This is a genomic window from Solibacillus sp. iso_87, assembly GCF_056173085.1.
The window spans coordinates 2,397,912-2,455,582 of sequence record NZ_CM149656.1; the positions used below are offsets into that span (position 1 = coordinate 2,397,912).

A 57,671-nucleotide genomic window follows, 5' to 3' on the forward strand; every position below is an offset into this window, starting at 1 on the left:
AATAATCATTTGCTTTCCTCCATCTCTTCCTCTTCTTCCATTAGCTTACTTCAAATTAGACATAAACAAAATGATAGGTTATTTATGTAAATCCATAACTTTTTCTAACCCTTCTTAATTGCTGGTTAAATTTTACAAATACTAGCCCTTAGGGATCAGCAGAAATTTTTTTTTATTATTACCCTATTACTTAAATACCATTAAATTCAATTAAATGGTATAATATGTTTTGGAGTAGAAATACATTCTTCTCCTACATTAAAGAGTGAGAGTAATGTTTTTGTACTAACTTAGAAGCAATTGCGGAAGGATATAACATATGACAACAGAAGTTTCGATTTTACCTATTCAATCTGTTTATTCAATTGATAATCGTACGATAACAGCAGAGGTTCTCCATGAAGAACCGCTCATTGTAAAGTTTTCGAATGTTTTAAGTGATGAGGAATGTCAGAATTTAATCGATTGTGCTTCTTCGCGTTTGGAGAGATCCAAACTGGCAAAAAAAGAAGTAAGTCCCATTCGAACGAGCAGTGGTATGTTTTTTGAGGAGAATGAAAATCCGCTTATTTCAGAAATCGAAAAACGGATTAGCAGCCTGATGCATCTTCCACTAGAGCATGCGGAGGGTCTACAAGTTTTACATTACGAACCCGGTCAGGAATTTAAGGCACACTTTGATTTCTTCGGTCCAAATCACCCTTCAAGCAGTAATAATCGCATTAGCACGTTAGTAGTTTACTTAAATAATGTAGAAGAAGGAGGCGTTACAACGTTTCCTAATTTGGGTATCGTAACTGTACCGGAGAGAGGTTCAGCGGTTTACTTCGAATATTTCTACAATGATCAAAAATTAAATGAGCTTACCCTTCATAGCGGTGAGCCAGTAATACGAGGCGAGAAATGGGTAGCTACCCAATGGATGCGGAAAAAACAAATCCGCGAACGGTTTTAATCCGGTTCATGAATTTTTATAAAATACAATAGATGTGAAGGAAGTGTCTAGCTGTGGTGGAGCTCCTAAACATACAAGAAAACAAGTGGGATGACAGTCATCGTCCTTGGCCACTGCCAAACTTGCCTTGGGGGATGAAACAAACGTGGAGTGATCTGTTATTTGTCCATTATCCGGTTAAATATGAGGTTTTGCGAAAGTTAGTTCCAAATGCATTGGAACTGGATGCATATGATGGTGTTTGCTGGGTTGGGGTTGTCCCGTTTCGCATGTCCGGTGTGAGGCTTCGGGGATTGCCGCCAATTCCAGGAACCGCCGAATTTCCGGAACTTAATGTGCGCACCTATGTAACAATTGATGGAAAACCGGGCATATACTTTTTCAGTTTGGACGCGGATAATTGGCCGGCTGTAAAAGGTGCCCGCACATTTTTCCATTTACCGTACCATTATGCTAAGATGGATATTAAAAACTTTGATGATACAGTTCTGTTTGAAAGCAAAAGGCGCGATCAATCAGACTTTGTATTCGCTGCCCGCTATAAACCCGTTTCCGAACCGTTTCTCGCGGTAAAAGGTTCCTTTGAAGAATGGATTGCCGAGCGTTACTGCTTCTATACATTAAATGCTTCAGGTGTTCCGGTGCGCTGTGATATTTTGCACCACCCATGGATCTTACAGAAAGCAGAAGGTGAAATCACCCTTAATACAACGCTGTCCAAGCAAGGGATTATTGTGGAAAATGATCAGCCGATCCTGCACTTCTCCAAAAAAATTGATGTCCGCGCATGGCCATTAGTAAGCCCTGCTACCGGCAGATTACGTTTTTAAAGAGATATTATGTATCTCTTTTCAAAATGCAAAAACGCAACCCATATTATATGAGTTGCGTTTTCTTTATTTTATAAACCGCATTTCAGCTGTGCACCACAGTTTGTACATGTGTTGCAGCCGCCCATTTCCTCTACCGTACCTTGACGGCAAACCGGGCATGTATTGCCAACTTCAGAACCAATTGTCACATCTGTATCTGTTAACGGTTTGATTGTATCCACTAACACCACTTGACGTTTAACTTGGTCTTCCGATTGTTTTAATTCTTCAAACTCTAATTGTTCATCTGAATTTGCTTCTTCAGCTTTTAAAGTTAATACTTGTGTATCGCGAGATCCATCGACATACACTGTACCGCCTTTAGCACCGCCGCGGTATAGACGCTCGTACACTTTTTGTACTTGCTCTACTCCATAGCCTTTTGGTGCGTTTACTGTTTTCGAAATCGATGAATCAATCCAGTTTTGAATGATACATTGAACATCTGCATGTGCTTCAGCAGAAAGCTCCATTGATGATTTGAACCACTCCGGTAAATTATTTTCATCAACACCAGGGTTCGCATCTAAATATTCTTTTACAATTTCAGCTTTTACTTCAATAAACTTCCCTAGACGACCTGAACGGTAGTAAGTGAAGCTGAAGTAAGGTTCAAGCCCTGTTGCAACTCCGACCATTGTACCAGTGGATCCAGTTGGCGCCACCGTCAATAAATGCGAGTTACGAATACCGTTTGCCACAATATTTTCGCGAATATGCTGTGGCATTTTTTTCATGAAGCCTGTGTTAATGAATGCTTCACGTAAACGTGCTGTTTCAGCTTCTGTTTGTCCTTCAAGGAACGGGAAGCTGCCGCGCTCTGTCGCCAGTTCAACTGACTCTTCATAGGCAGCAATCGCAATTGTCTTGAAGATTTCATCAACAAGTGCATTGCCTTCCTCAGAACCGTACTCTTTTTCACAGTAGATTAACAAATCAGCAAGACCCATTACACCAAGCCCAACTCGGCGTTCACCCAGTGCCTGCTTTTTGTTTTCTTCCAGGAAGTACGGTGTTGCATCGATAACATTGTCCTGCATACGTACGCCAACTTTTACCGTTTTGCGTAACCCTTCAAAATCAACTGTTTTCGTTTCTTTGTTTGCAAACTTCGCCAAGTTAACTGCAGCCAAGTTACAAACGGAATATGGTGCTAATGGTTGTTCCAAATTTTTGTTAACCCCCAGGCTTTTTATCCTAAGGTTCTTACACTTGTTATTCGTGCAAGTTCAGCATACATTTTCACTGCAAGTTGCAGTGTCGCGGTCTCGTGGATAGATTATATTCTCAAATGATGAGGTTCACTATCTATGCGTTGCCCCTGACAAAAATTTTACAATTCGTCTTCGGTTCGGATTAGCATTTCAGCCTTCCCGCTTCATCCCGCGATGTTTAACGTGAGGCGAACTCCACCACACGGATTTGTCGCAACAACTTTCTGACCGTACGCTTTTGCGTTTGTCATGTCGTTTGCGTTATCAATGAAGAAAATACCCGGTTCTGCTGCATATGTTGCGCAGACATTGATTAAATTCCACAGTTCTTTTGCTTTGATTGTGCGATACGTACGAACTGGATAACCAAGTTTCTCCCATTCGCGAACGTCGCCAACTTCATGCCATTTTTCATTGTAATCCAGCATTTGAGCCGGATTGTAGTTCTCTACATCCGGGAAGCGTAATTCGAAGTTCTGGTCGTTTTCTACAGCATCCATAAACTCTTTCGTTAATGTAACCGAAATGTTTGCACCTGTTAGGAACTCCGGATTATGGACTGAATACGTTCCGCCATCACGTAGCTTTGTTTCAGCGTCACGAATAATCGCTTCGTTAAATCCGCCAAAACCTTCAATATTTTTATAGTTCACAATGCCTTGATACATCGCATCTTCCTGCTGTGTTAAAGGCTTGAATTTTAATTTTTCTTTTGCTAGACGAATAATTGATTCATCTTCCGTATTTTCAATCAGATAACGTAGAATACGCGGATTTTGCATTTTTGAAATGATAAATTCCACAATATCCGGATGCCAATCTGCCAGCATAATCATTTGAGCGCCTCTGCGACTTCCACCTTGCTCAACAAGATGTGTCAGCTTGGCAATATCATCAAGCCAGCTTACTGATCCGCTAGATTTACCGTTTACACCGCGCGCCAATGTGTTGCGCGGACGAAGTGTCGAACCGTTCGTACCAACACCACCACCACGGCTCATAATTTCCATTACTTGCTTGCGGTGATCACTGATGCCTTCACGGGAATCGGCTACAAAAGGCATTACATAACAGTTGAAAAATGTTACTTCTGTTTCTGAACCTGCCCCATAAATTACACGTCCTGCAGGGATAAAGTTCATCGATACAAGCTCTTCGTAAAACTTCCCGAACCATTCCTTGCGCTTTTCTTCTGTTTTTTCAACTGAAGCTAAGCCTGTCGCATTACGTTTCGCAATTTGCTCATAAAAAATCTCGAGCGGCTTTTCTATAATATCCAATGACCGTTCGATAATGCCTGTCTCTTGTTCTTCGCCTTCTAATACGTGACGGTAATCTTCATCAATTTTAATAAGAGCGGTTTTCTTTTCCTGATTAATCGAATGAATAATGCCAAGTCCGCGCGCCGGGAATTTCGGATCTTGTTTCACTGTCAAAACAACAAAATCCCCTGTTTTTAATGTTTTCTTTTCCGTATCTTTAAAAGAATAACGGTCAATCATTACAAGACGAGATACACCTTTATGCGTAATATGCATATCCGGTGTAATCGGGTGCACTTGAGGAAATTGCTCAATATCTTGATTTAATTGATTGACTTGGATGGATTGTTCTAAAACACTTGCCACCGCGTAAGCCCCCCTTTGAACGATTTAATAATTTTAAGGTTCCCTTCACGAATGTAAACTAAACACATTTTATACCATATATTGTGCTAATTTCTTAAATATCATTCTATATGTTGGGTTATATAATTACACTTAAAAAAGATTACAATAAATTTTTTTTTCAAACAAGGGGTTGATTTTTTTTTCTTTTTGTTAAATCCATCTATATCAACGTTTCGGGTATAAAAATTTTTTTACAAAAAATAAAAACACACGTTCGTAAACTATTTTTTGAAATTCCATTCATCTGTTAAATATTTATTTTGCATCAATTGTTCTACATATTGGGTTTGCTGCTCTGTTAATTCATAAGGAATTAGTTCTATGTCCAAAGCTACTTCAAAACCTTTAGAAAATGCATTCACACATTGCTCGATTGTAAATGGTGTGTCGACAAACTGATTCATCGCAACTGCTTTTTCAGGTAACTTTTTCCGCATTTTTTCTTTTGCCTCGTCCGTAGCAAAATTAAATACCGATAGCAGCAGCTCTTCGTTCAGATCCAGTAAAATAGCGCCATGCTGCAAAATCACACCTTTTTGACGTGTTTGCGCACTGCCCGCAACTTTCTTCCCTTCAACTACAAGTTCATACCAGCTCGGCGCATCAAAACATACCGCGCTTTTCGGTTTTTTAAGATCATCCAGTTGTTCCTTCGTCTCCGGCACACTAAAATAAGCATCCAGTCCTAAAAGACGGAACCCTTGTAAAATTCCTTCGCTAATGACACGATATGCCTCTGTAACGGTTTCCGGCATATTTGGGTAGCTCTCTGTCACAATCACTGAATATGTAAGCTCCTGGTCATGTAAAACGGCACGTCCGCCTGTAGGTCGACGGATGAAACCTAAGTTTTGCTTTTTTACAGCTTCTAAATTAATATCTTTATGTACTTGCTGGAAATAACCGATTGATAATGTTGCAGGGTTCCACTCATAAAAACGAATAACCGGCGGGATTTCCCCTTGGCTATGCCAATCCAGTAACGCTTCGTCCAGTGCCATGTTATAGGCCGGGCTGCATGGCCCCGAATTTATAAAATACCATTGTTTTTTCACAATTTCTCGCCTCCACCAATTCATTTTAACAAACTCGCTCGACTAACTCTAGTTCATCTCTTATAATAGATAGTACAGAAAGAAAGGGGCAATATCGCAGTGACAATTTTATATACGATACTAGTAATTTTAGTAGTAATCGTTGCTTACGTAGTAATCAACTCTATGCGTTTAAAAAAATCCGTAACAAATTTAACACAGGAGCAATTTATCGAAGGCTACCGTAAAGCACAATTAATCGATTTACGCGAACCTAAAGAATTTGAAGCTGGACACATTTTAGGTGCTCGAAACATTCCAATGACGCAACTTAATACACGTCATAAAGAAATCCGTCCGGACCTTCCTGTATACCTTTATTGCCAAAACTCTGGCCGTAGTGCACGAGCAGCGCTGACATTAAAGAAAAAAGGCTATAGCCAACTGTTCCAATTACAAGGTGGTTTCAAAACTTGGACAGGTAAAGTTAAATCGAAAAACTAATTTTAAAAGTTCTCTACATTGTAGAGGGCTTTTTAATTTCTATTCAAATGCCCAACGAATCAAAATTGTCTGATTATCAGTAGTTTCTACTATTATATAGTGACACGTAAGAAGTCTAACCTTACTCATAGAAAAAAGGTCAGAAAACAGGTCTGACCTTTTTTGTCACAATTTATGAAATTGTTACTTCTTCTTTTTTTGTATAACGTAATACAGGTGTACGTGCAGCACGTGTTTCATCTAAACGGCTGATTACCGTTGTATGTGGTGCTTCTTGTACGATCGATGGGTTATTGATTGTTTCTTGAGCAATTTGAATCATTGCATCACAGAATGCATCCAATGTTTCTTTTGATTCTGTTTCTGTTGGCTCGATCATAATACCCTCTTCCACGTTTAACGGGAAGTAAACTGTTGGTGGATGGTAGCCAAAGTCAAGAAGACGTTTAGCGATATCCAATGTACGAACACCTAATTTTTTCTGACGGCGGCCTGATAGCACGAATTCATGCTTACAGTGACGGTCGTACGGTAAATCAAAGTGCTCTTCCAAACGGCGCATCATGTAGTTTGCGTTTAGTACAGCGTATTCTGTTACAGCCTTTAAGCCATCTGGACCCATTGAACGGATATACGTATATGCACGGACATTAATGCCGAAGTTTCCGTAGTAAGGTTTCACACGACCGATTGATTGTGGACGGTTGTAATCGAAGTGGAATGTACCATCTTCTTTTTTCACTAATACTGGTTTAGGCAGGAATGGGATTAAATCCGCTTTTACCCCTACTGGACCTGAACCCGGACCACCGCCACCATGTGGACCTGTAAATGTTTTGTGTAAGTTTAAGTGAACACAGTCAAAGCCCATGTCGCCAGGACGTGCTTTACTCATAACAGCGTTTAAGTTCGCGCCGTCATAGTAAACTTTACCGCCGACACCGTGCACGATTTCAGCCATTTCTAAAATGTTTTCTTCGAATAAGCCTAAAGTGTTCGGGTTTGTCAGCATAAGCGCTGCTGTATCAGGACCGACAACACGGCGTAAATCTTCAAGATCAACTAAGCCGTCTTCACCTGATTTGATTGTAATTGTTTCAAAACCTGCAACTGTAGCAGAAGCCGGGTTTGTACCGTGAGCTGAATCCGGTACAATTACTTTGTTACGGTGACCTTCACCATTTGCCTCATGGAATGCACGGATCATCATTAATGCTGTCCATTCACCATGTGCGCCTGCTGCTGGCTGTAATGTTACTTCATCCATACCTGTAATTTCCTGAAGGGATGTTTGCAGGTCATATAATAATTCCATTGCACCTTGCACTGTCGACTCGTCTTGTAATGGGTGAACATTGGCAAAACCAGCATAGCGTGCAACCGTTTCATTGATTTTCGGATTGTATTTCATCGTACATGAACCAAGTGGGTAGAAGCCTGAATCCACACCATGATTACGTTTTGAAAGTGCTGTATAGTGACGCATAATATCTAATTCTGCAACTTCCGGCAGTTCAGCCGCTTCTTGACGTACTAACTCTTTTGGCAGAAGTTCTTCGAGATCAAAATCAGGAACATCCAATGGCTCTAAGTTATAGCCGACACGACCTGGTTTTGTAATTTCGAAAATGAGTGATTGGTTTTCGTTATGCATTGTAAGCCCCCATTTCTGCAACTAATTGCTCGATTTCTTCTTTTGTACGGATTTCCGTAACAGCAATGAGTGCATGATTTTCTAATTCCGGATAAACACGACCTAAGTCAAAGCCACCGATAATGCCTTTTTCGATTAATGCTTTGTTTAGCTCTGTCACATTATGTTTTGTATTAACTACGATTTCGTTAAAGTGAGCGCCTTGATAAGCAACTTCAAAACCAGCTGCTTCAAATGCATTTTTGGCAAAGCGTGTTTTTACGATATTTTGTTTCGCCATTTCCTGCATACCTTGTTTTCCAAGGGCTGTCATTGCAACTGAAGAAGCAAGTGCCAGTAACGCCTGGTTAGAACAAATATTAGATGTCGCTTTGTCACGACGGATGTGCTGCTCACGAGCTTGTAATGTTAATACATAACCACGACGTCCATCTTGGTCAACTGTTTCCCCAACAAGACGGCCCGGTACTTTACGCATTAACTTATTCGTTACCGCAAAATAACCACAGTGTGGACCACCGAATGCTTCAGCAATACCGAATACTTGTGCGTCCCCAACTGTAATATCTGCCCCTAATTTTCCAGGAGGTGTTAAAACGCCAAGAGCTAACGGGTTTGCAGATACGATAAACAATCCTTTTGCATCATGTGTAATGTCTGCAAGCGGCTGTAGGTTTTCAACTTGACCAAAGAAGTTAGGATATTGAACGATAACACCGGCAGTTTGATCATCGATTAAGCCTTTAAGTGCTTCAATGTCTGTCACACCGTCTTTTGTAGGAATTGTAACGACTTCAATTGATTGTCCTGTTGCATACATTTTCACAACATCTTGATATTCCGGATGTACAGCTCCTGAAACAAGTAACTTACCGCGACGTGTATGACCTGCTGCAAGCATACCTGCTTCTGCCAATGCCGTACCGCCATCATACATAGAAGAGTTTGCAATATCCATGCCTGTCAGTTCTGCGATCATTGTTTGGAACTCAAAAATCGCTTGAAGTTCGCCTTGAGAAATTTCCGGCTGGTATGGTGTATACGCTGTATAAAACTCTGAACGTGAAATAACGTGATCAACAATTACCGGTTTATAGTGATTGTAGACACCAGCACCTAAAAACGATACATTGGTTGCTGTATCTTTATTTTTTGAAGCGAGTTGTGCCAGTTCCTTCATTAAAGCGGCTTCTGACTTCGCAGGTTTAATATTGTAGCTTCCTTGGAAGCGAACTTTCTCAGGAATATCCTCGAATAGCTCATCAATTGTCGCAACCCCGATATGGTCTAACATTTCTTGTTTATCTTGTTCCGTCATTGGTAAATAACGATGTTTCATTGTTAACCCTCTTTTCAAAAGTTTTATCCCGTTATTAACGGGTAGGAATTTATCTTCTTCTAAAGGCAGCAGAACTATCAATCAAGGGGATGAATACCCCCACTGGTTAAATTTTTACTTTATTTTGCACGCTTGTAAAATGGAGTTTCTACTACAACTGCTTTTGCTCTATTTTTTCGTACTTCGATTTCTAATTCAGTTCCAACTTCTGTGAATTTTGTGTCAATTATAGCTAAGCCGATATTGCGCTTTGTCATCGGTGACTGAGTACCTGTTGTTACAAAGCCAATCTCTTCACCATCTTTAAACACTTTATAACCGTGACGAGGAATACCTTTATCAATCATCTCGATGCCTACAGATTTACGTGTTAAGCCATTTTCTTTTTGGTCAATTAATGCTTGCTGACCGATAAATTGCGGATCTTTCGCTAATTTCACCGCAAAGCCAATGCCTGCTTCCAGTGGTGAAATATCCTTTGAAATCTCTTGGCCATATAATGGTAAGCAAGCTTCAAAGCGGAGTGTATCACGTGCTCCTAAACCGGCAGCTACTACACCTTTGTCATTTCCAGCTTCCAAAATTTTGTTCCAAAGATCAACAATTGCTGCTGGTGCACCGTAAATTTCAAATCCGTCTTCCCCTGTATAGCCAGAGCGAGAAACAAGAACCGAATGACCGCCTACATCCACATTGTCCTGGAATTTAAAATATTTAATTGCCGTTAAGTCTGTTGCTGTTAATGTTTGCAGAACTTCCTGAGATAATGGTCCTTGCAATGCGATTTGAGCATAGTCATCTGACATATTTGTCACTTTGACATCCCCTTCGACATGCTTCTGTAACCATTCAAAGTCCTTTTCAATATTCGCTGCATTAACACATAGTAAATAAAGGTTATCTTCCAAACGGTATGTCAGTAAATCGTCAACAACACCGCCATCTTCATAGCATAGTGCACTGTATTGTGCGCCGCCGACTGCAATTTTAGAAATATCGTTGGAAAGCATTTTTTGTAGATAAACTAGTGCATCTGGACCTTCTACGATAATTTCCCCCATATGGGATACATCAAAAAGTCCTGCACGGTTACGTACCGCATCATGTTCATCTTTAATCGAAGAAAATTGTACAGGCAACTCCCAGCCGCCAAAATCAACTGTTTTCCCACCATACTTTGCATATTCATCAAAAAGTGGTGTGCGCTTTAGCTTTAAATCATTTGTCATGTTCATTTCCTCCTTTAGTTATGTATGTTCGTTTTGGTTTGCAAAGGGGGAATCAACATTACACCTATCAAAGTGTATATCTATCTTTTTATTAGAATCATCAGAATATTAAAAGCCGATTTCTCCACAAAAAAAAGACAGACGAATCCCCTTTACCGAGATTCTCTGTCCTTGCACCTGAAAGTTACACCCAAATTTGATCCACTATCACAATTTAGGCTTTCCCCGTTGGTGGCTGTTCGCAACAATAGCTATTACAGCACTCTCCAGAGTTGCGTCCAATACGAGTCTTTTTGCCTGAGAGATTCATAGCATAGCTATTTGCTCCTTCGGCGACGTGACATCACGTTCTCTCCCCGTACCATCATCCGCGTTAGATTATTTACTTCATGTAATTGCTCTTCTTAGCAATATCCTAACATTGAATATAATGCAAACGCAATCTTTTTTTAATTTTATTCAAAATACGAACATTAAACATAATTATACAGCTATTATTCGCCTTTAAGACGTTTCACTTGAAAGCCGATGTACTCAACAATTTGTCTTAATGTTCTCCCAGCTGTCAATACTTGTATATGACCAGCCAGTCGATAATTCTTTCTGCGTTGGTGATACAGATTTTCCAATTCTTGCTCCGTTGACGATTGAACAATGGGACGGTTTTTATCATTTCGAATACGCATATAAATATCTTCAAATTTTGCATCAAGAAAAAATACAAGCCCTGTCCGGCGCATAATTTTCCTGTTTTCTTCATTCACGGCTACCCCACCGCCTGTAGCGATAATGCATGCTTCATCACGAAAATTCTTTAAAAATTCCGTCTCGATTTTTCGGAAGTGTGCTTCGCCGTATTTCTCGAAAATTTCAGGAATTGTCATACCCTGCTGTCGTACAATTTCATGATCCATATCGTAATACGGCATTTTTAAGAAAAAACTTAAACGTCTTCCAATCGCACTTTTTCCGCACCCCATAAATCCTACTAAATAAATTTTACGCATGCTGTTCACCTTCTTCTATTACGGACTACTTAATTAATTACGCCTCTACCTATTCTTTCGTTTCTATTTTGCGTCTTAAACAGAAATATTTTTAGGTCAAACCAAATCGCATAAATGCGACATTTTTTCGACTTTGCAAAAAGAAGTCGAATTTTAAGGTAAATTTAGTATATTTATCGTAGCACGAACGTAAATAGATTCCAATGAATTATATACTTTTATTTGCGCAAAATATGCATTTGTATAGAAAACAGCAGCTCCGGAAACTATGAACAATAAAAACACAGCCAGCAAAAATAATGCACCTTTCTCATTTTGAAGGCAATGGTAATACGATGTCTCTTTCTCGCTTTGTTCCATTTTTCATCACTACCCTCATATTCACTTCATTTTCATTAACCGCCAGCTCCCACTTCTCAACAAAAGGCAGCATAATTTCATTTCCTCCTTTATTCGACCTTTTACGCAAATGCTGTTCTGATTTGTCAAAGACAAACAACCGTTCCTCGGGATCATTTAACATTTCCAGTTGCAGCATACTAGAACTGAGCAACCTACCAGATGCGGAATTCATATTGTATTGATGAAGATCATAAACAAACAATTCCCAGTTTACCTCATCTTTCATCATCTCAAGCTGTTGAAGATCCCGAACCCATATAAGGATAAGCAGGCTTATTGCGGTAAAAAGTACAAACACGGTTAACTGAAACAAGCTCTCCAGTAGTGTAAATCCCCGCTCATTTAAAGTTTGCCTCCAATTCATACACACAGTTCCTCTTCCTTTTCATTATTATCATAATGGACACATACTTGGTTTCCATTGTAATTCCATTGAAACTGAACGCCGTCAATGAGCTGAACTCCGGCTGATTGTCCATATCTTTTATATTTCATCGCTCCTATATAAGCTGCTTCTGCAGCATGGGCTTGTACTTTTTGTAAGGCAATTTGCTGTTTCATATTAAATGTGAGCGGAATGATTGTCGAGGAAAGGAAAAATAAAATGACGACTGCTAACAGTGTTTCTACAAGAGTTAGTCCTTCCTGGCTCATGAAAAACCTCCTTTTCCAAAATTCTGGCTTTGCCGATATTAACAGAGTATTGATGGCTTATATTTTCAAAATGGTATGTTAGCCGTCCAAACGCCTGGACATTTCCTCTCGTATTAAATACCAGCCGGTTATGCGGGGTTGATAAATACATGTCAATTGGCCGCGCTATTCGCCGATCGTAAATAATGTGAGAAGTAGACCTATCCATTACTTGTATCCGGTGACAGTTAATAATTTCAAAGCTATGGGACGTTCCGGTCTCAATGGATAGCAATTGGGTCATGCGTATTAACATCTCGTTTTGATTCATCACCTGTTTTTCTGTATATTCCATTAACGGCTTTTGTGAAAAATAGAGAATCGCTGAATTGACGACTAAAAAGATAAAGAGGACGATGAGCATTTCCATTAGGGTAAAACCTTTTTCATCTGTTATAAGTGTTTTAATTTTTTGCCTCATCATTACGTTTAGTCTTCCACCAGTCTAACTTCACCTTCAACTATTTTAATTTCCGTATTATCCGGGCATTTCAAATCCTCTTCCACAATATACCCCTCGTCAGTTAAATCCGTGACCGAAGCCGGATATACATTATTATTCAGTTTATATGCTTCGACTTGTCCTTGAAGCATGAGGATATAAGCATTACAACCTTTTTCATCGATTGATGCAAAGTGCTTTGAAACGTTGGGGATTGTGACCAATATTAAAATGGAGATGATTAATAAAACAACAAGCATCTCTACTAACGTAAATCCTTTTTCATTTTTCATCTATTCCACCTCTTCTTATATAAAATCAATGACATCATACATCGGAATTAAAATACTTAAATACGCAGCAATAACGCAAATAGCAATGATCACAAAAAGCAGCGGCTGAATAATCGCCAGCATTCGTTCAATAATTTTCTGAAGCTTTTCATCCAAAAGCTCACAATATAAAATGAGCTCTCGTCCCAACAAGCCGCTCGCCTCACCATGGGCAATAAAATGCTCAAATTTCGGATAAAAGTAACCGACGATTTCGACCGCACGCTCCAATGAATCGCCAATAAGAATGCGTTCTTGGAGGCTACCAGCAATATAGGCAATGTGCTTTTGGTGGTGTTGGGATTTTAAATGATCGAATGCCTTTTGGAGCGAGAAGCCAGCTAATAATAGATTGCCTAAATGGCGAGCAAACTGCCTCGTAAGAAATAGACGCCAAAAAAGACCGATTAACGGGAGCCTAAACAGTAGATGAAGCTGCAAATCAATTCGTTTCTTACGGATTTGATAAATAAAAAGGGAGAGGACAATTCCGAGAGCAATGCCTACCGCAATAATGTAGTCTGGCATATGGAGGAAAAACTTCGACCACTGAATACTGGCGGACGATTCGCTATGGACGCGGGAAGTAATAACAGAAGACATATTCGGAAGAAAATATGTTCGAAAGGCTAAAAACAGTAATATTAAAAATGTAAATAAAATGAGCGGGTACGACATCACCTTTATTAGTTTCATTTTTGTCTGCTGTTGAAAAACGAGCTGTTTTGCGACAAGACCAATCGCTTCACTCAGCTTACCCGTCACTTCCGCCAACTCAATTGACACTAAATATTGTTTATCAAGGCCAAGCAGCTGAAACACTTGTGTTGCACTTCCACCCCCGCGCAATATATTTGAAATTTCCTGTTGGACCGGCTCATATTGTTTTACATGATAAGGCAACAGCATTTCGATACTGTGAGCAAATGTATAGCCTTCATATAACAGTGTGGAAATTCTTTGGAGTAATGTAGGAAGCTCAGAAGACTTTATAACAGGCTTTTTAAACAAAGTAGCAGATGCTGCATTTTTAAGGAGAGATATATTCATAATAGTCTCCTTGAAGTTTTGCGATTTGACCTGCCAATGTTTGATCAAACGGTAATGTAAATGATTTTTCTTGGATGATGGATTCAAAGGCAAGCTGCAATTGATCATCAGTTAAAAATTCGAAAATAGCTTTATAACCGCTATCCTCTGTTTCAATTAGACGCTGTGAAACAACAGCTCTAAGCATCTGCCGCATTTCCTCAAATGATACCGACAAATCATGAAGCCGGTAAATACAGTTCACCGTATCCTTTGCATGAATCGTCGAAATAACGAGGTGTCCGGAAAACGCCGCTTCTATTGCTACTTTCGCTGTTTCCCTGTCCCGAATCTCCCCGAGCATAATCACTTCGGGAGAATGCCTTAAAATTGCTTTTAAACCTGCTGAATACGTGATTCCGGCTCGCTCATTCACTTGAATTTGCAATAGCTGCTCCTGCCTGCTTTCCACGGGATCCTCCAAAGAAATAACATGACGAGATAAATGCTGTGAACAGTAGTGGAGCAATGAATATAACGTAGTCGTTTTGCCGGTTCCGGTCGCACCGCTAATTAATATTAAACCGCTCTCCTGTCTGGCCAACTTATACAACTGTTCAACACTTTCCTGGAAGTGACATAATGTCTGTAAGGGAACGGTATAGTTTTGCCGTAATATTCTAATTGCTAAACTTTCTTTGAAGAAGCTGGAAGGTAACGTGGAAATTCGGAAGGCATACATGGACTGGTCGATAAATTTTTGGAAGGAACCACTTTGAGGCTTTCGCTTTTCACTAATATCAAGTGAAGAAAGAAATTTAAAATAGGAAATCATACGGGTAGCAAGCTCTGTAGGGAGTTCATCCTCCTTTTCAAAACGGCCGTATTTTCTCTTTAACAAATCATAGGATTCTTCTCTAGGGAGTAAATGGATATCTGTAACGTTCAGCAGTGCTGCCTTAGATAAAAGCTCCAAACATTTTTGTTCAATGATCGATAATTGTTTTATGGAAATCACCCCTTCATCAACTAGTTAGATTTGACTCCATTATAATTGGATCGTGCAGTTATTTATATAGAAATAGATAAAATTTCTTTTTAGTAGGAATTTTCTTTCAATATTAACAAATTTGCTAATATTTCATGTAGAATAATATTAAAATTTTAAATTTTTACCGTATTGGGGGTTTACATATGATACATCCGATTAAAATTTCGAGCACTTTTGCTGATGAAACTCGTTTTTCTATTTATGAATTTATGTTGCAGGAAAAGCAATTCTTATCCGTTCAGGATATTGCAGATCAATTTAAAATCCATTCCAATGTAGCACGTTTGCATCTAACTAAACTTGCAGAAATCGGTGCCATTTCTTCCGAACATTTAAAAACCGGAAAAGGCGGGCGACCTGGAAGAGTATATAAAGCAAAAAAAGAAGGAATCAATTTAAGTATTCCTAGACGCGACACATCTTCATTAATTAAATGGTCACTTGAACTAATTCGCGAACTTGGTGAAGCAGCGTTGAGTAAAGCGCAGGAAATCAGTTATCGTGACGGGAAACAATCGATGCTTGAACAAATAAATTCTGTTAAACGAAAATCTCCATTTACTTTTGATGAGAAATTGGCCATGTTAACTAAAAGCGCCACATTAATCGGTTATATTCCGGAAGTAATTGAGCATAACCAATCAAAATCAATCATATTCTCGCTTTTTAACTGCCCCTTCCAAGAACAAATATCGAACTACGGAGAAATTGTGTGCCAGCTCCATGAATCCTATTTGTATGGACAAGTTGATACATTGTTTGACCGTCATGAAATTACGAAGATGGAAAGCATGGTAAGTGACTGTGACTTTTGCAAATACAAAATTTCCGTTCACAATTAATGGAAAAAACATGCGTTTGTCACAACTCTTCCATATCTCCCAGTTTACATTATCCAGAAACTTGATTTATAATGAATGAGAGACTATTCTATTTTTTTAGAAAAGGAGGGATATTTCATGAGCAATATGTATAAAGTTATGGCATTCTGGACTGCTATTTTCGCCGTTATGTTCTACCTTGGAGGTATGAACGAGGTTTCGCTATTATTCGTAGGTAATACAGGTTTATTTTTATTATTAGGCTTCTTAAATCTTTCAGAACGCATGTACATGTACATTTTTGGCGCATACTTAACTGTTTTCTTCGCCGGTTTCACCTATTACACAACATTCATACACACTCCAGGTGGCGGACATTAAAAAACGACACGCTCTTCAATAGAGAGCGGTCGTTTTTTCATTTACAAATTAGTTAAAAACCATTTAAAAACGGGTTGGAATCCATTTCTGCAGCAGGTGTCGTATAGTCACCATGCCCTGGATAAATAATTGTATCTTCCGGTAATGATAAAAGCTTATCGTGAATCGATTTCAACAAGACATTCAATGAACCTCCAATCAAATCAGTCCGTCCAATGCTTTGTTCAAATAATGTATCGCCGACAATCGCAAAAGCGTCGTCTTTAAAAATAAAGGATATACTTCCTGGAGAATGCCCTGGTGTATGGGCTACCGTAAAGGTAAATGCACCGATTGTCATTTCCCCTTCTTTACGGATAATATGTTCTCCATCAGGTTTTTTCACGATATAATTTGGTAATTCCGCGTATTTGCCTGAACCATTTTTCAACGGATCAGCAAGCCAGTCAACTTCTTTTTCATGGACATACAGCGGAATATTGTATATTGCCCGTACCGCATCCACTCCACCGATATGATCAAAATGTGTATGGGTTAATAAAATAGCTAATGGGTTTAAGCCATTTTTACGTAATTCATTTACAATGCGTGCCCCTTCTTCACCTGGATCAAAAATTAAGCAGTCTTTTTCTTTATTGCTGACAAGGTAGCAATTCGTTTGGATTGGTCCTAGATTATATTTTCTAACATTTAACATAAATCATCACCTCAGTCTCCATTATACATTTTTTCTATCGTTCTCATAGTGAAAGTTATCGTTCAAACAAACGCCACTTTTAGTCCTCGACAAACGATTTGGAAACCTTTACAATAAAAGAGGAATATTGTTGAGACATTTTCTGGAATGTCGAAAGGAGTGTCAATTTTTTATGAACTTATTAATGGTTATTTTTGGTTTAGTTGCAATTTTTGGCGTAATTGGCATATTCCAATCAATCAAAGAGAAAAACCTTTTAGCTGCTGCCTTCAATGCTTTAGCTGCAGGTGTTTTCGGTTGGTTCGTCATTATGACGGTATTAAATCAAGGCTATCCACCAACTCATTAATTGCAACCAAAAAACGTATTGCTCTTGAAGCAATACGTTTTTTATATAAAGAAAAAAAGCTGCTCCCGGATTTCTCCGGGGCAGCTTTAATTTTTATAGTTTGTGTCAATCAGTAAGTTCCCTGTTTCTGTATCATAGAAACGCAACAGGTCACCATTAATAATCTGATCCGAGTATTCCAGTTCTTGTGTTGCACGATCAATAAATGGCTGACATGCTTCCGTATCAATTGCTTCTCCCGTTTCACGGTCGTAGCATACTTCACCTGCATAAACATATTGATCTGTTACGAAGCGACCATCACGGAAAATAACGAAATCTTCATGTTCTTCCGAGAAAAGGTCAGCACCTAATTGCATATCTTTTGAAGTCTCAATACCTAACAGATGCAGTAATGTCGGACGAATATCCAACTGACCCGCTACATTATCCATCACTTGTCCATCATTTGAACCAGGAATGTGGATATATAATGGGACAGCCTGTAAAAGCGCACTGTCATATGGTGTGATCTCTTCTTTATTTAAATATTTTGCCATTGCTTTATTATGATTTTCGGAAATCCCGTAGTGGTCTCCGTACATCACGATAATCGAATTTTCATATAAACCTTGTTCTTTTAAATCATCGAAGAATTCCTTCACCGATTCATCCAAATAGCGAACTGTTTGGAAATAACGATTTAATGTACCTGAATTTGAATCATATTCAGGAATCATCATATCTTCCGGATCCAAATAGAACGGGTAATGGTTTGTTAAAGTAATTAGACGGCTATAAAACGGCTGTGGCATTTCTTTCATTAATGCTGCAGATTGTTCAAAGAATGGAATATCCTTCAATCCCCAGTTTACAGATGTTTCTTCTGTTACATTGTATGATTCGAGATCATAGAACTGATCTAATTTAAATGATTTGTAAATCATATCACGGTTCCAGAATGATTTGTTGTTCGCATGCATAACATTTGTAAAATATCCATTTTCCCCTAAGCGCTCTGCAAAGGAGTTATACGTATTTTCACCATGTGTAAAGAATACTGCACCTCGACCTAAGCCATATAACGAGTTTTCAAAAATAAACTCAGAATCCGAAGTTTTTCCTAATCCAGTCTGGTGATAAAAATCACTGAAGTAATACGTATCTTTATCGTTTGTCAATGAATTCAGGAAAGGTGTTACTACTTCCCCATTCATTTCCTCATTAATAACAAATGACTGCAATGATTCCAGGGAAACTGCAATTACATTGCGGCCTTCATACTTGCCGAACATTTCAACATTAGGTTCCGCCTGGTTTGCGCGGACGTAGTTGCTCACTTCAACAAGCTCACTGCCATCTGCCAACGCACGCTGTGCAGACGATTTCGACTGAACATATACATCGTAAAGATGATAGTTATATGTTCCGATATTTTTCACTAACAGTTCACGGTCAAATGCTCGTGTCAATAATTGCGGACGCTCTGTTTCTGCTAAACCTAAGTTTAAAAATAAAATAGCTACCGTCATGACAAAGTATGCTTTTCGCGCATCTTTACGTATAGGCACTAACTGCTCTTCCACTTTCGGTAAAAGCTTCACAGCAATAATAATCAGTAATACATCAACAAAATAGAATATGTCCATCCAGCTAATAATTGCTGCTGCTGATGTACCTAACTCTCCAAAATTGCTCGTTTGGAATAATACAGGCAATGTTACAAAGTCATTGTAGAAACGGTAAAAGGCAACATTTCCGTAAACTACTAAGGCCAGTAAAATACTACTGCCGACAATATAGCGATTTCGCGCTTTTTGTGATTTCAAGAATAATGACAATCCATAGAAGAATAATAAGAAGCTTAACGGATTGATAAACAAAATTAACAATTGCATTGCATTTTCTATCTTCATATCAAAGCTAGTTTCATAAACAATTACAGTTTTAATCCAGGTTGCTATTACGGCAATCGCTAATATCGAATGTTTAGGCCATTTAAAATCTTTCATATCCTATACATCCTCTCTTTACATATTCGATTTTTTTAAATAGTTTGTTTTATTTGTGTAAATTCCTCATTCAAACAAAATCTATGTTAAAGCTTTTCAAACAAATCCGCAACATTATTTCGTTTAAACAGTTTACATTCATAAAATAGCACTATTATTTAGTACGTATTAAACTTGAAAAGGTTTCGTTAATTATGAAAACAGCGGTTATCCCCGCTGTTTCACTCAGGTTATGTTCGTGTAAAGTTTATAACCCTAAGTAAACAAGCATACCTCTATACGATCCATACTATTATACACTAAATTCCAGTTATTTTCCTGCTTTAAGCCTTTGCTCTTCCTGACGCAGGATTAACAATGCCATCTGAAAATCTTTCGTATCAATAAATTTCGATTTATATAATTCCTTAATTTCGTCTTCCATTAAGTATAAATCTCCAATACGGTCTTTTGTATAAATGTAAATTCCGTATTGCTTTAAGATGTCAAGCACATCCAACATTGACTTCATTCTCGTTCCTCCACCAATTATTCGCAGATTATGCGATTTTTATCTGTAAGTAGTATATGTACCGGAAGATCATGTGATTCTCTCGGTATTTCGTTTAACAACTGCTCTTCAAATGCCAAGGATATCCGCTTTCCATTAAATCCAACTAAATAGCGGTCATAATAGCCCCCGCCAAATCCGATGCGGTAACCGTGATGATCGAAGACAACCCCCGGCACGACCATTACATCAATTCGTTCTTTTTCGACCAGTTCTGTTCTTACTCGTATAGGTTCTAATATATTTTGATATGCTCGTTCGGTTTCATCAAAACTGTTAATTTTGTAAAACTGCATCGAGCGATCTTTCGGATTACATTTCGGAACTGCAACATATTTATTTAATTTCCATAATTCTTCAATAATAAACGTCGTATCCACTTCCGGCTGATTTGATAAAGTAATTGCTATAATATTTGCTTTTTGAATAGATGGTTCCTGTAATAATTGCTGAGCGATTTCCAGTGAACGTTCACGATATTCCTGATCGGTCATATTGGACAGCTTTTCCTGCACTTTTATACGATAGTCTCTTTTCTCCAAACAAATCCCTACTTTCAATAAAGCTGTTTTAAGTTAAACATTACTATCATAAATCAAATTCGTTGAATCATCATAGTAAGATTTAATAGAATATCAAGTAAAAAGCCAAAACCAACGAGTGGTTTTGGCTAAATGAGCGATTATTACTTTGTTTCACGGTGAAGAGTGTACTTCTTCTCGCGAGAGCAATATTTTTTAAGTTCAAGACGCTCTGGATTGTTACGCTTGTTCTTTTTTGAAATGTAGTTACGTTCGCCGCAGTCTGTGCAAGCTAAAGTAATGTTTACGCGCATCATTAACCCTCCCACTCTAAATTAAGAATAAATTTATTTGAGCATGATTTATACGACTTACCTATTATAACACACTGTTTTAAAAAATCTAGTATGATTTCTTAATAAGTTTTACTATGTTAAAATAAAGGGAATCTGCAGTAAGAAAACGATTACCAACTTCAATTGCAAGTTTACTGTCAATACAATGACATAGATAAAAAGAAACGGAGGACTTGATATGGGACTTTCTTCAATATTAATGATTGCTGGTATTGCTGTCATTTTTATATCCCTATTGTTTAAAGATAAATCAGCAAAAGTTGAAAGAGATATAGAAGATTTATCGATCAATATTTATCAGGAAACGAATGCTTTAAAAAGACGCATAAAAGCATTGGAAGAAGAACTGCTTGTAGAACCAAACTTTCAAGTACGCAAACCTTCTTCTGCCCAACAACAAAATTCAGAACAGCAAGCTGCCTTTTCATCTTTTCAACAAGTAGCAGCCCAAGTAAAAGCGGCTCAAAGCTATGGAACGGCATCTAAGGTAACTCCGCAAAAAAATACGAAACCGATTAACGGCATTTTAGTTAGCCAGGTGCTCGCGCTCAATAGTCAAGGCCTATCGATTGAGGAAATCAGTAAGCGTTCGACATTATCACATGCTCAAATCCAATCGATTTTAGCAAATGGAGGTCAACAATGAAATCATCGTTGCGAGCATTTGGTATCGGTCTTTTTGTGGCAGGTGCAAGCATGGCATTGTTCGATATGTTGCCTTCTGATTCCAGTCAGAAAGATAACGCCGCTTACGAAAAGCAATTAGACGACTATGAAAAACAAATCGCTGAACTGACACAACAGTTAAACGAGCAAAACCCGGGTTACGCCAAATCTAAAAAAGTGGACGAGCAGACAACTAGTACAGCCGAAGAGAAAACAGCCGCTACAAAAGAAGAAAATAAATCAGGCGTTGTGGAAGAGACCATTTATATTTATGAAAATGTTTCTATTTATACAATCGGGCAGCAAGCGGAAGACTTAGGTATTGTCACTAATGGCCGAGAGCTTGAACTTTATTTGTCCAAACCGGAATTTGCACGTTCTATTCAAAAAGGTGCATTTGATCTCCGCTCCGATATGACAATCGAAGAAATTGCCCAAGTGCTGACAGGACAACCAACCGAATAATTGTAAATTTCAATATAGATAGTAAGCAAGCAGGTCTTCTTCCAAACTATCGATTATTCAAAAGTTTTCAAGATTGAAGGGATTACATGGACTATATAAAAAGAGGAACAAAGGCTTTTAAAATGACGAATATCGCATTATTTGCTGCAGGTTTTATCACCTTTGCCAACCTTTATATTACGCAGCCACTAATGCCCCAGTTTTCAAATGATTACAATGTCTCCCCTGCGGTAGCCAGTTTATCGTTATCTGCTGCTACGTCCGTTTTGGCATTTAGTCTGTTACTTTTCGGTTCATTGTCGGAAGCTTGGGGCCGAAAAAAATTGATGACCGCTTCGATATTTGCGGCTTCCGTTTTAACACTCGCACTAGCGTTTGCTCCTAATTTTGAAACGATTCTCGCCTTGCGTATCATTCAAGGTTTTGTATTTGCCGGGGTTCCTGCCATTGCGATGGCTTATTTAGGTGAAGAAATGGAACCTTCAAGCTTAGGTGTGGCAATGGGTCTTTACATAAGCGGAAATGCGATTGGCGGTTTATCGGGCCGTATTATAATCGGCACGATGAGTGATTTATTCAACTGGCAAATCGGAATGATTATACTCGGGGTATTGAGCATTATTATCAGTTGTTGCTTCATATGGGCATTACCAGAATCCAAACATTTCACACCACGTCCATTGCAGTTCCGATTACTGACTAAAACACTATTCCAGCATATAAAAGATAGACGACTTGTTTTATTATTCGGGATTGGATTTACATTAATGGGCAGCTTTGTGACAATGTATAACTATATCGGCTTCAAGCTGGTTGATTCTCCCTATAATTTAAGCATGACATTTGTAAGTTGGCTATTTGTTGTTTATTTAGTAGGGACATGGAGCTCCACATGGTTCGGAAGCTTATCTGATCAATATGGCCGGCAAAATGTTCTATACAGCGGGATTATCTTTATGATTTTAGGTGCAGTTCTTACCTTCCCTGTAAGTTTGCCTTTAAAAATAAGCGGTCTCATTATTTTTACTTTCGGCTTTTTCGGCACGCATTCTATTGCAAGCGGCTGGGTCAGTCATTTAGCAAAAGTCGATAAAGCACAGGCTTCCTCATTGTATTTGTTCGCCTATTATATGGGGTCAAGTATCGGAGGAACGCTCGGCGGTATCTTTTGGATGCACTACGGTTGGACTGGCGTTGTCCTTTTCATCGGATCAGCACTCTTAGTAACATTTATTTTTGCAGGCTTTATTCAATTCTTTCAATCTAAATACGAAAAGATGCAGAGCGCCTAGAAAGAGGCCCTGCATTTTTTTATTCCCGTACCCAAGTCAAACCTAATGTTCCTTCTCCTGCATGAACACCTACACAGGCAGAAAGTGGTGTTGGGGTAAATTGAATTGACGGAAAGTCCTTCAATAATTCCTTTTTCCACTCGATAGCCCCCGCTTCATTATTACAGTGAATAATAGCAGCTTCTTTTACGGGTGACTTTGAAATAGCACGCTCAAGTTTTTCAATGACTGCTTTTTTAGCACGATTATCGGCACGTACTTTTTTAGCCACTTCAACGCCGCCATCTTTATTGTATTCAATCACTAGTTTAATATTGAGCAAGTTACTGAGAAACATCGCCATACCTGAAACACGGCCGCTTTTATGCAATTGCTCCAAGCTTGCCGGGATAAAAGCAAGTTCTGACTTGCCACGCATTGCTTCTATTTTCTTTACGATTGTTTCCGGGGCATGTCCTTGTTTTTCAAGCTCAATTCCATGTGCCAGCATGACTTGCATTGGATATGAACCAATTTTCGCATCAATAATATAACTTTTGAAACCCGCCTGTTCTGCAGCCATTGGAGCACTTAGTACAGTACCCGATAGTTGTTCTGAAGTATGAATCGCAATTGCACAATCATAACCTTGTTCTTTTAATTTTTCATATAAAGCTACATGCTCTCCGAAAGCCGGCTGAGACGTTTTCGGGTGCATTGTTGAACTTCTTAATTTATCGTAAAATTCATCGTGCGTCATGTCCACTGTTTCACGAAGTGCGCCATCTTCAAAAACGATGTTCAATGCAAGCACATGAATTGAGTGTTCTTTAATAAAACTTTCTGGTAATAATGCTGCAGTATCTGTAATCCATGCAATCTTCTTATTCATTATAAAACTCCTTGATGTTAAAATTTTATGTCTCACAAGAATGTAAGCGCAATCATAGTAATGGCACAGTGACACATGTCATATTTGAAAGGATAAGTTCTGGGGTCGACATTATTTCGACAAGATTCGAGTTTTATTTTCGTTTTTAAGTGATACCGATTATTTTACATATGGGCTTTTTTTCCGTACGATAAAAGTACAAACAATTATATTAGTAGTTTCGAGGAGGAACGAAAGCATGAATATTTATGATATTCCTGTTAAGACAGAAAAAGGAGAGCAATATGAATTAGACCGCTATAAAGGCCAAGTAATGATGATTGTCAATACGGCAAGCAAGTGCGGGTTTACAAATCAGTTTACAGAGCTTGAAGAATTATACGATAAATACAAAGAAGAAGGATTTGTCGTACTCGGTTTCCCTTCCGACCAATTTAAACAGGAGTTGTCTTCCGGTGAGGAAGCTGCCGAGTTCTGCCGCCTGGATTACGGTGTAACGTTTCCGATGCATGAAATGGTGAAAGTGAACGGTTCAGAAGCACATCCTTTATTTAAACATTTATCTTCTGAAGCTAAAGGTCTTTTAGGGCAGTCGGTTAAATGGAATTTCACGAAGTTTTTAGTCGACCGTGATGGCAATGTTATTAAACGTTACGCCCCACAGGATTCACCGACAAAAGCAGAAAACGATATTGCAAAATTACTTTAAAATTAACTTATATAATAATAAAAAAAGCAGCCGAGAATTGATTTCGGCTGCTCTCTTTAAAATAAGAATTCCTCTTCCTCTGTTAGTTCCAAATACAATGGCATAACTACAAAAAACATAGTCAGTACATAAAAAACTAGACACAGAATGGTTAAAGTTATCGGTAAATCAAAAGATGAAGAGAAAATAATCGTTGGTGATGTAAGAATCGATAAGCCCCCGATTATTTGACGGTACTTTTTAGAATAAAATAATTTTTCATTACACGCAGGACACCGCAATTCCAGTTTTAATTTACAAACCATTGTTACTTGTTCTTTTTTTGAATAACAATGGTGACAATGCGGACAGCATACCTCTCCTGTTGTATTCCGGGCAAAATAAAATAAGAGAACGATTTGTAAAATAATGATAAGCATGAAAATACTAAGTTTCAGCCACTGAATGTCCACTTCAAACATCTGAATTAGGCTCCCGAATGCATAGACGATAAATGGTGCAAGAAGGATAAGCAAATAGCGCAATTTATATACTGTTTTACGGAGTTTACGTAATTTCGGTTTTTGCCATCTCTTCATCGTAATGAACACAATTGTGGCGAAAACCCCATTGATAATCAGCAATAAACTAATGATGGACACATACTTGCCTCTTCTTATATCTTCGGCTAATTGCTCTCGCTCATAGTTTTCCACCACCGTGCTCGACGCCTGATTAGGAGGAGATACGATCAAATCATTAGTAAATAAGTATAGGAAAAATACTGCTGTAAAAACAAAAATCGGGGCAATTACATTTGTCCAATTCGTTTGTCGTTTCGGACGTTTGGAATAATCGACCGTTTGCTTCAAATTTATCTTCTGCCGTTCCGTTAATTGCATTTTACTTAATTCTTGCTGCCACTTCTCCTTAATCATCCTCCATCACCTCCATACTTAATTTCGGCTTTAATTTCGCCCTTGCACGCTGCAAACGCGATTTAACAGTCGATACCGCCAATTCTAATAGCTCGGCGATTTCAAACACTGTCATTTCCTCATAATAATAGAGTAATAATACTTCCCGATCTTTTACCGGTAATGTAAGAACAGCGGCGGTTATTTCACCCTGTAATTCTTTCTCTACATAAATCTGTTCCACACCCTTTTCATGCTGCTGAAAAAACTGAGTAATTACGAATTTCTTGTTTTTCCAGCTGCGCAAATAATCATAGCTGCGGTTAATCGTCATCTTCACTAAATAGGTTTTAATCGATGCTCTCTGTTCAAATTGTACTGATTTATGATAATAGTTTATAAATACGTCTTGGACGACTTCTTCAGCAGTTAAACGATCCTTCGTATATATAAAGGCAATGCGATACAAATAATCACTGTATGTATCAATTAGTTTCTCAATTTCCACTAGCCGCCCTCCTTTCACCCTTATAGACGAAAACAAACTTAATTTGGAGCATTTCTCCTTTAATTTATAAAAAAATCGCCTAACCAATTTATGATTAGGCGAATCTACTATGGCTGAAAACTTATTAAGGCTTCTTGAGCAGCTTCAATATTATCTTCATTGAATGGTGTTTTCTCCATTGCGGCAATTTGTTCGACAGCATCTGCCAATACGTGCTTTGAATAAAACGGCAGCTTCGGTACTATCGAAACGAGACACCAGTAAATCCACATGTCATCGTCCCCGCATAGCACTTCGTCAACAAGTGGCGTCAGCTCATTCGGATAGTGAAGCAGTAGCTCAACCATTGGTTCCGCGACAGGCCAGTTCATATCCTGCACCCATTCAAGCAGCTTCGGCAATAAAGGAATGACCGCTTCTGCATTCGCAGTTTTCAGTTTTTCCACTGCTGCAATGTCATGCTTATCTTTCGGTATCATGCCAATACCTCCACCTTTTTTAAAAACTCGCTGATCATGGATGTACCTAATTCTGTTCCGATGGACTCGGGATGAAACTGCAGCCCATATACCGGATATTGTTTATGTTGAATAGCCATAATTTCCCCATCATCTGTACTTGTAGCAACAACTTGGAAATCTGCATGCAATGTTTGTCTTTCAATAATTAGCGAATGATAGCGCATCACTTCCACTTCTCCTTCGAATTGTGCAAACAAACCTGTTTTTTCATATTGAAGCATGCTCGTTTTCCCATGCATAATATTTTGGGCACGGCTCACCGTTGCACCGAATGCTTCACCCATCGACTGATGGCCGAGGCAGATTCCCAATATCGGAATCTCTCTGTAAAGCTGGCGGATCATTTCAATAACAATACCTGCGTCTTTCGGTTCCCCGGGTCCCGGAGAAATAACAATCGCTTTCGGCTGCATCGTACGGATTTCCTCAACCGTCATGGCATCATTTCGAACAATTTCTACACCTTCCCCAAACTGTGCGATTTGGTGATACAGATTATACGTAAATGAATCATAATTATCGATAAGTAAAATCATTTGCGCACCTCCAGCAATGCTTTTGCTTTATTTAATGTTTCTTCATATTCCATTTCAGGAACGGAATCATAAACAATCCCTGCACCTGCCTGAACATAAGCTTTCTCATCTTTGATTACCATTGTACGGATCGCAAGGGCTAAATCCATATCCCCTGATGCCGATAAATAACCAATCGCACCTGCATAAATTCCGCGCTTTCTCTGTTCCAGCTCATTTATAATTTGCATCGCACGAATTTTCGGCGCACCCGATACCGTACCGGCTGGGAGGCTTGATGCGATTACATCGACTAAGTGGGCATCGTCCCGCAATTTCCCTGTCACCTCGGAAACGATATGCATCACATACTTATACATTTCGATTTCCATATATTTTGTAACAGCTACTGTTCCAATCTGCGCAACACGGCCAACATCATTCCGTCCTAAATCAACAAGCATTTTATGCTCGGCAATTTCCTTTTCGTCTTGCAGCAATGCATTCGCGATCGCTTCATCTTCCTGTGCATTCTGTCCACGCGGCTTCGTTCCGGCAATCGGATTTGTAGTGACAAGCCCTTTTTGAACTTTCACAAGACTTTCCGGTGATGTGCCAAGTACCGTATAGTCCCCAAATTCCATAAAAAACATATATGGCGAAGCATTTGACATCCTTAATTTTCGGTAAAGCGTCAATGGATTTTCGCGGAACTCAGCTTCAAACGTTTGGGACAAAACGACTTGGAATATGTCACCTTTACGTATATGGTGTTTTGCTGTTTCAACCATTTCAATAAAGCGCTCTTTTTTAATAGTCGGTGCAAATTGCATGTCGATTTCTGGTGTGTGCTTATAAGATAAAGATGACATCATCATTTTTTCGATATCATCCACTTTTTTCTGCATCAACTCCATCGTATGGCCCGTCTGGAACAGATCCATTGCCACGATGGATACTTGCTGTAACAGATGATCGATGACGATGAATGTTTCATAAAAATAAACATGAACATCAGGCATTTTATATACATCGCCTACAATTTCCCCGATTTGTTCAAAATGATATGCTGTTTCATAGCCGAAATATCCGATTGCCCCGCCAAAAAAGGCAAACGGAGCGTCTTCCTTTTGGATTGGCAATAGCTCTTTCAACAATGTTAATACCGGTTTCTGTTCTGTCGTCAGCTCCTGATTATGGATAGAATAAGAACCGGATTCCGCATTTCCTTTCAGCTCACCGACCGGATTAAAGGCGATGAAGGAATAGCGTCCGTTTTGCTTAAATTTTGCATTGGATTCGAATAATACTTTTTCCGTTCCAATGATTGATTCAAAAATTGAAATTGGCGTATACGTATCGCCATTTACCTGCTTCAATACGTATTTGTCTGTCTTTACTGCCATGCTCATCTCTCCTCAGCTTTTCTTTTCGTGAACACAAAAAGGCCCTTTCGCTTTTAAAGGACGAAAGAGCCGTGGTGCCACCTTTATTGACTAAAGTAAATTCATTTAGTCCACTCAAAACTCGTAACGTGAGCGCTACGGCACAGCATTTCCTCTGTGCAGCTAGAAATTCCATTCATAAAGTACGTTTACTGACTTCCACCAACCGTCAGTTCTCTAAAAAACGCCGCTTTACTACTCTTTTTTCATCATCGCTTTTACTATACTTGCTATTGTATCGTTTCAGCCCGATTTTTACAAACTATTTTAAATTAACTGTAAATATAAAGTTGTCCGTGTGATTTTGCATAGTACAGACTTGCATCAGCAAAGGCTACTAATTGATCATACGATACTTCTTCTTTTTTCAATTGGTCTGAATGGATAAATCCAAAATGAATCGGTATTTCTACGACTCCTGATGTCGAATGAACAGCAGTCGTTCGAAGTTTCTCTTCCAGCTTCATTAACAACTTAAAAAAGTCATTTTCAGGAATATTCTTTATAAACGCTTCCCCTGCATTTTTCGATAATACATTAACCTTTGCCTCATACTCGAAAATATTCGAATAAATCGACTCAAATAATGTGAATAATATCTGCTCAGTAAATAAAGTGCCGAACAGCTCTTCAATTTTATCTGTGATAAAGCACCAATGAATACAGTAAATCGCCTCATTGTTCGTAAGCGCATGTTCCACAAACTCGATTGTACTCTCTTTCGAAACGACATGCGGAAATTTAACTGCAAGCGCGGTCGTTTCCTCTTCGAAAAAAAAGTCAACATGTATGTTACGTATTTTGCGTACACTGATCGGCTCACTTTTATTCTTTTCAATCAAATGCTGCAATTCCTTTTTATAACGAAACTGCTCGATTAGTCCAAAACGTTGCAGATATCTATCCACTACGGACAATAATACATAGTTCTGTTGTTTCTCCAATTGAAAAAACGCCTGTTCAAACATTTCCAAGCTTTCATTCCCATAGCCAGCCCTATAGTTTAATATCGCTTCCGCAAACAGTATATTCCCGGCATAATAAGGGTATTTGCCTTCCAGATGCTGCAAAACATCGCGCTTTATCTGGTTAAATTCCATTTCACTATTCGTCGAAGCGTAATAATAGAGCGCTCCTAAATACCCTCTAACGATCGTTGCGCTGACAGCAGGAATTTTCTGTTTATAATACTCCGCCAATTTTATAGCGATATGAGCATTTTCCGGTTCATTTTTATAACGGTACTGTGCTGCCAGATTGCAATAATTAATGATAATAAATTCATCGTTTTGCAAAAGATGCGCATATTTAAGCGATTTTTTTGCTGCTTCTATCGATTCATGATGATGTTTTGTAAAGATATGTTCAAGACTGTACAAATAGTAATAAACCATCTTATTTTTATCTTTGCCATATGTTAAACAAAGCTTTTCATAATCATCCATGACCGCATGAAAGTTTTGATAGTTACCTATTTCAAAATATGTTGATGCCAAATATTCATAGCATAGGAGTGCTTCTGTATACCTTTTTTCTTCAAGTGTGCTCTGCAATGTAATCGTGCTGAATTGGATTACTTCCCTATATCGCAACTCATTGAAGAGATTTCGCAAATGTTCAATCTGGTTTGAAATTTTCATGTTACTCGTCCACCCCAGTCATTGATTAATCCAAACACGGCTTCATAAATCTCACTTGCCTCAGCAATTGCTTGTTCATAAAGGTTAAGAAGAAACTGTTCGAATTCTATTACAAGCATCTGCAATTCTTTTAATATAGTACTTTGTAATAAAGCGAGCTGTTGCGGGTAATTTTCAACTTCAATATATTTCGCATCATAATAAGGTCTTAAACTTCTACTACTGAAGCCTTTCAGAGCCTGGAAATTTGCCGCCATTTCCTCGTTATCTGCTAATTTTCCCACGAGAAACTGCTCCTGCTTTAAATAAATATAAATTGCACAAATGAACGCCAGCTTCTTGTTTTCTAATAAAGCAAGCTGAATATAGCGTCTTATTTGAAAGGTTTTAATTTTATCCAAAAAAAATTTCCGAATTGGATAAATCATCGTATTTTCCGGATTGGAAATACGATCGATTTCTTCAGTAGATAATAAATACCAAATATCAAATATGATGACTGAACGTTGGTAAGACTCCTCACTGAATGGAAGTATTAATGTGAATAAATTAAGTTCATCGATCAACTGCTGAAATTGGTACATTGCCTCATCTGAAATTAAAAACATACAATCTGCTTTATCTATTTTAGCCTGCATGCTACATATTTCACCTCAAATAACTGTCAGTTTCATCCATCATATCATAAACTTAATGTTTTGAAGTATTTCATTTTAGTATCTTTTTATTATAAAAAAGTGATGGTTGAAAACTCTCTTTCCAACACATCACTTTATATTTATTATTAATTCGAACGTTGGCAAATCATATCATATAAATACTTCGCCTGATCAAACTCAGGCTGCAGTGTATAAGCTTGTTTTAAATGATATTTTGCTTTATCGGTATCTGAAGTAGCTACCGCGTATAGTACACCTAAATTATAATGTGCATCTGAATTATTCCAGTCTTCTTCAATCACATACTCCAGCTCCGGCTTTGCATAATCGAACATCTCCAAAGAGCAAAGCAAAATGCCGTATGATAAACGAATTTGCAGATCTTTTGGTGCAAGCTCTGCCGCACGTTGCATAAATGGCAGGGCCAACTTGAATTGCTGTTCGCGTTCAAATGATTTTGCCAGCATGTAATAGGCATCTGCCCCTTCGATTCCGTAATCGATCGATTTTTGATATAGTTTTGCGGCTTCTGTGTAGCGTTCAGCTTCATAATATAAATTCGCCAAACCGTAATACGCTGTAGCAGCTTTTCCATCTACTGTAATCGCCTTTTGGAAAAAGCGTTCAGCACGTTCGATATCTCCCATCGCAGCAAGCAATGTACCGAAGTTTACATAGCCGATTGCATCATTCGGCTGTGCTTCTATTGCCTGTGTAAAAGCTTGTGCCGCTTCTTCATAACGCTTTTCCTGAAATGCCTTAATCCCGATTTCATTATAGTTTGTATCCATTCTTTCACCTCTATAAATATGTATAGACGCTCATTTTAAATGAACGTCTATCGTCTATTACCCTACATATGTTAACTTTTCGCTATTTTTAAATACGCCATCGATTGTACCGCCACCTAGGCACTCTTCGCCATCATACAGAACAACAGCTTGTCCAGGTGTAATCGCTCGAACAGGCTCGGCAAATTCAATATACGCTGTACCGTCTTCACGCATTGTCACTGTTACCGGCGAGTCTTCCTGACGATAGCGGAATTTAGCCGTGCAGTTAAATGTGCCCGTTTTCACTTCCCCTGTAAAGCTCATTTTTACTGCAGTCAATGCATCCGAATACAGTGCATTGTGATGGAAACCTTGGCCAACATATAATACATTTCGTTTTAAATCTTTACCGACAACAAACCAAGGTTCGCCGTCTCCACCAATTCCTAGACCGTGACGTTGACCTAATGTATAGTACATTAAACCATCGTGCGTACCTTTTACTTCACCATCAAATGTTTCCATATTGCCCGGCTGTGCAGGAAGGTACTGGCTTAAAAATTCTTTAAAATTACGTTCACCGATGAAACAGATCCCTGTCGAATCTTTTTTCTTCGCTGTAGCCAATCCCGCTTCTTCTGCAATTTTACGAACTTCAGGCTTCGGTAAATGTCCGATTGGGAACATTACCTTTTCCAGTTGTTCTGAAGTTAACTGATTCAGGAAATATGTTTGGTCTTTATTATTATCAATGCCTCGAAGCATTTTCACACCGTTTTCGTCATGCGCTACACGTGCATAGTGACCTGTCGCTAAATAATCCGCGCCAAGTGCAAGTGCGTGCTCCAGGAAGGCTTTAAATTTAATTTCTTTATTACACATAACATCAGGGTTTGGTGTACGACCTGCTTTATATTCTTCCAGGAAGTACGTAAAAACTTTGTCCCAATATTGTTTTTCAAAGTTAACCGCATAATATGGAATGCCGATTTGGTTGCATACTGCGATTACATCATCATAATCTTCTGTCGCTGTGCATACACCAAATTCATCCGTGTCATCCCAGTTTTTCATGAATATACCAATTACATCATAGCCTTGTTGTTTCAATAAATACGCGGCTACTGATGAATCTACGCCTCCACTCATTCCAATAACTACTCGAATTTGTGATGGATCTCTTGTTTCTACCATTTACTATTCACCTTTTCTTAGACAAATCGCGTAAAAGGCGCGAAGTCTTTCTTATAAATTTATAAAGTTAGTCGTTTCACAATTTCAGCAGTACGCTTTCCTGCTTCCCGCACTAACTCATCTGTTAATCCTAACCCAAAACTGAATCGAATGGAACTACGAAGCTCAGGAGCGTTCTGCCCATACATCGCAACAAGTACATGGGAAGGGTCAATCGAACCTGCTGTACAAGCAGATCCGCTTGATACAAGTACTCCTGCCATATCCAAATTGATCAAAAATGATTCAACATCCGTTCCGGGGAAAGTGATATTCAATACATGCGGTAAAACGCTCATTTGATGACCATTCAGATGAAAATCAATATCCGCTTGCTGGAACTGTTCGATTAAAATATTTTTAAAACCGTTGTACTGCTCAATACGCTGTTGTGCAGATTGTCCTGCTAACTCGGCTGCTTTTGCAAACGCAATAATCGCCGGGACATTTTCCGTTCCTGCACGGCGTTTTTTCTCCTGGGAGCCGCCATATAGGATATTTGTTAATTTGACTCCTGTTTTTGCATATAAAAAGCCAATTCCTTTAGGACCGTTAATTTTATGGGCAGAAACACTCAGCAAATCAACATGGAGTGCTTCTACATCCATTTTTTCCAGTCCGAATGCTTGGACGGCATCTGTATGGAATGTAGCGTTATGTTCTTTTAAGAACGCTCCAATTTCTGCGATAGGCTGAATTGTGCCGACTTCATTGTTACCATACATAATCGTAACTAAAATCGTATCATCACATAAAGCCTCTTTCACCTGTTCAGCTCGGATTCGCCCTGTTTTGTCAACAGGTAAATACGTCACCGTGAAACCTTCTTTTTCAAGCTTTTCACATGCATGTAAAACGGCATGGTGTTCAATTGCTGTTGTAATAATATGTTTTCCTTCTTTTTGACGCGCATACGCTGTTCCAAAAATGGCCATATTATCGGCTTCTGTTCCACCGCTTGTAAAAATAATTTCAGAGGGTTTCGCATTTACTTTTGCTGCCAAACTTGCCCGAGAATCATCCAGTGCTTTACGTGCACTGCGTCCAACTGTGTGAATACTTGATGCATTACCGCTTTCATCGGCCATTGCACGTGCCATTACATCAATTACTTCCGGTGCAATGGGCGAAGTTGCGGCATGATCAAGATAAATTGTATTTTTCAAAACTAACTAACTCCTTTAAATAACACTAAATGTAAAACATATAGCCGTCAGATACTTCATTATTCGTATATTTTGCCAAATCGTCAATCGTCGTTGTATCCAACACATTTTTTACCGCATCGCGAATACGCATCCATAATTCACGCTGTGGCGCTTCTTCATTTTCAATTCCTTCAACTGGCTGAATCGGCCCTTCCAATACACGGATGACATCAGCTGCCGAAATTTCGTTTGGCTTATGTGCCAACATATATCCACCATATGCACCACGGACACTCTTCACAAGGCCTGCATTGCGCAGTGGTGATACTAATTGCTCTAAATAAGCTTCAGATAAATCTTTATCCGCAGCAATTTGTCGCAACGGAATCGGTCCTTCACCATAATGCTTTGCCAATTCAATCATAATCGTTAAACCGTAACGTCCTTTAGTCGATATTTTCATCGTTACACCTCTTATTTTCTAGTCCTTTAATATTATTCATTATAACACAACTCCTTTTAAACCACTCGGAAATACTTTATGATTATTAACAAAACCATTTTATTCAACTGAAAAGAAAAGGAGCGAAAAATTATGCAAAATGAACCGCTCGCCTATAAAATGAGACCTCGTACAATTCGCGAAGTTGTTGGTCAGCAGCATATTATTGGACCGGCAACACCATTATTTAAAATGATTGAAAATGGACATGTACCTTCGATGTTGCTTTACGGACCTCCAGGGGTAGGAAAAACATCGATTGCAAATGCGATTGCCGGCAGTTCAAAACTTCCTTTCTTTGCATTAAACGCAACACATGCTGGGAAGAAAGATATTGAGCAAATCGTGATGGATGCACGAATGACCGGTAAAGTTCTATTGTTTTTAGATGAAATTCACCGCTTTAACAAACTCCAGCAAGATACATTGCTGCCGCATGTGGAAAACGGTTCAATCGTCTTAATCGGGGCAACTACGGAAAATCCGTTCCATGATGTAAACCCTGCCATCCGTTCACGCTGCGGGGAAATATTACAATTAGTACGCTTAACAGGCGCTGATATCGTCCAATTGCTTAATCAGGCATTGTCAGATAAAGAACGCGGCCTTGGACATTTAGAAATCGATATTACCGACCAGCAAATCGAAAAAATTGCTAATGCCTCAAATGGCGATGCCCGCAAAGCATTAACATTACTAGAATCGGTATATTATGCTTCAGATGAAAAAGACGGGGTAACTATTATTAATGATAATTCGATCGATGCATTAGCAAAAAGAATTGGGGTTTTTGGGGATAAAGGCGGCTCCCATTTCTATAACTTATTGTCGGCTCTTCAAAAATCAGTTCGCGGCAGTGACCCAAATGCTGCGCTCTATTATTTGGCTCATTTACTCGAAAATGGGGACTTGGTTGCTGTATGCCGAAGACTGCTCGTCATGGCATATGAAGATATCGGACTTGCCAATCCTAGTGTCGGGGCACATGTGCAGGCAGCAACAGAAGCAGCCGTGAAACTCGGGTTGCCGGAAGCGCGCATCCCACTCGCAACCGCTGTCGTTGAAATGTGTTTATCGGACAAATCGAATTCAGCCTATAAAGCTTTGGATGCGGCAATTGCAGCAATTCATGAGGGGAAAACCGGTGATATTCCGAACCATTTGAAGGATGCCCATTATGTGGGCGCGGCAACACTTGGTCATGTCGGATATAAATACCCTCACGACTCCCCAATTGGTACATTCGGTGGCTGGGTACAACAGCAATATTTACCGGATGAACTTGCAGGAACTGAATTTTACAAGCCCGTTATTGCAGGTGAAGAAAAAAGAATGGCCGCCATATATGAAAAGCTGAAATCTTTTAAGAAATAAGCGGCATTGATAAAATATACAAAAAGAGAATGGGACAAAAGCAAAAGTTACATTGGATAGAAAGAAAACAGTTATTACGAAAAGAATATTTTAACGCTCAGCAAAAAAATGCTATTTTTCTCTTAGAGAAAAATAGCATTTTTGGATTATGTCATAAACTTTTTTATAACTTACTTTTCGTATGACTCAGCAAATTGCTTAAATGCTTTAATACATTGTTCCACATTGTCGGCAACTGACAGTTTAACTTCTTCATCATTTAATTGATGAATACTTTTTTGAATTTCCGAAAGCAATTCCTCATTATTTGCTATATGCGCGTTTGGAATACAGCTCGCACTTAATTCATATAGCTTGATCACATGTGCACGTGCCTCCACATCATCTTCTGCTATTAAATTAGCATGTGCTAAACCTGTAAAGTATACAAGCTTAGAAGCAATATCCAGATAAAGTGTCCAATAAGTAGTACTTGATGGTAATTCCCCGTTATTTTTCGCGACATAATCATTAAAATTATTCGCTACTTTATGCAATAATTCATCAAGCTGCTCAAAAGCTTTTGACCAATTTGGTTTCGTATCGATATTTTCAAAAACGATTGTATCCATTTTCAACTGTAGACTCGGCAAATTCAATAAATCATTTTTCATTTCAATTGTCATTCTATCGTTCCTCCTTGCATCCCCATGCATATTATCAATACGTTATTAACTATAGCAAAAAAAAGGAATTTTTCTGCAAAAACGAAAAATTCATTAAAATCCTGCCATATTTTTGCCATAATTAATCTCTTAATAGAATATTATGTCATTTGCTATGCAATGATTCATCTGTCAAACGAGAAAAGTATTTTTCATATAGTAACTTCTCGTTATCAATATAACCGATTTTATAATTAACCATTACCCCTTGTTTATAAATTTTTATTGACTGTCCTGAACTGTAAAAAACCCATTTAAATGATTCGATCCATCTATCTAATCTTTTTTCATCATTGCTCAAAAATAATTGCTTTTCTTTTATTATATCCGCCATTTTCCAGAAACCTTCACTTAGCTTGAAGTTTTTCGTTATAAAATCATATTCAGGTTCAACAATATGATCTGTATCATAAATGTGAATTGTATTTATATCGGCATCAATCGCAATTTCCACCGACCCTATTTCATCATGTAAATTCAAGCCCCGGTATTCCATTTGTTGAATGACCATTTTTTAAGCTCCCTTATTAAACATTTTTATTATTTTACCACAATAATAACAACTTATATCAAAAAATGAATAACTATTCATATTATTATGCCTTTCTAGGAAATTTTTGTATAACTAAATGAAGTATGTAATTTATTGCGCAATAAATTTATTGATGGAAAGATTCATTTGTTGTTGAATCAATTCCACAATTAAATTATATATGAAAAAAAAGCACTTTAAATTAGTTTTAATCGTATAGTAATTATCCAATAAAAAAAGATGTGTTAAAGGGTCCGAAACCCCCTTCACACATCCTTTTATTTAAAGAAGTCCTTGCTTACCCTTGAACGCGATTAATTTGGACATCTTTTAAAATCGTATTAATTACCCAGCTAGCAGCAATTAAGCCAGCAACAGATGGTACGAATGCATTTGATGAAGGCGGTAATTGTGCTTTGCGGATTTCAGCTTCAGGCTTTCCTACATATTGTGCAACATCAGGACGAACAACAATTGGGGATTCATCTGAAAATACAACAGTTACACCTTTTTTAATGCCTTCTTTACGAAGCTTTGTACGAATTACTTTTGCCAGTGGATCTGTATGCGTTTTTGAAATGTCCGCAATTTGGAAACGTGTAGGATCCATTTTATTCGCAGCACCCATACTTGAGATAATTGGGATGTTGCGTTTTAAACATTCTTTCATAATATGGATTTTGTACATTACTGTATCGGATGCATCGATTACATAATCGATTCCTTGCGCGAAAAATTGTTCATATGTTTCTTCTGTATAAAACATATGCATATCAATTACTTCGCACTTCGGATTAATATCTGCAATTCGTTCTTTCATAACAGCAGATTTTGATTTTCCGACTGTTGATAGATAGGCAACTAATTGTCGATTAACATTCGTAATATCCACATTATCTTTATCTACTAATATGATACGGCCAATTCCGCTGCGTGCACATGCTTCTGCTGCAAACGAGCCTACACCGCCCACACCTAAAATTGCGACTGTCGTTTCTTTAAGTTTTTCTAACCCTTCTGTTCCAATAGCTAATTCGTTTCGTGAAAATTGATGTAACATCTAATTTTACCCCTCAATCTTTATCATTCTACTAGGCATTATATCGACATCAATTACGAGATGCAAGCAACAATATAACGACAGAAAGTAGCATTAATAATATTTTTGCTTCATGAATGCTTCAATCCCAGTTATGAAAGGAAAATAAAAATACTCTTCTACATGAAAGTAGAAGAGTAAAATTAGAAATTGACGAATCCCAAATATGCCGTCTTGCTACAACATCGTTTTGATCCCGCGTCTATAGCAAGGGGGTGCACTAATCGCAGCGTTAAACTTCCCGCTCCAAATGGGGCATGTTTGCTTCTACGGTAATAGTAGCTCCCAACGATTTATTGTTCGGTCAAAAGTGTTTAGTAACAAATATAGCGACGAACACTTCAGGATTCGTATTAATGATATATTAACACCAATATTCTGATTATTCAATCGGAAACATCCCATTCTTATAAATTATTAAAATTGTACTAATTTTTTAGAAATATATGGTACCATTTTACTTTTTAAAAAAAGGTACTTCTTCCCGAGGGAAGAAATACCTTAACGTGTTATTTTTTTGCTGATGCTGCGATACGTAAGCTTAAATCTTCAAGCTGTGCATCGGAAACTTGTGATGGTGCATCTGTTAATAAACAGCTTGCAGTTGCTGTTTTCGGGAATGCAATTGTATCACGTAAGTTTGTACGACCAGCAAGAAGCATTACTAATCGGTCAAGACCCATTGCTAAACCGCCATGTGGAGGAACGCCGTAATCAAATGCTTCTAGTAAGAAACCGAATTGTGCACGCGCTTCTTCTTCACTGAATCCTAGCAGTTCAAACATTTTCGCTTGTAAATCCGGCTCATAAATACGAAGTGACCCGCCGCCAAGCTCATAACCGTTTAATACGATATCATAGGCTTGAGCACGAACTTCTTTAGGGTTTGTATTCATTAACTCTAAATCTTCATCGAATGGACGAGTAAATGGATGGTGAGCCGCATAATAACGACCTTCCGCCTCATCATATTCGAATAATGGCCAATCAACAATCCATAAGAATTCGAATTTCGACTCATCGATTAAGCCTAATTCTTTTCCTAATTTTAAACGTAATGCGCCTAGTGCGTCTGCAACTACAGAAGATTTGTCTGCAACGAATAATAATAAGTCACCAGCATGTGCTTCTGTTGCTTGAATAATTCCGTCCGCTGCTTCTCCTTCAAAGAACTTCGCGATTGGACCATTCAGGCCATCTTCCGTCACTTTTAACCAAGCTAAACCTTTTGCTCCGTATCGGCCGGCAAATTCGCCTAAAGCATCAATGTCTTTACGAGAATAGTTAGCTGCCGCGCCTTTCACATTGATCGCCTTCACTTCGCCGCCATTTGCCACTGCGTTTGCAAATACTCCGAAAGCAGATTCTTTCACGATGTCTGAAAGCTGTTTTAATTCCAACCCGAAACGTACATCTGGTTTATCTGAACCGAAACGATCCATTGCTTCTTTATAGCTCATGCGTGGGAATGGTGTAACGACATCAATACCTTTTACATCTTTTATAACTTGAGTAAGAAGACGCTCATTCATTTCGATAATTTCATCCATTGACAAGAATGAAGTTTCAATGTCAACTTGTGTAAATTCCGGCTGACGGTCCGCACGTAAGTCTTCATCACGGAAGCATCGAGCGATTTGGAAGTACTTCTCAAAGCCACCTACCATTAAAAGCTGTTTAAACAGCTGTGGTGATTGCGGCAATGCATAAAATTCGCCGTCATGGACACGTGATGGAACTAAGTAGTCACGCGCTCCTTCTGGTGTTGATTTCGTTAAAATTGGTGTTTCTACTTCCAGGAAGCCTTCGTTTTGTAAGAAATTACGGATTGTACGTGTTACATCAGAACGCATTTTAAATGTGTCATACATTACAGGGCGACGTAAATCTAAATAACGGTATTTCAAACGTAATTCTTCTGAAACTTCCACATTGTTATCGATTGCGAATGGAGGGTTTTTAGCTTCGTTAATAATCGTCAGTTCTGAAGCTGCCACTTCAATTTCGCCTGTTTTCATATTTTTATTTATTTGAGTCGCATCACGTAAAACAACTTTACCTTTTACTTCAATGACAAACTCATTACGAATTTTATTAGCAAGTTCTAAAGCATCTTTCGCCTGATCACCGAAAACTACTTGTACGATGCCTTCACGGTCACGCATATCTACGAAAATTAATCCGCCTAAGTCACGACGTTTTTGTACCCAACCTTTTAATACAACTTCCTGTCCCGCTTCTGCAGCTGTTACTAAACCGCATGCATGTGTTCTTTGCGCCATTGTTATTCCTCCAACTATTTGTTTTCTAAAACGTATTGGACAAGCTGACCGAATTCGACTTTTGTCTGATCGCCTGTTTCCATTGTTTTGACGTTTACTGCTTGCTCTTCTAATTCTGACTCACCTAGTACAATGACAAATTTTGCATTTGCACGGTCGGCAGCTTTCATTTGTGCCTTCATTTTTCGGTCTAAATAATCCATATCTGCTGAAATACCCTTTGCACGGAATGAACTTACAAGCTCCACTGCTTTTAGTTTTGCCTCTTCGCCCATTGCCACAACATACATTTCCAGATTATTACCCGTTGCAAGCTCAATATTTTTTGCTTCCAGCGCTAATAATAATCGTTCAATTGATAGGGCAAATCCGATACCAGGTGATTCCGGTCCGCCAATATCTTCAACTAAACCATTATAGCGACCGCCACCGCAAAGTGTCGTAATTGAACCGAACCCATCACCGGTAATCATAATTTCAAACGCTGTATGGTTGTAGTAATCAAGACCCCGTACTAAGTTAGGGTCCACTTCATAGGAAATGCCCAGCACATCCAAATATTGTTTTACTTTCGTGAAGTATTCCGCTGAAGAATCCGTTAAATAATTTGTTAATGCCGGTGCAGTTGCCATTGCCGGGTGTTTCGCATCTACTTTACAATCTAAAATACGTAAAGGATTTTTCTCTAGACGGCTTTGACAATCACTGCAAAGCTCTCCAACAACCGGAGTGAAATGCCCGATTAATGCACTGCGGTGCGCATCACGTGTCTCTTTGTCACCTAATGAATTAATGACTAATTTTAAATCCGTCAATCCAAGTGTTGTATACACATCCATTGCAAGTGCCATTACTTCCGCATCAATCGCCGGATCGGCTGAGCCAATAGCTTCTACACCAAACTGAACGAATTGGCGATAGCGACCTGCCTGCTGACGTTCATAACGGAACATTGGACCTGTGTAATAAAGTTTGACAGGCTGATCTGCCTGACCAAACATTTTATGCTCTACATATGCACGTACCGCTGAAGCTGTTCCTTCAGGACGTAATGTTAACGAACGATTTCCCTTGTCCGTAAATGTGTACATTTCTTTTTGTACGATATCCGTTGTATCGCCTACACCACGTTGAAATAGTTCTGTTGATTCAAACATTGGTGTGCGAATTTCGTTATAGCGATATTTATCACATAAATCACGAATGACACGTTCTACATACTGCCATTTTTCGGATTGACCCGGTAAAATATCCTGTGTTCCTTTAGGTACTTTAAAATTCATAAAAAGCACTCCTCTCTTAGTTGACCAAACCGTTCGCGTGCTAATTTAGAAGAAAATAAAAAAAGCCCCCGCCCCTTGCAAAAACTGCAAGGGACGAAAGCTTGTATAATCTTCCGCGGTTCCACCCTAATTGATGTATGACTACATCCTCTCGAATTCGGATAACGGCCGATTCCGTCTTCCCCTACTAGAAAAAATTTTTTTCGAGGAAACGCCTCTCAACTGTTGTTCACATGTTACATACTGCAGGAAAGATTACAGCCTAAGTCTTTCCCTCTCTTTTCAGCATTGGCAACCGCTACTTGTTTGGTCATTGGCAATGTTACTTTTGTTAAATTAACACTAATCTTAATGATGTCATGACAAGTTGTCAACCATTTTCAAAAAAACGCTATATTTTTTGTCATAAATACTTTTATAATATATGAGTATATAGTGAAAGGGTCATTTAACTAAATAATTTAAAAGGAGGAAACTATGAAAAACAATAAAATAATAATAGGTTTATCACTTTTATTATTATTCACATCGATTGTTCCGTATTATTTTTCCGCTCTCCCTGCTCATGCCAACGGGGAACCGTTATATGTAAACGCGGAAATTTTATATTTACGTGAAGGTCCAGGTCTTTCTTATCCGATACTCGATACGTTAAAAGAGGGAACTGAAATTACTTCGATCGAAAAACAAGGTGATTGGCACCATGTTCAAGTCGGACAACAAGAAGGATGGGTTGCGGCATGGCTTGTGAAAACAGCAAGCGGGCAATCAGACTCGTCAACTGATAAAACAGTCATTTCTCAAGTAAACTCTTTAAATGTTCGTGTATCACCATCATTATCCGCTTCTGTGCTGACAAAAATCTCTTCCGGGACGGAAAGCAAATTTTTAAAACAAGAACAGGATTGGATTCAAATTCAGTTCGATGATATGACAGGTTGGGTATTTGCGGAATATGTCACAGTGAAAGAAGCGAATACGGAAACGCCTGCTCCTCCTTCTGATAATGGGCAACAGGAACAGTCAAATGAACCAATACAACAAATTGATCCGAATACATTTACCGTTAACGTAAATGCTGTCAATATCCGAAAAAAACCTGATTTAACTTCCAAAAAATTAGGGCTTGCCACTGAAGGGCAACAATTTAAAGTAGTCAGCCGAGATCATAATTGGGTCGAGATTGAGTATGAAAAAGGCAAAAAAGGTTGGATATACAGTTTTTACGGAACGTTTACAAAACAATTGAAACAAAACCCTTCATCTGAAAAAGAAGAAACGAAAAACTTTGTTACGATTATTTATAATGGGACAAATTTAAGGGAATCCCCTTCGACTTCTTCAAATGTTGTTGTCATTGCAGATGCTGGTCATACATATCCGATAGTGGAAAGTGAAGACGACTGGTTTAAAATCGCAGTAAATGATAGTCAAACCGCATACGTCGCAAACTGGGTTGTAAGTGAAAACAATTCACAAGGAACTACATCTAAAAACAATACAAGCGAGGCAGCCGAACGTAAAAAAGGTACATTAAAAGGCTTAACAATCGTACTGGATGCCGGTCACGGTGGTAACGACCGTGGTACTACCGGTGTTCGTGGAACAGACGAAAAAGATATTAATATTATTACAGCAGAACTGCTCCGTTCCAAATTACAGGCTGCCGGTGCAAATGTTGTCATGACGCGTGAATCCGACATTTTTGTCGACTTGCGAAAGCGTGTTGCAGTATCACATCAGGCAGGTGCCGATGCATTTATCAGTATTCACTATGACGCAAATGAAGATAGTTCAGTAAGCGGCTTTACGACCTATTATACGAACGGTTATCAGCAAAAACTTGCGGAATATGTTCATGAAGGGTTGGCATCAAAAGTTAACTTGAATGACCGCGGACCACGCTTCGGCAACTATTTAGTACTACGCGAAAACCGTCAAAATGCTATATTACTTGAGCTAGGCTATTTAAGTAATCCTTCTGAAGAACGGGCAATTACTACAGATTATTACCGGGAGCAAGCAACACTCGGCATTTATCAAGGCTTATTAAACTACTTCGACGACCAGCTTGAGCAATAACATATAACCAATCATAAACCCCGAATTTCTTCAAAAGAAATTCGGGGTTTACTTGTTTAGATAGCCTTATCCATTATTCCTGAATGATTTGGTATAAATAAAACATTTCATCTTTATTCACAATGCGCGGTACCGGGTAAAGGGGGTTCGCTTCTTGTAATGCGCGCTCGACCATCAATGGTACATCACGGTTGATGATTCCTGTTATTTTATGAGGAATTTCCATCTTGTTATTCAGTTCTTCAATTGCTTCGATAAATAACTCTGCCTTTTTTTCATCGCTGTCTGTTATTTTACCGATGCCCACAATTGTCGCCAGTTCTGCTAACGGCTTAGCAGCGCTTTCCCCGTAAAATCGAAGTACATGTGGCAGAATCACTGCATTGGCAAAACCGTGCGGAACTTGATAAAATCCTCCGAGTGTATGAGCAATGGCATGGACGTAGCCTACATATGCCCGAGTAAATGCAAGCCCTGCCAAATACGAGGCACGCTGCATTTCCGTTCTAGCTTTCATATCTGTCCCATCTTCATAGGCGCGTACTAAATATTTAAAAATAATAATAATAGCCTCGCGGGCATATTTCCTCGTCTCCTCAGTATTGCTTTTTCCAATATAGGCTTCCACAGCATGTGTCAATGCATCCATTCCTGTTGTAGCTGTAATATGCGGAGGCAAATTAATTGTTAATACCGGGTCCAATACAGCATAGTGCGGTACAAGTACCGGATCCATAATGGCGAATTTCTCATGTGTTTCACTATTTGATACGACGGCGGCAATCGTCCCTTCGCTCCCCGTGCCAGCCGTTGTCGGAATCGCAAAAAACGGCGGCATTTCTTTTCTTACTTTAAATAAACCTTTTAAATCAGCCAGTGATTTCTCTGGGCGTGCGATCCTTGCTGCAACCGCCTTAGCACAATCCATCGGTGACCCTCCGCCAAATGCTATTATGCCATCACAATGATACGCATAATACATTTCCAGCGCTTCTTCAATATTTATGAAAGTTGGGTTTGGAACTGTTTTATTATAGACAACAAATGCAATATTTTGCTCCTGTAAGCCATCTAATAACGTATCCATAAGCCCCAGCTTGTGAATTCCTTCGTCGGTAATCACTAAAAGCATATTTAAATTCAAACTTTTCACAAGGTCCGGCAATCTTTCAAGACTGTTTTCCCCTTGGAGTAATTCTGGTTTTCTCCAGTTCATAAGCTTCATACCGACACGCATTGAACTTTGGACGGTTCTGCAATAGGCTGTATACATTGAACGAAACACTCCATTTCTCTCTATTTATATATTCTTTCTTTAAATATTCCGCATCCCCTTTTAAAATCCCTTGTCTATAACAAAAATCCGACCAATAAAAAAACGAACCCGTAACGGATTCGTAAATAAAATCTATTAATCGTTTGCAAAAAATACTTTGTCAGCATATGCAATCGGCTGTTTTTCAAAATCCGCCTCGCTCATTGCGATGACGGCCAGGTCAATATCAAGCTCCTGCATATTCTCTGCTGTAACTTGTTGATTCAATTTATGGAAATCGGTAAATTGATTATCCGTAATAATCATGAGATCCCGCTGATTATCGATATTATCATGAGTAAAGAATTCAATCGCCTTTTCTATTGCCGGCATAATTTGAGCGTCTCCAGTTAAATACTGCTGCAAAAATTGGTCGAACAATTCAATATCAATTGTTCCATTTCTAAAAAGAAACGGTTGAGCCGGTTTATTACTAAACGGAAGGATGATTAAATCCCTCTTCTGGACAGCACATAAATTAAATAACGGGAATATAGTCCCTTTTGTAAAGATTTCAAACTCCTGCATGGCGTCAGATTGCTGTAAGATGACAATCATCGGCGAATAAAGGTTGTTCACCTCATCAAACGGAACATACAATACATTTCCATCAATAACCGTCCGATCTTTCAGCATTTGCTTTTGTTGCTCAATCGGGAATAAATAATCTTTATCCTGTATTTTTGGTATCGTTGCTTCCACTTCTGCAATCATTTCTTCAAGTGCAATTGCAATTTCGATAACCTCTATGAATAATGGTTGTTGACCAAATTTCTCGAGAAACTGTTGCTGCTGATTTTCATCTAAAGCTTGAAAAGATGCGTTACGATATAAAAAATGAAGAATTTCATCGGTTAAAACAGTCTTATATTCATTTGTCATGTGAAACCCCTCCATCTGTTTTCAAATCAATACCGATAGTATAGCGAAAATCAAAATTAAAAAGTAGTAATTTAAACTGCGCGCGAATTTTTCTACATAAAAAAAAGCGGTATCTCTAGGATACCGCACCACACAAAAATGTATGTAATTATAATTTTTGAGTTAAAGCGTGTAAAGTATCTTTTAAATCACGATCGTTATCTGAAAGCTCGATTAAGTTTTCTAAACGTTCGTGTAAGATAGGACGTTCAATTACTAATTGCTCATCTAAAACTTGAACGAATAATTCAATAAGCATACGGTTTTGAACTAATAATGCTTCTTCCACTCGGTCTGGGTTAATTTTATATTCTTTTACTTTTTTCGCCATTTGAAAATAGCCTCCCTTTTGTTTATACAACGTTATTTTAGCACACGGCTGTTTAATTTTGTGAAATTATTTCATTTTCAGCAATCGTTTGTGTTTTTCTGTACATCAGCCAGTTGTATCCAGAAAATCTTCGTACGAAAAAACTTCATCCCATGGCATGAAGTTTTGAAAAGCTGCATTATTAAATTACATTTTAACAGCCGATTTTTTTTACCTTCTCAATAATTTTCTCATAGATTGGAATCATATGCGCTTCTGAACATTTCTCAGCAACTTCGCCCATCTCAATCCAGCCGACTTCACTGTTTTCGTCGAGCTTCGCTTTAAACGTTGCTTCATCTTCTACTTCAAATATATAAGTCACATTGAAATGTAAATGTGCCGCAACATATTTCCCGTTCTTCATATGACCGATAACAGGCAGGATATCAAGCGAAATAATATCTTCCTGGATTTCTTTTGCAACTGGAAGACCTGCTTCTTCCATCAGCTCTTTTTTGGCTACATTAAATAAGTCCGGATCCCCATCTGCATGACCGCCCATCCAGCCCCATGAATTATAAATATTATGATGAGCCATTAATACGCGGGTACGGTCCGGGTTGAACACAAATGCAGAGGCTGTAAAATGCAGAACTTCATTGTTTCGTGTCAAGACATCCGATAAAGTAGCCATTGCACGTAAAATGATGTCCCGATCCTTTGCTTCCTGTTCATTGTAAGGTACATACAGTTTAATCTGTTCATGTAAGGTCATTTTAATCCTCCCTATTCTAATTCCTTTTGAATTGTATATAGTATACTTTTAGAAATATAGCGAAAAGGACGTGATCGCCAAATAATTGCGGCACACCTCCTTTTCATAGATTTTTAATTTAGGAAATGAGCGTTTTGACAACTTTTGAAATGGTCGCTCCATCTGCTTTTCCATCTAATAATGGCTTTGCAATTTTCATTGCATCTCCCATATTCATGCCTGAAGTAATACCCGCTGCCTGAAGCTCAGCTGAGATTTCTTCTTCAGTCAACTGCTTTGGTAAAAAGCTTTTTAAAATAACTAATTTTGCTTCTTCTTTTTCAATTAAGTCTGAACGATCCGCTTGCTTTGCACCTTCCAGTGATTGGTTTGTCTGCTTAATTTCACGATTAATGACAGCAGTTTCTTCCTGTGGCGTCAATTCCGCGCCCTTTTCCTTTTCTGCAGCATCCAATGCGGACTTCACTAAAGTCAATACTCCTTTAGCTAACGCATCTTTGTTTTTCATTGCTTGCTTTAATTGGTCAAATACAATTGTTTTTAACATGCTGTCTACCCCTTTATACATAAATAAGTACGTAACTTATTTGAATTACCTTTATTGTACCATGTACCCTTTCATTTCATAAATTATTCATAAACAAATTGTTGAAATAAAGTTAAAAACAAAAAAAGTATAAGAAGTTTCCTCCCTATACTTTGGACATTTAATTATTCAGCTCATAATGTTTCCCTTTTACAAGGTAGAATAAATGCTCGGCAATATTTGTTGCGTGGTCTGCCGCACGTTCAATACAGCGGCATACGTATGATAAACTTGTTACTTGCGCCACATGTTCATTGGAAACGGAGAGCTTCATTAAGTTACTGAGTGTATTGCCTGTTAATTCGTCGACTTCATCATCAAGATTTGCAATTTCTTTTGCCTTTATTGTATTTTCCTCTATAAAGGCATCGACAATTTGACGCAGCATTAAGATCGTTTTATGGAACATTTCCTCAATCGGCTCCACGCTCGTGACAAATGGCGCTTTTCCAATTCGAATAGATTCCTTTGCGATATTGACCGCATGATCTCCGATTCGCTCCATGTCTGATGCTGCTTTGATGATAACGATTAAGCGACGTAAATCTGTTGCAACAGGCTGCTGTTTTGCAATCAGTAAAATCACTCGGTCATTGATCAATTCTTCCAACCGATTAATCTTCGGGTCGGTATCAATTACCTGCAACGCTAAATCAATATCCTTTTTCAAAAAGGCTTTAAAAGACTCCTGTAATGCATGAATACTTAAATCACACAGCTCCATTAAATCTTGCTGTACCGCTATTAGATCTTGTTCAAAACGTTCGCGAATCATCTTATCATTCTCCTTTTCTCATTATCCAAATCGGCCGGAAATATAGTCTTCGGTACGCTGATCTGATGGTGTCGAGAAAATGATATCTGTTTTATCAAACTCCACGACCTCACCGTTCAGGAAGAAGGCCGTTTTGTCGGAAATACGCGCTGCCTGCTGCATGTTATGTGTCACGATGACAATCGAATACTGTTCTTTCATCTGCTGTACAAGCTCTTCTACTTTTAATGTAGAAATCGGGTCAAGCGCCGATGTCGGTTCATCCATTAAAATGACATCCGGTTCGATTGCCAGGCAACGTGCGATACAAATACGCTGCTGTTGACCACCTGATAAACCATAGGCATTCTGGTTTAAGCGGTCTTTTACTTCATCCCAAATGGCTGCACCACGTAGTGACTTTTCTACAATCTCATCCAGAATTTTTTTATTTTTAATCCCATGAATACGTGGACCGTATGCGATATTATCATAAATTGATTTCGGAAACGGGTTCGGTTTTTGGAATACCATGCCGACTTTCGTGCGTAGTTCTTCCACTTCATAGCCGTTCGAAAAAATATTGCGGCCACGGTAATTGATTTCACCTGATGTACGTACGATCGGCACAAGTTCAACCATTCGATTCAATGCTTTTATATAGGTCGATTTCCCGCATCCAGAAGGACCGATAATTGCCGTTACTTCATTTTCCTTCATTTCCAGATTGATATCTTTTAAAGCATGGTGATCCCCATACCATAAATTAAAGTTATTAGACTGCATGACATTCCCTTGATTCGGTTCGATGCCCATTGCAGGTTGACGCACATTATTTTTCGTTAATAGTTGAACCATTCCATTTCACTCCTAATATCTTTTTTGGAATTTATTTCGAATAAAGATGGCAATGGAATTCATCGTTAATAAGAAAATCATTAATACGATAATTCCTGCTGAAGCCACATACTGGAACGCTTCTTGCGGACGTTTTGCCCAGTCGAAAATCTGCATCGGCAATGCGGTAAATGTATCAAGATAACCTGTTGGTAAAAATTGTAATATAACTGGAATTCCGATTACTACTAATGGTGCTGTTTCACCAATTGCCCGAGATAACGCTAAAATACTTCCTGTTAAAATTCCCGGAATAGCAGCTGGCAGAACAACCCGGACAATCGTTTGCCATTTCGTCGCACCCATTCCATATGAAGCTTCCCGCTGTTCATTAGGTACCGCGCGGATTGCTTCTTGTGCAGCCACAATAATAACCGGCAATATTAGTAAGCTCATCGTCAAACCTGCCGCCAAAATACTTTTTTCAAAGCCAAACAGACGTACGAAAATTGTTAATCCCAGCAAACCGAAAACAATTGATGGTACCCCTGCCAAGTTAGAAATATTGATGCGGATAAAGTCATTCAACTTATTTTGCTTTGCGTATTCTTCCAAATATAGCGCTGTACTCACACCTAAAATAATTGAGACAGGAGCAACTACGCTCATCAGCCATAAAGATCCAACCAATGCGGCTTTAATCCCTGCATTTTCAGGAATACGTGACGCGAAGTTTGTAATGAAATCTATATCTAAAAAACCAAGTCCCTGCGTCAAAATTCGATAAAGCAGCATACCTAATGAAACAAGGGCAAAACTCGTGGCAAGAATGAAAATAATCTTCCATAATTTATTAGAAATGAGGCGTTTATTCATTCGCTTCATTACTAAATCTTCTTGAATATAGCGCATTTTAATACTCCTCTCGGAAGCGTTTTGAAATATATGTTGCGAGTAAATTCATTGCTAGCGTGAAAATAAATAACGTGAATCCTACCGCATAAATTGAGTAGTAAATTGTTGTCCCATAACCGGCATCACCTGTCGTAACTTGCACGATATAGGCTGTCATCGTTTGAATCGAATCCGTAAAGCCAAAGTCGAATTTTGGTGTAGATCCCCCTGCCAAGGAAACAATCATCGTCTCACCTATTGCCCGGGAAATACCTAATACGACAGAAGCGACAATTCCTGATAATGCGGTTGGCAGAACAACTTTAACTGCTACTTCGAATTTTGTTGCACCTAACCCTAACGCACCTTCACGAATCGACCTTGGAACTGAGCTCATCGCATCTTCGGACATGGATGTGATCATTGGAAGTATCATAATTCCGACAACGATCCCAGGGCTGATTGCATTGAAAATTTTTAAATCGGGAATAACCGCCTGTAATATCGGTGTGATGAATGTTAAAGCAAAGAACCCGTAAACAATCGTCGGTACACCTGCAAGTACTTCTAAAATCGGTTTAATGATTTTTCGTACACGTTCTGATGCATATTCACTCAGATAGATGGCAGCGCCTAAACCGAATGGCACAGCTACAATAATAGCAATCAGTGTTATTTTAAATGTCCCGAATATTAATGGCAATATTCCATATAACGGCTCCTTACCAGAGAATGGCAGCCATTCTGTACCAAATAAATAATCTGTAATCGACACTCGCGTAAAGAATTCAAATGTCTCGAATATTAGTGTAAATACAATCCCAAACGTCGTAAGAACCGAAATCGTCGCTGCTAGAAATAACCCGAACGGTACTAACTTTTCGATTACTTTCTTTCCTTTGCGATTGCGCGAACGCTCGATTAATTGTTGGACACTTACCTGCTCCTGTTGTTTAAGAGCCATGTGCGAAAACTCCTTCCAGTCATTATATAAAATAAAACGATTAATTTTTTTACATTAAAAAATGTGTGGGGGCATGAGAGCCACCCCACACTATTAAACATCGAAATTATTTTAGTGCTTCTAACTCTTTTAACGCTTCTTCATACTTTTCATCTGGCAGGCTAACATATCCTACTACTTCTGCCATTTCACCAGCGTTTTCAAGTGTAAATTTCATAAAGTCATATGTTGCTTCATTATCTTTAACTGCACTGTTTTTCACATAAACAAATAGTGGACGTGATAATGGAGAATATTCACCTGATTCAATTGTTTCGTTTGTTGGTTCCACTCCATCTACAGTTACAACTTGTAGTTTGTCTTTATTTTCCAGGTAGTACGCGTAACCGAAATAGCCGATTGCATTTTTGTCTGCTGTTACCCCTTGTACCAACACATTGTCATCTTCAGATAATGTTGCTGATTTAACGATGTCTTCACCATCTAAAATGATTTCATCGAAGTAATCATACGTACCTGAGTCAGAACCTGGTGAATAGAACACGATTTCTTCACTTGGCCATGAAGGATCAATATCAGACCATTTTTTTGTAGAACCGTCTTCAATCCAAATCTGTTTTAATTGGTCAACTGTTAAATCTTTTGCCCAAGTATTTTCAGGATGTATTACAACCGATAAACCATCGTAAGCAAGTTCAAATTCTGTATATTCTACTCCTGCGTTTTTCAGCTCTTCCACTTCAGTATCTTTGATTGGGCGAGAAGCGTTTGAGAAATCTGTTTCACCATTTATGAATTTTTCGAAACCGCCGCCTGTACCAGATACACCAACTGCTACGCGTACATCTTTCTGTACCCCCGCGTATTCTTCAACTAATGCTTCTGTAATTGGAGCAACTGTTGACGAACCATCGCCTACTACATTACCTGTTAATTGTGCGCTGCCCGTATCAGCTTGTTCTGTGTTTGTTTGTGCAGATGTAGACGTTTCATCATTGTTCTCTTCTCCGCCACATGCTCCTAAAAGAATTGCTGAACCTAGTAAAGCTGTTGATGTTAAGTACTGCCACTTTTTCATTTGTAATTCCTCCGCTTGTTTAATAGATGTTTTTTCTTACAATTCCAACTATAGTGAAATTTTATTAAGCTTATATAATTTAGCCGTTAATTGAATGTAAAGCTTTGTAAATAAAAAAGACAATTTACAGGAAGTCTCTGCAAATTGTCTCATTTTCTTATTATTGAATCTTTTTTACACTTTTTATGTTAATAAGTTTAATAGAATGTTCAGTAAATGTTGGATTTTCCTTTTTCGTTTTTACTTTATGTACATAAAGTAAGATCGTTTTCGCATCTTTTGGGTGGGCATAGCCTTCAAACGTCGCATTATATAACACCGAACCATCCCGCAAAGCAACCGTCGCTTTTTTAGCATCGACCAGCTCTCGTAAAAAGGGAAACGCTTTAATATTCCGTTCACGTTCAGCACGGACTAAGCGTGGTTCCAGTACGAGCAGGAGCCCTTCAAAGATTACGATATATATAACCGACATTAAGATGATGAGCCACGCCGGCATGTCCATAAATGCTAAAATCGCTGCATTACTTAAGGCACCGACGATAACGACAATATGTATGATTTTCTTTTTCATTGAATCTTCCCCTTAAAAAAATCCCGTAGCTAGAAACTACGGGATCATTATTTTATTCATTTACTGTTTCGACTTCTTCGTCCTCATCCAGCTTTTCATCAGAATGCTTAATGATTGGTTTTTCTACTTTACTTGTAGATAAGCCCTCACCCGCATATTTGTTTTTCAACTCAAAATATGAATCTACTAATTCACGGGCCGTCAAATTCGCCTGAGGTAAATAGTTATTGTTAAAGTTCGTTGTAGCCCATGGGAAAATAACTGCATATGCAATTTCAGGATCATCAAATGGTGCAAAACCTACATGGACAATGTTGATTGTGTTTGTTCTCCATTTATCTCGCTGTGGTCCATAGTAAACTACCTCAGCAGTACCTGTTTTACCACCAGCCGTATAGTCTGCTGATTCAAATTGACGACGGGCAGAGCCATTCGCACCGAAGTAAACGCGGCGCAAACCTTCTTTAACATGATCAATTTCCTGTTGGCTGTTTTCGATTTTGTTTAAAATTTTAGGTGTTACTTCTTCCACAACTTGCCCTAAATATTCGCCATCTTTAGAGGGGTTGCGAATTTCTTTAAGCATTCTCGGTTGGATACGGTAACCGCCGTTTGCAATTGTTGAAATATATTGTGCCAATTGCATTGTCGTATACGTATCAAACTGTCCGATTGCCAAGTTTAATAGTTTCACATCGGTATCCGGATCAGCCTGATACCCGATTGATTCACCAGGAAGGTCAACCCCTGTTGGTACACCTAGTCCGAACTGTGCATATTCATTTCGCATTGTCTGCAATGTCCCTGATGCTAAACTAAATCGCATACCAGGTGAATACGTACGACCACCAATACCCATCGCAATTTTGAACATATAGATATTTGATGAACGCTCTAATGCCGTCAAATCATCCAGCATGACACTACCAGTCTTGTTGAATAGTGTATTTAAAGTAATGTTACCGATTCGCATTGGTGAATCGAGCATGACAGTTCCCGGCTTAATAACTTCTTCATTGTATCCCATTAGAACGGTTGCTGCTTTTACAGTAGACCCTGCTTCATATGCAGACGTAAATGTACCATAAGAATAGTCAACAATATAAGGTTTACCAGTGTCTTTATCTTTTTCTATTTTTTTACCGACTACCGATAAAAGCTCACCGGTTTTTGGGTTCATTGCAACTAAAAAGCCGCGATCCAGTAATTGGGAACCACCTTTAGCTTTCAATTCCACTAAATACTTTTCCAAAATTTCATCGGCTTTTTGCTGGAGTTCCACATCGATTGTTGTTACTAAATCTTTACCGGGCTCCCCTGCAAAAGTTGTCATCGTTTCAACAACTTGACCTTTTTTATTCGTGATGTTTTTAACAACTGATTTTTCACCTTGCAATATTTCTTCATACTGTGCTTCAAAATAACTTTCCCCAACTCGGTCGTTACGAGAGTATTCACGGGCTAAATAATAGTCCAGTTTTGATTTAGGTACACCTTTGCTCGGTACCGTTGTTCGACCTAAAATCGCCAATGGAGATAGACGCACTCGCTTCCAATCGGTTGTCGTATTTACACCAGGCAGATCCGCCAATTGTTCTGAAACTCGGGCAAACTCTTCCGGTGTAACATTCTCACCTTTAATAATCTGTGGTGATAAATTATAACCTGTCATCATTTCTCGGTAAATTGCCAGAACTTCCAGATCAAAATCGGAAAGCTCTTCCAATTCTTTATCTGTAATACGATCCCGGATTCGTCGATCATATTCTTTATTGATTTCCTTCGTTTCTAACTCTTCATTTTCAAGTTGGAATTTCGTCATTTCTTTTTGTGTAACTTTTTCTTTTGCCTTTTCCGGATTCCGTAAAATCCAGAAATCTAATTTATCTCGATGCGTTACTTTTTCTGTCGGCTGCTCGATGATATGTGCAAGTTTTTCTGCAATTTCAAGCATTTCAGCGGATTTTGTCGTTTGCATTTTTGTATACGTAATCGCATTTTCTGGCTGATTATCAACTAAAATACGACCATAGCGGTCAAAAATACGGCCACGGGGTACACTTGTATTTACCCGTACTTCCTCTGTACGCTCTAATGCGCGGACATAATCTTCACCTTTTACAATTTGGATATATCCTAGACGAAAAATTAGTAATGAGAACAAAACAAATATTGAAAAGAAAAGGACATTCATCCGAAAAGTTAAACTTGCCCGTTGCTTTGCCTTCGGATTTTGCTGACGATTTTGCGTAATTTTGCGCAAAGAACACTTCCCCTTCCTTACTTTATGTAGCGTGTACATGAATGTATAGTCATAGCTTTTAGTATAGCACTGAAAACTCTACGAAAAAAGAGTTCAGATTTTAATTATTCATCTTTTAGACGGCTGTGCTTTTATAAAGTTTCATAAAAAAAGAAGCTTCACGAAAATTAATGTGGAGCTTCGGCATTTAATTAAGTATTTCTTACAACAAGGACGTCACAGCGGGCATTTCTTAAAATCCCTTCCGATACGGAACCTAGGAAAAAACGGGCTAATTCCCCTTTTCCTGTTACACCGCAAATAATTAAATCAATTTCTTCCTGCTGAGGGATATCTCGTGCGATAACGTGCTTAGGTGTCCCATATTCAATAATTTTTTTAATATTTGTAAACCCTGACTGCTGCGCTTTTTTCTCGAATGAATCTAAAAGATCCTTCTTATTATTCGTAAATTTTTCCGCCATATCAAAGTTATAGCCTTCTGAAAATGCAAAGGAACGAGTATCGATTACATGAACAATATACAGCTTACTTCCGACATTACCCCGTGCCACTTGCACAGCTCTTCTAAATGCAATCAGCGACTCATTCGTTTCATCCACGGCAACTAGTATATTTTTGTACGTCATGCTCATTTATTCCTCACCTCTTTATACTTTATTCACAAGTAGCTTAGTTTAGGTGTACTTACGACTATATGGGGGAAAATTAAATATGAAAAAAAGGCTCTGCAACCGAAGTTACAGAGCCTTTTAGAAAATATATGCTTAATAAGCTGTCCAACCAGCATCCGCTGTAATAATTTGACCGTTGATGAAACTTGAATCTTCCGAACCTAAAAATACTGCCAATTTCGCGATTTCATCCGGATTTCCTACACGTGGAATTAATGCGGAACCTTTTTGCTGTTGGCCGGCACCGTATTGGCTGACATTTTGCATCGACTGTTGGATATTTGTCATAACAGCACCTGGTGCGATTCCGTTTACACGAATACCGGATTGAGAGAACATGAATGCGGTATTTTTTGTTAGACCTACAACTGCATGTTTCGAAGCAGTGTATGCCGCACCTGCACGACCACCGTTTAAACCGCCTGCTGAAATATTATTTACAATAACACCATGACCTTGTTTTAAGAACATATCTGTTGCAATACGCATTGACTTCATAACAGAAGTAGTATTAACAGCGAAAATCATGTCCCATCGTGCATCTGTAATTTCATTTACAGGCTCAAATCCATCCATAATGCCTGCATTGTTTACTAAAATATCCAACTGACCGTAGTTTTCAATTGTAGCGTCAAATAATTTTTGCAAGTCTTCATCTTTCACTACATTTGTTGCGATCGCAAATGCGGTACCACCGTTTGCAGTAATTTCATCCGCAACTGTTTTTGCGCCTTCTTCATTTAAATCCGAAACAACTACTTTTGCTCCTTCTTTTGCATAAGCTTCCGCGATAGCTTTCCCCATACCAGAAGCGGCACCTGTTACGATTGCTACTTTATCCTGTAATTTCATTATAACTCTCTCCTTTGGTAATAGTAGTTATTGTACATCTGTTCAATAAAAATTATAATTGAAAGCAAATTAATGTACAAACAACAGCTAATTGGAATTCCGTACATTATCCAACACTTTTTATTAATCTGTTCATTAAAGGGGAAATTTTTATGGACTTACGAGTAAAGAAGACACATGACAGCCTGCAAAGAGCGCTTCTTATTTTACTGAATAAGAAATCTTTGGAGAACATTACGGTAGCAGAAATTTGCCGCATTGCAGAAATTAACCGTGGAACATTTTATTTGCATTATAAAAATGTCCACGGAGTATTTGAGCGATATTTCAATGACATCGTGAAAGATTTAAAGTTTTCGTACGATTTTCCATACGATATGACGAAAGATAATTTATCCATGCTAACGCCTGAAATGATTCAAATTTTTCACCATGTCAAAAAGCATGAAGCGTTCTACCGGATTGTTTTTGATGAAAAAACACCGATGCTTTATTATCATAAATTATTAGAGACAATCCGCTCCTTTATATTGGAGTCGCATTTAGAAGATATCGAGCATATATCCGACCAGCAGCTTG

61 protein-coding genes, 1 other RNA gene, 2 pseudogenes, 2 riboswitches and 2 other annotated features (2 of these 68 cut by a window edge) are annotated in these 57,671 nt (G+C 38.5%); of the genes and pseudogenes, 13 read left to right on the forward strand and 51 right to left on the reverse strand.

Annotated elements, in window-relative coordinates; genetic code table 11:
• A protein-coding gene (locus AC0VXV_RS12175) for a VOC family protein (protein WP_475528427.1) crosses the window boundary here: on the reverse strand, positions 1–9 show its 5' end (the start). The gene continues 354 nt to the left of window position 1, outside the view; only the first 9 of its 363 coding nucleotides appear in the window; its start codon is at positions 7–9; the stop codon falls past the left edge of the window.
• Positions 10–319: 310 nt separating this feature from the next.
• Here AC0VXV_RS12175 and AC0VXV_RS12180 point away from each other — a divergent pair, with 310 nt between their 5' ends.
• Both AC0VXV_RS12180 and AC0VXV_RS12185 read left to right on the forward strand, forming a co-directional pair.
• A complete protein-coding gene (locus tag AC0VXV_RS12180; protein WP_475528429.1) occupies positions 320–955 on the forward strand; it encodes a 2OG-Fe(II) oxygenase in 636 nt (211 codons plus the stop codon).
• A 53-nt stretch (positions 956–1,008) separates the two neighbouring features.
• On the forward strand, positions 1,009–1,785 hold the full coding sequence (locus tag AC0VXV_RS12185) for a YqjF family protein (protein WP_475528430.1): 777 nt from the start codon (positions 1,009–1,011) through the stop codon (positions 1,783–1,785).
• Positions 1,786–1,856: 71 nt separating this feature from the next.
• Here the strand turns inward: AC0VXV_RS12185 and AC0VXV_RS12190 are convergent.
• The 3 genes and pseudogenes from AC0VXV_RS12190 to AC0VXV_RS12200 form a co-directional block, all read right to left on the reverse strand.
• Positions 1,857–2,993: pseudogene (locus AC0VXV_RS12190) on the reverse strand (hypothetical protein); the annotation flags it as partial.
• Between the two features lie 245 nt (positions 2,994–3,238).
• Positions 3,239–4,669: pseudogene (locus AC0VXV_RS12195) on the reverse strand (vitamin B12-dependent ribonucleotide reductase); the annotation flags it as partial.
• 263 nt (positions 4,670–4,932) lie between these two features.
• Positions 4,933–5,712, reverse strand: coding sequence for a lipoate--protein ligase family protein (locus AC0VXV_RS12200; protein WP_475531461.1), 780 nt, complete (start codon positions 5,710–5,712; stop codon positions 4,933–4,935).
• A gap of 153 nt (positions 5,713–5,865) precedes the next feature.
• Between AC0VXV_RS12200 and AC0VXV_RS12205 the strand changes: the two genes are divergently transcribed.
• Positions 5,866–6,249, forward strand: coding sequence for a rhodanese-like domain-containing protein (locus AC0VXV_RS12205; RefSeq protein ID WP_079527702.1), 384 nt, complete (start codon positions 5,866–5,868; stop codon positions 6,247–6,249).
• Between the two features lie 172 nt (positions 6,250–6,421).
• Here AC0VXV_RS12205 and gcvPB read toward each other — a convergent pair whose 3' ends face one another.
• The 10 genes from gcvPB to comGA form a co-directional block, all read right to left on the reverse strand.
• Entirely contained in the window at positions 6,422–7,903 is a 1,482-nt protein-coding gene (gcvPB, locus tag AC0VXV_RS12210; protein WP_475528432.1) for an aminomethyl-transferring glycine dehydrogenase subunit GcvPB, read from the reverse strand.
• Positions 7,896–9,242, reverse strand: a complete 1,347-nt coding sequence (gcvPA, locus tag AC0VXV_RS12215) for an aminomethyl-transferring glycine dehydrogenase subunit GcvPA (RefSeq protein WP_475528434.1) — start codon at positions 9,240–9,242, stop codon at positions 7,896–7,898. Before gcvPA ends, gcvPB begins: the two co-directional genes overlap by 8 nt.
• Before the next feature lie 119 nt (positions 9,243–9,361).
• Entirely contained in the window at positions 9,362–10,471 is a 1,110-nt protein-coding gene (gene gcvT, locus AC0VXV_RS12220; protein ID WP_475528435.1) for a glycine cleavage system aminomethyltransferase GcvT, read from the reverse strand.
• Positions 10,472–10,634: 163 nt separating this feature from the next.
• A riboswitch (glycine riboswitch) is annotated at positions 10,635–10,743 on the reverse strand.
• A 3-nt stretch (positions 10,744–10,746) separates the two neighbouring features.
• Positions 10,747–10,839: riboswitch (glycine riboswitch) on the reverse strand.
• 126 nt (positions 10,840–10,965) lie between these two features.
• Positions 10,966–11,478, reverse strand: a complete 513-nt coding sequence (locus tag AC0VXV_RS12225; RefSeq protein WP_340801688.1) for a shikimate kinase — start codon at positions 11,476–11,478, stop codon at positions 10,966–10,968.
• A gap of 310 nt (positions 11,479–11,788) precedes the next feature.
• Positions 11,789–12,244: a competence type IV pilus minor pilin ComGF gene (comGF, locus tag AC0VXV_RS12230; protein ID WP_475528436.1), complete on the reverse strand. Its 456-nt coding sequence runs from the start codon at positions 12,242–12,244 to the stop codon at positions 11,789–11,791.
• Positions 12,241–12,534 carry a type II secretion system protein gene (locus AC0VXV_RS12235; protein ID WP_475528437.1) on the reverse strand — a complete coding sequence of 98 codons (294 nt, stop codon included), beginning with the start codon at positions 12,532–12,534 and terminating at the stop codon, positions 12,241–12,243. Before AC0VXV_RS12235 ends, comGF begins: the two co-directional genes overlap by 4 nt.
• Positions 12,443–12,997, reverse strand: a complete 555-nt coding sequence (locus AC0VXV_RS12240; RefSeq protein ID WP_475528438.1) for a prepilin-type N-terminal cleavage/methylation domain-containing protein — start codon at positions 12,995–12,997, stop codon at positions 12,443–12,445. The genes AC0VXV_RS12235 and AC0VXV_RS12240 overlap by 92 nt, the downstream gene beginning before the upstream one ends.
• A 5-nt stretch (positions 12,998–13,002) precedes the next feature.
• A complete protein-coding gene (gene comGC / locus AC0VXV_RS12245) occupies positions 13,003–13,308 on the reverse strand; it encodes a competence type IV pilus major pilin ComGC (protein WP_475528439.1) in 306 nt (101 codons plus the stop codon).
• Between the two features lie 15 nt (positions 13,309–13,323).
• Positions 13,324–14,397, reverse strand: coding sequence for a competence type IV pilus assembly protein ComGB (comGB, locus tag AC0VXV_RS12250; RefSeq protein ID WP_475528440.1), 1,074 nt, complete (start codon positions 14,395–14,397; stop codon positions 13,324–13,326).
• On the reverse strand, positions 14,378–15,394 hold the full coding sequence (gene comGA / locus AC0VXV_RS12255) for a competence type IV pilus ATPase ComGA (RefSeq protein ID WP_475528441.1): 1,017 nt from the start codon (positions 15,392–15,394) through the stop codon (positions 14,378–14,380). Before comGA ends, comGB begins: the two co-directional genes overlap by 20 nt.
• 176 nt (positions 15,395–15,570) lie before the next feature.
• On the opposite strand from comGA, the gene AC0VXV_RS12260 reads away from it, so the two are divergent.
• Positions 15,571–16,269 (forward strand): helix-turn-helix transcriptional regulator, encoded by a 699-nt coding sequence (locus AC0VXV_RS12260; protein WP_475528442.1) that lies wholly within the window; start codon positions 15,571–15,573, stop codon positions 16,267–16,269.
• A 117-nt stretch (positions 16,270–16,386) separates the two neighbouring features.
• Positions 16,387–16,629: a DUF2626 family protein gene (locus tag AC0VXV_RS12265; protein ID WP_008404362.1), complete on the forward strand. Its 243-nt coding sequence runs from the start codon at positions 16,387–16,389 to the stop codon at positions 16,627–16,629.
• 52 nt (positions 16,630–16,681) lie between these two features.
• On the opposite strand, the gene AC0VXV_RS12270 is transcribed toward AC0VXV_RS12265, so the two are convergent.
• Positions 16,682–17,326, reverse strand: coding sequence for an MBL fold metallo-hydrolase (locus AC0VXV_RS12270; RefSeq protein ID WP_475528444.1), 645 nt, complete (start codon positions 17,324–17,326; stop codon positions 16,682–16,684).
• A 172-nt stretch (positions 17,327–17,498) separates the two neighbouring features.
• Here AC0VXV_RS12270 and AC0VXV_RS12275 point away from each other — a divergent pair, with 172 nt between their 5' ends.
• On the forward strand, positions 17,499–17,675 hold the full coding sequence (locus AC0VXV_RS12275) for a DUF2759 domain-containing protein (RefSeq protein ID WP_008404364.1): 177 nt from the start codon (positions 17,499–17,501) through the stop codon (positions 17,673–17,675).
• Positions 17,676–17,761: 86 nt separating this feature from the next.
• On the opposite strand, the gene AC0VXV_RS12280 is transcribed toward AC0VXV_RS12275, so the two are convergent.
• The 4 genes from AC0VXV_RS12280 to rpmG form a co-directional block, all read right to left on the reverse strand.
• On the reverse strand, positions 17,762–19,666 hold the full coding sequence (locus tag AC0VXV_RS12280) for an LTA synthase family protein (protein ID WP_475528445.1): 1,905 nt from the start codon (positions 19,664–19,666) through the stop codon (positions 17,762–17,764).
• Between the two features lie 310 nt (positions 19,667–19,976).
• The gene (locus AC0VXV_RS12285) at positions 19,977–20,177 is read right to left on the reverse strand and encodes a YqgQ family protein (RefSeq protein WP_079527733.1); all 201 of its coding nucleotides are present in this window, start codon (positions 20,175–20,177) and stop codon (positions 19,977–19,979) included.
• 17 nt (positions 20,178–20,194) lie between these two features.
• A complete protein-coding gene (locus AC0VXV_RS12290) occupies positions 20,195–20,758 on the reverse strand; it encodes a 5-formyltetrahydrofolate cyclo-ligase (RefSeq protein WP_475528446.1) in 564 nt (187 codons plus the stop codon).
• A 143-nt stretch (positions 20,759–20,901) separates the two neighbouring features.
• Positions 20,902–21,051 (reverse strand): 50S ribosomal protein L33, encoded by a 150-nt coding sequence (rpmG, locus tag AC0VXV_RS12295; protein ID WP_008408521.1) that lies wholly within the window; start codon positions 21,049–21,051, stop codon positions 20,902–20,904.
• Between the two features lie 220 nt (positions 21,052–21,271).
• On the opposite strand from rpmG, the gene AC0VXV_RS12300 reads away from it, so the two are divergent.
• The 3 genes from AC0VXV_RS12300 (at position 21,272) to AC0VXV_RS12310 (ending at position 23,516) form a co-directional block, all read left to right on the forward strand.
• Positions 21,272–21,739, forward strand: coding sequence for a hypothetical protein (locus AC0VXV_RS12300; protein ID WP_475528447.1), 468 nt, complete (start codon positions 21,272–21,274; stop codon positions 21,737–21,739).
• Positions 21,736–22,224, forward strand: a complete 489-nt coding sequence (locus AC0VXV_RS12305; protein ID WP_475528449.1) for a hypothetical protein — start codon at positions 21,736–21,738, stop codon at positions 22,222–22,224. Before AC0VXV_RS12300 ends, AC0VXV_RS12305 begins: the two co-directional genes overlap by 4 nt.
• A gap of 86 nt (positions 22,225–22,310) precedes the next feature.
• A complete protein-coding gene (locus tag AC0VXV_RS12310) occupies positions 22,311–23,516 on the forward strand; it encodes an MFS transporter (RefSeq protein WP_475528450.1) in 1,206 nt (401 codons plus the stop codon).
• A 19-nt stretch (positions 23,517–23,535) separates the two neighbouring features.
• Here the strand turns inward: AC0VXV_RS12310 and AC0VXV_RS12315 are convergent, their stop codons facing one another.
• Positions 23,536–24,387, reverse strand: coding sequence for a DegV family protein (locus AC0VXV_RS12315; RefSeq protein WP_475528452.1), 852 nt, complete (start codon positions 24,385–24,387; stop codon positions 23,536–23,538).
• A gap of 238 nt (positions 24,388–24,625) precedes the next feature.
• Between AC0VXV_RS12315 and AC0VXV_RS12320 the strand changes: the two genes are divergently transcribed.
• Complete coding sequence (locus AC0VXV_RS12320; protein WP_413078297.1) at positions 24,626–25,096, forward strand: glutathione peroxidase; 471 nt, start codon at positions 24,626–24,628, stop codon at positions 25,094–25,096.
• 56 nt (positions 25,097–25,152) lie between these two features.
• Here AC0VXV_RS12320 and AC0VXV_RS12325 read toward each other — a convergent pair whose 3' ends face one another.
• From AC0VXV_RS12325 to cymR, 11 genes are all read right to left on the reverse strand, one after another.
• Positions 25,153–26,013: a hypothetical protein gene (locus AC0VXV_RS12325; protein WP_475528453.1), complete on the reverse strand. Its 861-nt coding sequence runs from the start codon at positions 26,011–26,013 to the stop codon at positions 25,153–25,155.
• A complete protein-coding gene (locus AC0VXV_RS12330; RefSeq protein WP_475528455.1) occupies positions 26,006–26,500 on the reverse strand; it encodes an RNA polymerase sigma factor in 495 nt (164 codons plus the stop codon). The genes AC0VXV_RS12325 and AC0VXV_RS12330 overlap by 8 nt, the downstream gene beginning before the upstream one ends.
• A 107-nt stretch (positions 26,501–26,607) precedes the next feature.
• Positions 26,608–26,979, reverse strand: coding sequence for a DUF5071 domain-containing protein (locus tag AC0VXV_RS12335; protein WP_475528456.1), 372 nt, complete (start codon positions 26,977–26,979; stop codon positions 26,608–26,610).
• Positions 26,976–27,557: an anthranilate synthase component II gene (locus tag AC0VXV_RS12340; protein ID WP_475528457.1), complete on the reverse strand. Its 582-nt coding sequence runs from the start codon at positions 27,555–27,557 to the stop codon at positions 26,976–26,978. Before AC0VXV_RS12340 ends, AC0VXV_RS12335 begins: the two co-directional genes overlap by 4 nt.
• On the reverse strand, positions 27,554–28,942 hold the full coding sequence (trpE, locus tag AC0VXV_RS12345) for an anthranilate synthase component I (protein WP_475528458.1): 1,389 nt from the start codon (positions 28,940–28,942) through the stop codon (positions 27,554–27,556). Before trpE ends, AC0VXV_RS12340 begins: the two co-directional genes overlap by 4 nt.
• 53 nt (positions 28,943–28,995) lie before the next feature.
• Positions 28,996–29,203 (reverse strand) — a binding site (T-box leader).
• 50 nt (positions 29,204–29,253) lie between these two features.
• Complete coding sequence (locus tag AC0VXV_RS12350) at positions 29,254–30,621, reverse strand: hypothetical protein (protein ID WP_475528459.1); 1,368 nt, start codon at positions 30,619–30,621, stop codon at positions 29,254–29,256.
• A complete protein-coding gene (locus tag AC0VXV_RS12355) occupies positions 30,618–31,259 on the reverse strand; it encodes an ATPase (RefSeq protein WP_475528460.1) in 642 nt (213 codons plus the stop codon). Before AC0VXV_RS12355 ends, AC0VXV_RS12350 begins: the two co-directional genes overlap by 4 nt.
• A 146-nt stretch (positions 31,260–31,405) precedes the next feature.
• Complete coding sequence (locus AC0VXV_RS12360) at positions 31,406–32,071, reverse strand: tetratricopeptide repeat protein (RefSeq protein ID WP_475528461.1); 666 nt, start codon at positions 32,069–32,071, stop codon at positions 31,406–31,408.
• Positions 32,072–32,128: 57 nt separating this feature from the next.
• Positions 32,129–33,247, reverse strand: coding sequence for a tRNA 2-thiouridine(34) synthase MnmA (gene mnmA / locus AC0VXV_RS12365; protein ID WP_475528462.1), 1,119 nt, complete (start codon positions 33,245–33,247; stop codon positions 32,129–32,131).
• A 59-nt stretch (positions 33,248–33,306) separates the two neighbouring features.
• On the reverse strand, positions 33,307–34,452 hold the full coding sequence (locus AC0VXV_RS12370) for a cysteine desulfurase family protein (protein ID WP_475528463.1): 1,146 nt from the start codon (positions 34,450–34,452) through the stop codon (positions 33,307–33,309).
• Positions 34,453–34,477: 25 nt separating this feature from the next.
• On the reverse strand, positions 34,478–34,897 hold the full coding sequence (gene cymR, locus AC0VXV_RS12375) for a cysteine metabolism transcriptional regulator CymR (RefSeq protein WP_008408540.1): 420 nt from the start codon (positions 34,895–34,897) through the stop codon (positions 34,478–34,480).
• A 132-nt stretch (positions 34,898–35,029) separates the two neighbouring features.
• Here cymR and AC0VXV_RS12380 point away from each other — a divergent pair, with 132 nt between their 5' ends.
• A complete protein-coding gene (locus AC0VXV_RS12380; protein ID WP_475528464.1) occupies positions 35,030–36,310 on the forward strand; it encodes a replication-associated recombination protein A in 1,281 nt (426 codons plus the stop codon).
• 170 nt (positions 36,311–36,480) lie between these two features.
• Here AC0VXV_RS12380 and AC0VXV_RS12385 read toward each other — a convergent pair whose 3' ends face one another.
• The 6 genes from AC0VXV_RS12385 to hisS all read right to left on the reverse strand — a co-directional run bounded on the left by AC0VXV_RS12385 (position 36,481) and on the right by hisS (position 42,210).
• On the reverse strand, positions 36,481–36,975 hold the full coding sequence (locus AC0VXV_RS12385) for a GTPase (protein WP_475528465.1): 495 nt from the start codon (positions 36,973–36,975) through the stop codon (positions 36,481–36,483).
• A 145-nt stretch (positions 36,976–37,120) separates the two neighbouring features.
• Positions 37,121–37,525, reverse strand: coding sequence for an aminopeptidase (locus tag AC0VXV_RS12390; RefSeq protein WP_475528466.1), 405 nt, complete (start codon positions 37,523–37,525; stop codon positions 37,121–37,123).
• 319 nt (positions 37,526–37,844) lie between these two features.
• Positions 37,845–38,606: a tRNA threonylcarbamoyladenosine dehydratase gene (locus tag AC0VXV_RS12395; RefSeq protein WP_475528468.1), complete on the reverse strand. Its 762-nt coding sequence runs from the start codon at positions 38,604–38,606 to the stop codon at positions 37,845–37,847.
• A gap of 192 nt (positions 38,607–38,798) precedes the next feature.
• Positions 38,799–38,996: non-coding RNA, 6S RNA (gene ssrS, locus AC0VXV_RS12400), on the reverse strand.
• A 158-nt stretch (positions 38,997–39,154) separates the two neighbouring features.
• A complete protein-coding gene (gene aspS, locus AC0VXV_RS12405; protein WP_475528469.1) occupies positions 39,155–40,927 on the reverse strand; it encodes an aspartate--tRNA ligase in 1,773 nt (590 codons plus the stop codon).
• A 14-nt stretch (positions 40,928–40,941) separates the two neighbouring features.
• Complete coding sequence (hisS, locus tag AC0VXV_RS12410) at positions 40,942–42,210, reverse strand: histidine--tRNA ligase (RefSeq protein WP_475528471.1); 1,269 nt, start codon at positions 42,208–42,210, stop codon at positions 40,942–40,944.
• Positions 42,211–42,296: 86 nt separating this feature from the next.
• Positions 42,297–42,533: a binding site (T-box leader), on the reverse strand.
• A gap of 154 nt (positions 42,534–42,687) precedes the next feature.
• On the opposite strand from hisS, the gene AC0VXV_RS12415 reads away from it, so the two are divergent.
• Positions 42,688–44,292 carry an N-acetylmuramoyl-L-alanine amidase gene (locus AC0VXV_RS12415; RefSeq protein ID WP_475528473.1) on the forward strand — a complete coding sequence of 535 codons (1,605 nt, stop codon included), beginning with the start codon at positions 42,688–42,690 and terminating at the stop codon, positions 44,290–44,292.
• 73 nt (positions 44,293–44,365) lie between these two features.
• On the opposite strand, the gene AC0VXV_RS12420 is transcribed toward AC0VXV_RS12415, so the two are convergent.
• From AC0VXV_RS12420 to AC0VXV_RS12485, 14 genes are all read right to left on the reverse strand, one after another.
• On the reverse strand, positions 44,366–45,565 hold the full coding sequence (locus AC0VXV_RS12420; RefSeq protein WP_475528474.1) for an iron-containing alcohol dehydrogenase: 1,200 nt from the start codon (positions 45,563–45,565) through the stop codon (positions 44,366–44,368).
• 138 nt (positions 45,566–45,703) lie between these two features.
• On the reverse strand, positions 45,704–46,489 hold the full coding sequence (locus AC0VXV_RS12425) for a vWA domain-containing protein (RefSeq protein ID WP_475528475.1): 786 nt from the start codon (positions 46,487–46,489) through the stop codon (positions 45,704–45,706).
• A gap of 148 nt (positions 46,490–46,637) precedes the next feature.
• Positions 46,638–46,859 (reverse strand): phosphate-starvation-inducible protein PsiE, encoded by a 222-nt coding sequence (locus AC0VXV_RS12430; protein ID WP_475528477.1) that lies wholly within the window; start codon positions 46,857–46,859, stop codon positions 46,638–46,640.
• A gap of 193 nt (positions 46,860–47,052) precedes the next feature.
• Positions 47,053–47,616 carry an NUDIX hydrolase gene (locus AC0VXV_RS12435; RefSeq protein WP_475528478.1) on the reverse strand — a complete coding sequence of 188 codons (564 nt, stop codon included), beginning with the start codon at positions 47,614–47,616 and terminating at the stop codon, positions 47,053–47,055.
• 118 nt (positions 47,617–47,734) lie between these two features.
• The gene (locus tag AC0VXV_RS12440) at positions 47,735–48,163 is read right to left on the reverse strand and encodes a GatB/YqeY domain-containing protein (RefSeq protein ID WP_475528480.1); all 429 of its coding nucleotides are present in this window, start codon (positions 48,161–48,163) and stop codon (positions 47,735–47,737) included.
• A gap of 160 nt (positions 48,164–48,323) precedes the next feature.
• Positions 48,324–48,977 carry a phosphate signaling complex protein PhoU gene (phoU, locus tag AC0VXV_RS12445; RefSeq protein ID WP_475528482.1) on the reverse strand — a complete coding sequence of 218 codons (654 nt, stop codon included), beginning with the start codon at positions 48,975–48,977 and terminating at the stop codon, positions 48,324–48,326.
• 21 nt (positions 48,978–48,998) lie between these two features.
• A complete protein-coding gene (pstB, locus tag AC0VXV_RS12450; RefSeq protein ID WP_475531462.1) occupies positions 48,999–49,772 on the reverse strand; it encodes a phosphate ABC transporter ATP-binding protein PstB in 774 nt (257 codons plus the stop codon).
• A 54-nt stretch (positions 49,773–49,826) separates the two neighbouring features.
• Positions 49,827–50,705 (reverse strand): phosphate ABC transporter permease PstA, encoded by an 879-nt coding sequence (gene pstA, locus AC0VXV_RS12455; RefSeq protein WP_475528484.1) that lies wholly within the window; start codon positions 50,703–50,705, stop codon positions 49,827–49,829.
• 1 nt (position 50,706) lies between these two features.
• Complete coding sequence (gene pstC / locus AC0VXV_RS12460) at positions 50,707–51,651, reverse strand: phosphate ABC transporter permease subunit PstC (protein ID WP_475528486.1); 945 nt, start codon at positions 51,649–51,651, stop codon at positions 50,707–50,709.
• 106 nt (positions 51,652–51,757) lie between these two features.
• Positions 51,758–52,729, reverse strand: coding sequence for a PstS family phosphate ABC transporter substrate-binding protein (locus AC0VXV_RS12465; protein WP_475528487.1), 972 nt, complete (start codon positions 52,727–52,729; stop codon positions 51,758–51,760).
• A 160-nt stretch (positions 52,730–52,889) separates the two neighbouring features.
• Positions 52,890–53,303, reverse strand: a complete 414-nt coding sequence (locus AC0VXV_RS12470) for a response regulator (protein ID WP_475528488.1) — start codon at positions 53,301–53,303, stop codon at positions 52,890–52,892.
• Positions 53,304–53,355: 52 nt separating this feature from the next.
• Complete coding sequence (locus AC0VXV_RS12475) at positions 53,356–55,566, reverse strand: peptidoglycan D,D-transpeptidase FtsI family protein (RefSeq protein ID WP_475528489.1); 2,211 nt, start codon at positions 55,564–55,566, stop codon at positions 53,356–53,358.
• 191 nt (positions 55,567–55,757) lie between these two features.
• Positions 55,758–56,201, reverse strand: a complete 444-nt coding sequence (locus tag AC0VXV_RS12480) for a universal stress protein (protein WP_475528490.1) — start codon at positions 56,199–56,201, stop codon at positions 55,758–55,760.
• 132 nt (positions 56,202–56,333) lie between these two features.
• The gene (locus AC0VXV_RS12485) at positions 56,334–57,092 is read right to left on the reverse strand and encodes an SDR family oxidoreductase (protein ID WP_079527814.1); all 759 of its coding nucleotides are present in this window, start codon (positions 57,090–57,092) and stop codon (positions 56,334–56,336) included.
• Between the two features lie 152 nt (positions 57,093–57,244).
• Here AC0VXV_RS12485 and AC0VXV_RS12490 point away from each other — a divergent pair, with 152 nt between their 5' ends.
• Positions 57,245–57,671: the 5' portion of a TetR/AcrR family transcriptional regulator gene (locus AC0VXV_RS12490; RefSeq protein ID WP_475528492.1), read on the forward strand. The gene runs 146 nt beyond the window's last position; only the first 427 of its 573 coding nucleotides appear in the window; its start codon is at positions 57,245–57,247; its stop codon lies beyond the right edge, outside the window.

Coding starts and splice junctions, on each gene's coding strand:
- AC0VXV_RS12180 (WP_475528429.1), top strand. CDS start 320: ATGACAACAGAAGTTTCGATTTTACCTATTCAATCTGTTTATTCAATT.
- AC0VXV_RS12200 (WP_475531461.1), bottom strand. CDS start 5,712: ATGGCACTGGACGAAGCGTTACTGGATTGGCATAGCCAAGGGGAAATC.
- gcvPB (WP_475528432.1), bottom strand. CDS start 7,903: ATGCATAACGAAAACCAATCACTCATTTTCGAAATTACAAAACCAGGT.
- gcvPA (WP_475528434.1), bottom strand. CDS start 9,242: ATGAAACATCGTTATTTACCAATGACGGAACAAGATAAACAAGAAATG.
- gcvT (WP_475528435.1), bottom strand. CDS start 10,471: ATGACAAATGATTTAAAGCTAAAGCGCACACCACTTTTTGATGAATAT.
- AC0VXV_RS12225 (WP_340801688.1), bottom strand. CDS start 11,478: ATGCGTAAAATTTATTTAGTAGGATTTATGGGGTGCGGAAAAAGTGCG.
- comGF (WP_475528436.1), bottom strand. CDS start 12,244: ATGAATTGGAGGCAAACTTTAAATGAGCGGGGATTTACACTACTGGAG.
- AC0VXV_RS12235 (WP_475528437.1), bottom strand. CDS start 12,534: ATGAGCCAGGAAGGACTAACTCTTGTAGAAACACTGTTAGCAGTCGTC.
- AC0VXV_RS12240 (WP_475528438.1), bottom strand. CDS start 12,997: ATGATGAGGCAAAAAATTAAAACACTTATAACAGATGAAAAAGGTTTT.
- comGC (WP_475528439.1), bottom strand. CDS start 13,308: ATGAAAAATGAAAAAGGATTTACGTTAGTAGAGATGCTTGTTGTTTTA.
- comGB (WP_475528440.1), bottom strand. CDS start 14,397: ATGAATATATCTCTCCTTAAAAATGCAGCATCTGCTACTTTGTTTAAA.
- AC0VXV_RS12260 (WP_475528442.1), top strand. CDS start 15,571: ATGATACATCCGATTAAAATTTCGAGCACTTTTGCTGATGAAACTCGT.
- AC0VXV_RS12265 (WP_008404362.1), top strand. CDS start 16,387: ATGAGCAATATGTATAAAGTTATGGCATTCTGGACTGCTATTTTCGCC.
- AC0VXV_RS12270 (WP_475528444.1), bottom strand. CDS start 17,326: ATGTTAAATGTTAGAAAATATAATCTAGGACCAATCCAAACGAATTGC.
- AC0VXV_RS12275 (WP_008404364.1), top strand. CDS start 17,499: ATGAACTTATTAATGGTTATTTTTGGTTTAGTTGCAATTTTTGGCGTA.
- AC0VXV_RS12280 (WP_475528445.1), bottom strand. CDS start 19,666: ATGAAAGATTTTAAATGGCCTAAACATTCGATATTAGCGATTGCCGTA.
- AC0VXV_RS12285 (WP_079527733.1), bottom strand. CDS start 20,177: ATGAAGTCAATGTTGGATGTGCTTGACATCTTAAAGCAATACGGAATT.
- rpmG (WP_008408521.1), bottom strand. CDS start 21,051: ATGCGCGTAAACATTACTTTAGCTTGCACAGACTGCGGCGAACGTAAC.
- AC0VXV_RS12300 (WP_475528447.1), top strand. CDS start 21,272: ATGGGACTTTCTTCAATATTAATGATTGCTGGTATTGCTGTCATTTTT.
- AC0VXV_RS12305 (WP_475528449.1), top strand. CDS start 21,736: ATGAAATCATCGTTGCGAGCATTTGGTATCGGTCTTTTTGTGGCAGGT.
- AC0VXV_RS12310 (WP_475528450.1), top strand. CDS start 22,311: ATGGACTATATAAAAAGAGGAACAAAGGCTTTTAAAATGACGAATATC.
- AC0VXV_RS12315 (WP_475528452.1), bottom strand. CDS start 24,387: ATGAATAAGAAGATTGCATGGATTACAGATACTGCAGCATTATTACCA.
- AC0VXV_RS12320 (WP_413078297.1), top strand. CDS start 24,626: ATGAATATTTATGATATTCCTGTTAAGACAGAAAAAGGAGAGCAATAT.
- AC0VXV_RS12325 (WP_475528453.1), bottom strand. CDS start 26,013: ATGATTAAGGAGAAGTGGCAGCAAGAATTAAGTAAAATGCAATTAACG.
- AC0VXV_RS12335 (WP_475528456.1), bottom strand. CDS start 26,979: ATGATACCGAAAGATAAGCATGACATTGCAGCAGTGGAAAAACTGAAA.
- AC0VXV_RS12340 (WP_475528457.1), bottom strand. CDS start 27,557: ATGATTTTACTTATCGATAATTATGATTCATTTACGTATAATCTGTAT.
- trpE (WP_475528458.1), bottom strand. CDS start 28,942: ATGGCAGTAAAGACAGACAAATACGTATTGAAGCAGGTAAATGGCGAT.
- AC0VXV_RS12350 (WP_475528459.1), bottom strand. CDS start 30,621: ATGAAAATTTCAAACCAGATTGAACATTTGCGAAATCTCTTCAATGAG.
- AC0VXV_RS12355 (WP_475528460.1), bottom strand. CDS start 31,259: ATGCAGGCTAAAATAGATAAAGCAGATTGTATGTTTTTAATTTCAGAT.
- AC0VXV_RS12360 (WP_475528461.1), bottom strand. CDS start 32,071: ATGGATACAAACTATAATGAAATCGGGATTAAGGCATTTCAGGAAAAG.
- mnmA (WP_475528462.1), bottom strand. CDS start 33,247: ATGGTAGAAACAAGAGATCCATCACAAATTCGAGTAGTTATTGGAATG.
- cymR (WP_008408540.1), bottom strand. CDS start 34,897: ATGAAAATATCGACTAAAGGACGTTACGGTTTAACGATTATGATTGAA.
- AC0VXV_RS12380 (WP_475528464.1), top strand. CDS start 35,030: ATGCAAAATGAACCGCTCGCCTATAAAATGAGACCTCGTACAATTCGC.
- AC0VXV_RS12385 (WP_475528465.1), bottom strand. CDS start 36,975: ATGACAATTGAAATGAAAAATGATTTATTGAATTTGCCGAGTCTACAG.
- AC0VXV_RS12390 (WP_475528466.1), bottom strand. CDS start 37,525: ATGGTCATTCAACAAATGGAATACCGGGGCTTGAATTTACATGATGAA.
- AC0VXV_RS12395 (WP_475528468.1), bottom strand. CDS start 38,606: ATGTTACATCAATTTTCACGAAACGAATTAGCTATTGGAACAGAAGGG.
- aspS (WP_475528469.1), bottom strand. CDS start 40,927: ATGGCGCAAAGAACACATGCATGCGGTTTAGTAACAGCTGCAGAAGCG.
- hisS (WP_475528471.1), bottom strand. CDS start 42,210: ATGAATTTTAAAGTACCTAAAGGAACACAGGATATTTTACCGGGTCAA.
- AC0VXV_RS12415 (WP_475528473.1), top strand. CDS start 42,688: ATGAAAAACAATAAAATAATAATAGGTTTATCACTTTTATTATTATTC.
- AC0VXV_RS12420 (WP_475528474.1), bottom strand. CDS start 45,565: ATGTATACAGCCTATTGCAGAACCGTCCAAAGTTCAATGCGTGTCGGT.
- AC0VXV_RS12425 (WP_475528475.1), bottom strand. CDS start 46,489: ATGACAAATGAATATAAGACTGTTTTAACCGATGAAATTCTTCATTTT.
- AC0VXV_RS12430 (WP_475528477.1), bottom strand. CDS start 46,859: ATGGCGAAAAAAGTAAAAGAATATAAAATTAACCCAGACCGAGTGGAA.
- AC0VXV_RS12435 (WP_475528478.1), bottom strand. CDS start 47,616: ATGACCTTACATGAACAGATTAAACTGTATGTACCTTACAATGAACAG.
- AC0VXV_RS12440 (WP_475528480.1), bottom strand. CDS start 48,163: ATGTTAAAAACAATTGTATTTGACCAATTAAAGCAAGCAATGAAAAAC.
- phoU (WP_475528482.1), bottom strand. CDS start 48,977: ATGATTCGCGAACGTTTTGAACAAGATCTAATAGCGGTACAGCAAGAT.
- pstB (WP_475531462.1), bottom strand. CDS start 49,772: ATGGGCATCGAACCGAATCAAGGGAATGTCATGCAGTCTAATAACTTT.
- pstA (WP_475528484.1), bottom strand. CDS start 50,705: ATGCGCTATATTCAAGAAGATTTAGTAATGAAGCGAATGAATAAACGC.
- pstC (WP_475528486.1), bottom strand. CDS start 51,651: ATGGCTCTTAAACAACAGGAGCAGGTAAGTGTCCAACAATTAATCGAG.
- AC0VXV_RS12465 (WP_475528487.1), bottom strand. CDS start 52,729: ATGAAAAAGTGGCAGTACTTAACATCAACAGCTTTACTAGGTTCAGCA.
- AC0VXV_RS12470 (WP_475528488.1), bottom strand. CDS start 53,303: ATGAAAAAGAAAATCATACATATTGTCGTTATCGTCGGTGCCTTAAGT.
- AC0VXV_RS12480 (WP_475528490.1), bottom strand. CDS start 56,201: ATGAGCATGACGTACAAAAATATACTAGTTGCCGTGGATGAAACGAAT.
- AC0VXV_RS12485 (WP_079527814.1), bottom strand. CDS start 57,092: ATGAAATTACAGGATAAAGTAGCAATCGTAACAGGTGCCGCTTCTGGT.